Raw genomic sequence first — 56072 nt, 5'->3', positions numbered from 1 at the left:
AGAGTCTGGATCTGGACCCGCTCATCCCGACACAGTCGTTTACCTGGCACAACTACCCCCTGAATCAGGTTCGTTGCAACAGATGCTAGAAACCACCCGCCGAAGTTGCCCCTGGTAGCAAGATCACGGCGAAAGAGTGGGACCCGAACCCGCCCGGGACGGACAGCAGAGCAGCAGAGGACCCGGGCGACAGGGGCGGAGTGAACGGAGGGCACGGAAACCGGCCCCCGTCACCCCGGGGCCCGTCACCCCGGGTCCCGCCACCCCGGGTCCCGCCATCCTCGGGCCGGTGAGCCCGGCGGGACGCGCCCTACCACCCGCTCCCCGCGTCGCCCGAGCACCTGATCCCCGCGTCGCCCTAACACCCGCTCCCCGCGTCGCCCGAGCACCTGATCCCGTGGTGCTTGCCCGGCACCCGAGTGACGAGGTACCCGTGGGGCCGGTGGGACCTATGGGCCCTGCGGGGGTCCCCTCGGGTTCGCACCCAGGGTTCGTCATCTGTTCGCCGAACGCTCAAATCACCAGATAACGGGCTGTCTGTGCAGGTGGAAGGCATGCTTGGGGGTGTGGAAATCGTGACCACATCGTTTGCACTCTCCATGGCCGAGTGCTAAAAAAGGGAGTGGTTAGCACTCACCTTTACCGAGTGCTAACCGGATCGAGGCTGCGAGACCGTGGCCCTCCGGCAGCAGGGTTGCCGGGCAGGACGCGGTCGTCCGTCGCGGGCGCACGCCTCGTCCCATCGCGTATCAGCCCGGTCACGGGAGGACAAGAACTCAATGGCAGCCAAACTGATCGCGTTCGACGAGGAGGCCCGTCGCGGCCTCGAGCGTGGCATGAACCAGCTCGCGGACGCCGTGAAGGTCACGCTCGGCCCGAAGGGTCGCAACGTCGTTCTGGAGAAGAAGTGGGGCGCCCCCACGATCACCAACGACGGTGTCTCCATCGCCAAGGAGATCGAGCTCGAGGACCCCTGGGAGAAGATCGGGGCCGAGCTGGTCAAGGAGGTCGCCAAGAAGACGGACGACGTCGCCGGTGACGGTACGACCACCGCCACCGTCCTGGCCCAGGCCCTCGTCCGCGAGGGTCTGCGCAACGTCGCCGCCGGCGCCAACCCGATCGGCCTCAAGCGCGGCATCGAGTCCGCCGTGGCCCGCATCAACGAGGAGCTCGGCAACCTCTCGAAGGACGTCGAGACCAAGGAGCAGATCGCCTCCACCGCCTCCATCTCCGCCGGTGACACCCAGATCGGTGAGACCATCGCCGAGGCGATGGACAAGGTCGGCAAGGAAGGCGTCATCACCGTCGAGGAGGGGCAGACCTTCGGGCTCGAGCTGGAGCTCGCCGAGGGCATGCGCTTCGACAAGGGCTACATCTCGCCCTACTTCGCCACCGACCTCGAGCGCATGGAGACGGTCCTCGAGGACCCCTACATCCTCATCGTCAACTCCAAGATCTCCAACAACAACGAGTTCCTGCCCGTTGTCGAGAAGGTCCTGCAGTCCGGCCGCCCGCTGATGGTCATCGCCGAGGACGTCGCCGACGGCGCCCTGCAGACCCTCGTGGTCAACAAGATCCGCGGCACCTTCAAGTCCGTCGCCGTCAAGGCCCCGGGCTTCGGTGACCGCCGCAAGGCCCAGCTCGGCGACATCGCCGTGCTGACCGGCGGCCAGGTCATCACCGAGGAGGTCGGCCTCAAGCTCGAGAACACCGAGCTGGAGCTGCTGGGCCGCGCCCGCAAGGTCGTCGTCACCAAGGACGAGACCACCATCGTCGACGGTGCCGGTGACGCCACCGCCATCGCCGGTCGCGTGAACGAGATCCGCAACGAGATCGAGCGCACCGACTCCGACTACGACCGTGAGAAGCTCCAGGAGCGTCTCGCGCGTCTGGCCGGCGGCGTGGCCGTCATCAAGGCCGGTGCCGCCACCGAGGTGGAGCTCAAGGAGCGCAAGCACCGCATCGAGGACGCCGTCCGCAACGCCAAGGCCGCGGTCGAGGAGGGCATCCTGCCCGGTGGTGGCGTCGCGCTGCTGCAGGCCAGCGTCCCCGCGTTCGCGAAGCTGGAGCTCGAGGGCGACGAGGCCATCGGCGCCGACATCGTGCGTCGCGCCATCGCCGAGCCGCTGAAGCAGATCGCGGTCAACGCCGGCCTCGAGGGCGGCGTCGTGGCGGACCGGGTCAAGAACCTGGAGCCCGGTTTCGGCCTCAACGCCGCCACCGGCGAGTACACCGACCTGTTCAAGGACGGCGTCATCGACCCGACCAAGGTCACCCGTTCCGCTCTGCAGAACGCGTCCTCCATCGCCGGTCTGTTCCTGACCACCGAGGCCGTCATCGCCGAGAAGCCGGAGAAGGCGGCGGCTCCGGCCGGCGACCCGACCGGTGGCATGGGCGGCATGGACTTCTAGCAGGTCCGTGACACCCCGGGCCCTCGGGCCCGTAGGCGCATGAGGTCCGGATACGCGACCTCGCCCGCGACGACCGGGCGGTCCCCGCAGGGGCCGCCCGGTTTCGCCGTTACCGGGCCCGGCCGCCCGGACGGACCTCGTCGGCCAGCGGATGCCAGCCCCCGGTGCCGGGGAGCGCCCGCGCCGACTCCGGGCCATGGGAGCCGCGGGCGTAGGGTTCGGGATCCGTCGCCAGGTCCACCACCGGGTCGACGATCCGCCAGGACTCCTCCACCACGTCGAAGCGCACGAACTGCTCCGGGTCGCCCGTCAACGCTCCGTACAGCACGTGGTCGTAGGCCTCGCGGCCCCGGCCGAGCTGGCGTCCGACGTCGGCGCCGAGCACCAGCCGTGCCGGGGATACGCTCTCCGCCCCCGGCTCGTTCAGCAGCATCTCCAAGGTCAGACCCGCCCGCGGCTCCAGCTGGAACCGGACGAGGTTGGGCGGTCCCGGGTAGAGGTCGACAGCGGGCCGTTTGAGCTCGGCCACCGCCTCCCAGGAGGTGAGCGGCATGTGTTTGCCGGAGCGCACGTAGAACGGAACCCCCGCCCAGCGCGGGTTGTCCACCCGCATGCGCAGCGCGAAGAAGGTCTCGGTGGTGGAGTCGGGCCGCACCCCTGCCGTGTCGAGGTAGCCGTGGTAGCGGCCGCGGACGGTGTCGGCCGGTTCGAGGGTGCGGACGGCGCGCAGCAGGCGCAGCTTCTCGTCCTTGAGCGCCGAGGGCCCGGTGGACACGGGGGCGTCCATGGTGAGCAGCGCGAAGACCTGGAGCAGGTGGTTCTGGAACACGTCCCGGACCGCCCCGGTGGCGTCGTAGAACGAGCCCCGGTCCTCCACCCCGAAGTCCTCGGCCATGGTGATCTGCACGTTGTCGACGAACCCCCGGTTCCACACGGGCTCCAGCAGGGTGTTGCCGAACCGGGTCAGCGGGAGCCCGCGCACGGGTTCCTCTCCCAGGAAGTGGTCGACCAGGTACAGGTGGTCCGAGGAGAAGCAGGTCAGGAGTTCCCGGTGGAGTTCGCGTGCCGAGGCGAGGTCGTGGCCGAAGGGCTTCTCCACCACCAGGCGCGCGTCCCGGTTGAGTCCGGCCCCGGCCAGGGACCGGGCGACCGTCGTGAACAGGGCGGGGGGAACAGCGAGGTAGTGGGTGGTGTGGGAGTCCCCGCGCAGGGCATCGCCCAGCTCGGCGTAGGTCCGGGAGTCGTTGAGGTCGCCCGTGACCAGGGTCATCCGGTCGGTCAGCCCCTGGAGGACGGACTCGTCGGCGGCGGCACCGGGCCCGGAGGAGGACTCGGCGAGGTGTTCGGCCACCGCGTCGCGGGTCCGTCGGCGCAGGGCCCCGGTGTCCCAGTCGGACCTGGCCACCCCTACGATCCGGGCGCGTAGCTCGTTCCTCTCCTCCAGACGGTAGAGGGAGGGCATCAGGTACTTCTTCGCGAGGTCACCGGTGATCCCGAAGATCACCAGGGTGTCGGTGCCGGGTCCTGCGCTCATGCTCTCCCCCGTCGTCGGCCCGCGGCGCCCCCGTCCGGGGCCCGCCCACGCTGGTCTGGGTACCCGAAGGGGGCGGGGGATGCGCCCAAGGGCGTGCCAAGATTCGGCGGAGCGGCCCTTCGGCCCGGGTCAGCGGCTGTCGAGCCAGTCCCGGACGGCCTCCTTCAACCGGGGTGTGAGTTCGCTGTCCGGGTACTCTCCGGCGGGTGCCCAGCGGAACGCGGTGTGCTCTCCGGACAGCACCACGGGGGAGCCGTCGTGGGGCAGGGCGAAGGTGAACTGGCGGGTGCGGATTCCGCTCCGGGAGTCGTAGTCGAACCAGGTGACGAAGGGGTCCAGGGCGGGCGGCCCCGGCGGGCGGCCGATCTCCTCGGCGAGCTCGCGCTCCAGGCCCTCGAGGAGGCCCTCGCCGGGCTCCACCCCTCCGGAGGGCAGGTCCTCCGCCCCGGGGTAGGAGGTGTCGTCCGGTCGGCGGCGGAGCAGCAGGATCCGGCCGGCACGGTGGACGATCGCGCCCGCCGAGAACCGTCCGATCCCGTCCAGGCGCGCGTTCCCGACAAGCGTTGCGAGGTCCATTGCCCCGACGTTAGCCGCACGGGAGAACGCGAGGGCCCCGGACGGTTCTCGGGGCCCGGCCCCGGTGGGGGCCGGGGCCGGACCCCGGTGGTTCAGCGGGTGCGGGTGATGTGGGCCGCCACCAGGGTGGCGAGTGTCCACACGGCTCCGGCCAGGGCCAGTGTGACCACCGCGGGGGCTCCGGCGACGTGGGCCAGGCCGCCGAGCGCCAGCGGGGGGAGGACGGTTCCGGTCAGTGTGAGGAGCGAGGCCGACGCCCTCTCGGCCGTGGAGCCCGCCCTGGCCCTTCCGTGGAAGCGGCCCCAGGCCCCCTCCGTGCCGATGCCCGCCTCCATCCCGTAGGACACGGGGGTTCTGTCGAAGTCGACGTCGGCCCGTGTGCGCGGAGACTCGTCATCGAGACGGATCTCCTCGGTGTGGGTCTCAACCCGAGTCTCCCGCTCCTGCGGGAGCTGCCCCCGGGGATCTCCCATAAACCAACCTCCAGCCGTCGAGGTACAGGGGGCGCCGTTCCGGGTCGGTGGGGGCCTCTCCGTACGGCGCCGGTGACGCCTGAGCGCCGAGTGTCCACATCGTGCACATTACCATGGAGGCTCGTTAGATACATTGATTATGATGATGGAAGATGCATTGACAGCATCTCGTATCAGGTTGATACACTCCTCCTAATCTGATCAATGACGTGGACGGGATTCCGGAGGGTGCATTGGCGGTGGACGAGTTCAGGCCGTGGGGGTTTCCCGGCCCGGGTGATGACGGGCGGGGTCCTCGTGGCGGGGCGCTGGCCGGTAGTCCGAGCCCTGCCGCCGTGCCCTGTCGGCCTGCGCTGCCCCGCCCTTCCCTCATGTCACCCGCGCGGTCCCTCGCGCGGTGCTCCCGGCTTTCTCCGCGGCTCCCCGCTGATCGAGTCCGCTGCCGTCAAGCCAGAGAACGAGGTTGTGTCATGTCACCCAGGAGCACAGGAAGCGAACTCACCGATGCCTCCCAGGGCCGCGGCCGTCCGGCCGGGCGCAGGACGGGCGCGCCCTCGGCGCGTGTCACCGTGAACCTGACCGCGCGCTCCACCAAGGCGTTGGAGGAGGCCGTCGCCACCACGGGTGACACGCAGACCGACGTCATCAACCGGGCCCTCCAGGTGTACGCCTACCTGGAGTCGGTCATGGCCCAGGGCGACCGTGTCTACGTCGAGAACGCCGAACGCCAGGAGCGGGAACGCCTGCGCTTCTTCTGAGAGCCGCACCTTTCGTGTGCCCGGAACCGGGTCGTGTGCCCGGAACTGCGTCCGCACCCGTGGCCTGTCGGGCCACAGGCCGTGCCCACCCCTGACCCCGCCAGTGACCACCCCTGCCAGGGGCAGCCTCCGGCCGTGAGCGTCGAGTGTCCACAGCGCCCGCTCCCGGTCGAGCCCCCTCACCCCCCGCGCACCGGGGGCCGCGGGCTCCGGGGTTCCGTCCCCGGCAGCCCGCGGGTGCGTACCGGTGCGACCCCCTGATCAGACCCGGAGCAGGGTCAGGTAGGCGAAGCCCAGGGTTTCCCGCTGGCCGTGGACACGGGCGTGCCGGTGCCGGTCGGCCCGGTCGCGGACCTCCTCGAAGCCGGGGGAGCCGGGGTTCTCCAGGAGCCACTCCTCCCAGCCCAGGCAGTGCCGGTTCTCGAACTCGTCCCACTCGTCCACGGTGGTCTCCGCCAGCGCCAGCAGCCGGAAGCCGTGCGAGAGCGCGAAGTCCACGAGCTCGGGCAACGGACGGTACTGCTCACGGGGGATGAACGGCATGGCCGCCATCTCGGTTGCGGTCGGCGGTCGCCTCCAGTAGACCTCCCCGAACGCCGCCCTGCCGCCGGGCCGCACCAGGTCGGCCAGGGCCGCCAGGGCGTTCGCGGTGTGCGTGCGGGGATCGCCGCCCCACACGTGGGTGGAGCCGATGTTGAGCACCGCGTCCGCCGGCTCGCCCCGCCAGCCGCCGACGTCCCCGGCCACCAGTTCGACCCGGTCGGCCAGCCCGCGCTCCTCGGCGTTGGCCCGGCCGAGCCGGATGTAGTCCTCGTTGAGGTCGATGCCGAACCCGGTCGCGGTGGGTTCACCGGCCAGGGTGCGCAGCAGCAGTTCGGCCCAGCCGCAGCCGACGTCCACGACGCGGCGGCCCTCCAGGGGGCCGAGTGAGCGGATCAGCCGGGCGGCCCGCTCGTCGTTGAGCGGGCCGTTGAAGTCGGTGTCCCGGTACAAGGGGGGAATCTCGGGGGTGGTCATCCGAGCAGGTTCACCCGGCCGGGTGCGGGCTGTCCACCTGTTTTCCGGCGACGGGCAGAGCTATTGTGCGAAGTGTCAGGTGAGCGGGGGGCCGGATCGCTAGGCTCCCGTTCGGAGGTGCGAGCGAGATGAGTCTGGCAATGACGGAGGCCGCTCCGGCGACGGGGACGTCGCGATGGGACTACGTCCTGGGCACCTGGAAAGAGCTGGACGTGCCCGAGGGCTGGCGGGCCGAGATCGTCGATGACAACGGAGTCGTGCTCGTGGCGCCCCCTTCTGACCCGCACAACTACATCGCGGTTCGCATCACCCGAGCGCTGAACGGCGTTGTTCCCGATGACTGGGACGTGTACCAGACCCTCGGGATTCAGCTCCCGGCGATCGAGCGTCTCTATATGCCGGACCTGGTGGTCATGCCGGAGTCGGTGGTCCTCGACCCCGAGCAGACACCCTGCCCTGCGGACGCAGCGGAGCTCGCGGTGGAGATCGTGTCGAGGAGCAGCAGGGACGTCGATCGGAAGAAGAAGCTGTGGGGCTACGCGCACGCCCCGATCCCGCTGTACCTCCTGGTTGACGCCTGGGACGAGAACGGGCCCTCCGTCACCCTGTACGAGCAGCCCGGCAACGGCCGGTACAACCAGGCGACCACCGCGGACTTCGGCGACAAGATCCGCCTTCCGGAGCCCTTCGGCCTGGAGATCGACACCTCCCGCTTCCCCGGCCCGGACGAGTGGCCCTCCTGAGCGCCACTCGTCCGGCCATGGGACGCGTTCAGTCCTCGCCGTGCCAGGCGTGCCACAGTCTGGCGTAGGAACCCCCGCGGTCGAGGAGTTCCCCGTGTGTGCCCAGCTCGCTGACGCCGCCGTCCTCCACCACCGCGACCCGGTCGGCGTCGTGGGCGGTGTACAGGCGGTGCGCGATGGCCACCACCGTGCGGCCCGTGAGCACACCGGCCAGGGAGCGCTCCAACCGGCGGGCGGAGCGCGGATCGATCAGCGAGGTCGCCTCGTCCAGCACCAGCACCCGCGGGTCGGCCAGCACCACCCGGGCCAGGGCCAGCTGCTGGACGTGCGCCGGATCCAGGGGGTCCTGCCCCGACCCCACGCGGGTGTCCAGGCCGTCCGGCAGCGAACGCACCCAGGCGTCCGCGCCCACTGCTTCGAGGGCCCGCCACAGGCGCTCGCGGTCCGCGTCGGCCTCCGCCAGGGCCAGCGCCAGGTTCTCCGCGAGGGTGCCCCGGAACACGTGGCTCTCCTGGCTGAGCAGGATCACCCGCTTCCGGCGTTCCTCCGGGGACAGGGCCGCCAGGTCCACGCCGTCGACGCGGACGGTGCCGGTCCCGGGCAGGTGCACTCCGGCGAGGAGTTTGCCGAGCGTGGACTTGCCCGCACCGCTCGGACCGACCACCGCCAGCCGTTCGCCGGGGCGCAGGTCCAGGTCCACCCCGTGCAGCACCTCGGTGCCCGCGTCGTACCCGAACCGTACGCCGTGGACCTCCACGGCGCCGGGCCCACGGGGTCCGGGTCCGGCTCCGGGGCGGGGGGTCTCCGCGGGGAGCCGGACGCCCAGCAGGCGGCGCATCGCGGTGAAGCCCACCATCACGTTGTCGATCTGGTCGATCATGTGGTCCAACGGCTTGGACATCTGCACGGTCAGGAAGACCGCCGTGGCGATCTGCCCCAGCGACAGCTCGCCCTGGGCGTACAGCGCCCCCGCGACCAGGAACGTGGACGCCGAGGCGAACAGGTACGAGAACTCCAGCGGCGGGTACCACACGCACCGCAACCACAGTGTGTACCGCTCGGCCAGGTAGGAGCGGTGCACGTCGGCGTCGGTGCGCAGGTCCTGCCACTCCTGGCGGCCCAGCGCCTCCAGGGTGTGCGCGCCCTCCACGGTGTCGGACACGCCCTGGGTGAGCCGTGAGTACGTGCTCATCTCGGCCAGGTACCCGTCCGGTGCCCGGTGCGCGTACCAGCGTGTGCCCACCCAGATGACCAGGACCGACGGAAGCCACGCGAGCAGCAGGGCGGGGTGTAGGAAGGCCTGTGCCACCAGGATGACCAGCACGGTCGCCAGGCCGGTGGCGATCACCGGCAGCGACTGGCGCACCATGGTGCTGAGCGAGTTGATGTCGCGTCCGGTCCTGGACACCAGGTCACCGGTGCCCGCCCGCTCCACGGTGCCCAGGGGCAGTCGCAGGACCGAGCGTACGAACTCCTCGCGCAGTTCGGCCAGCAGTTCCTCTCCGAAGCGGATCGACTGGGCCACCGCCCCCAGCACGAGGCCGGTGTTGACCAGCAGGGCCGCCACGATGACCAGGGCCATGGCGTCCACGCGAGCCGGTTCGGTGCCGTCGCGGACCGCGTCGACGACCATCCCGAGCACCCAGGGGGCGACCAGTGCCGCCGCCGTGGCCAGCGTGTACAGCGCCACCACCCGGAACAGGAGCGGTCCGTGCTCGCGTCCGGCTCGGCGCAGGCGCCGCCACACCACCGGGGCCGGGGCCACCGGTAGCGCGGTCGGTTCGACCGGGGTGAGGGGCGGACCGGACGGGGGCCGGGCGGTGCCGGAACGCGGATCGGCGGTCTGGGTCATGTCTTCTCTCCTGCCGTGCGCAGGACGGTGGCGGAGTAGGAGTCCACGCGGAGCAGGCCCCGGTGGCTGCCCTCGGCCACCACACGGCCCTCCTCGACGAACTGGACGTGGTCGGCGCGGTCCAACAGCAGTGGGCTGGTGGTGACCACGCCGGTGGTGCGGCCGGCGCGGGCCCCGGTGAGGCGTTCGGCGACGGCCGCCTCCGAGTGGGCGTCCACCGCGGAGGTGGGTTCGACGAGGATCAACACCTCGGGGTCCCGGAGCAGGGCGCGGGCGAGCCGGAGCCGCTGCTGCTGGCCGCCGGAGTACCCCCGGCCGCGTTCGGTGAGCTCCGCGTCCCAGCCCTCGGGAGACCGGCCGAGCACGTCCTCGGCTGCGGCTGCCCGGACCATCGCGGTGACGTGTTCGTCGGAGGCGGAACCGTCGGGGTCGAGTTCGTCTCGCAGCCGTCCAGAGAACAGGTGGGCGTCGTTGCCCGCGACCAGGATGCGGCGGCGGACCTCCCGCAGCGGCAGTTCGCGCAGTCCCACGGCATCGGCGCCGACCCCGACCAGGACGGCGTCCTCGCCGTCGTCCCGGTGGCGGCCCAGCCGTTCGACGAGAGGGAGCACGTCGGCCTGGTCGGCGCAGACCACGCCGGTGGTCCGCCCACGGGCGAGGCGTACCCCGCTGGCGGGGTCGTACAGGTCGCACGGGCCCGCGGGGGGCTCGGCCGGGGCCTCGGGTTCGGGCAGGTCGTGTTCCAGGCCCAGCACCCGCACCACACGGGAGGCCGCCACCCTGGCGGTCACCAGGTCGGAGGAGAAGCGCATGAAGAAGCGCACCGCAGTAGCCAGGGCGCCGGTGTAGCCGTAGAAGGAGACGAGCTGGCCCGCGGTGATCTCGCCGACCAGTGCCAGCCGGGCCCCGTACCAGACGATCCCCACCAGGAGCAGCCCCGGGTAGAGGGTGCGGACGGCCTCCAGGGAGGCGTCCATCCACCCGACCCGGACCCCCGCTGCACGCACCCGCTGGGACTCGGCGCGGTAGCGTTCGCCGACCGAGCGCTCACCGCCCACACCGCGCAGGACCCGCAACCCGGCGACCAGGTCGGTGGCCCTGGTGGTGAGGTCGGCCTGCCGGTCCCGGTGGGTGTGCGTGCGGCGGTTGAGCGGCCGCAGCAGCGGGGTCATGCCGACGATGATCAGGGGTACCGCTACCAGCACGATCAACCCGAAGGTGACGTGCGAGGTCAGCATCAGGAAGCCGACCACCAGGACCGATACCGCGGAGGAGACCATCAGGTCGGAGCGTTCGTAGAAGGTGCCGACGCGATCGATGTCGTCGGTACCGACCGCCACCACCTCGCCGGTGGGCAGCCGTCGGGTGAGGGTCGGCCCCAGTCTGGAGGAGCGGCGGGTGACCAGCTGGACTGTGCGGTAGGCGCAGGCGTACCAGTTGAAGCAGCTCGCCCGCTCGTACAGGGGGACCATGGCCGCGGCCACCAGGGCGCACAGTGCGATCAGCGCGAACCAGCGGAGCAGGGTGCCGGGTCCGCCGTCGGCCAACCCGGAGTCCAGCGCGGTGCCGAGCAGGTAGGACACCAGAATCGTGCACAGGAAGTAGACCGAGGTGATCAGGGACGCCCACAGCAGGGATCGCCACTCCCGGCGGGCGAGCCAGAGCAGGTAGCGGTCGGCCGACCGGTGGTCGGGTGTGCCCGGAGGTTGGGGAAGTGCACGCACAGTTCCGGAACCCTAGCCAGGCGGCATGGAAGGCGGCCACTGCTTTTCCGGGGGTGGACGGCCGGAGGGCTGCTTCCGGGGGCCGAGAAACGGCCGAAGACGGTCAGGTGCGATTCTTGCGAGGGCCCGGCATCCACTGTTCCGTGTGTCCGGTAGAACTGGATCGCCCCGATCTGACGACTCATGCCATGAGGTATCCCGATGGGACAGACCCCGCACCAACCGCAAGGCCCCTCTCCGGCGGAGTCGGGCCCGCCTTACGGCCCGTGGAGCGGGGGAGGCCCGCCCGCTCCGGGGGCGGGGGCGCCGAAGAGGCGCCGGGGGCTGGTCGTCGGCGCCGTCGCGGGATCCCTGACGCTGGTGGCGGCCGTCGGCGGCGCCCTGCTGTGGGTGGACTCCGGGCGTGATTTCGTCTCGCTGCCGGACGACTGCTCGGAGGTGGTCGGCGAGGAGATCCTCCAGGAGGCCTTCGACGGCGCCACCCCCGAGGTCACGGGCGGGTTCGACACCGATGACACCGATGACCTGGGACTCCATGGGGAGCTGCGGTGCTCCGCGTCCCACGAGGGCGCGAAGTTCGCCGTCACGGTCCTGCTCTCCGACCGGGAGGACGAGAAGAGGCTGGACCTGCGGTTCCAGCAGTACGGTACGCCCGACGCCGAACTGTTCGACGGGGTGCCGGCCGGTGAGCTCGCCGAGCACGACTTCGGGGAGGGAACCACCGTCGACGTCCTGTGGGACGAGCCCCCGCTCGGAGAGCGGAGCGTGGTCAGCGTGATCGTCCAGGACCCCGGCGAGGGGGGCTACTTCGTCATGGAGAGCGGTCAGGGCGCGGTGTGGGCGGGCAACGCCGTCGTCCTGGTGGGCCTGGACAACTCGATGGCCCCGGAGCCCTCCGGCCTGGACGCGCGGAGCCTCCACGACCGGGTCGGTTCCCTGACGGAGGCCGTGGTGGAGCAGGTGCCGCGGGTGGCCGAGAAGTAGGGCCGGAACCGGGCCGCAGGGGGTCGTGCACGGTGACGTCCGTGAAGCGCGGCGGGTCGGACGGGCCCGCTCCTGTGGCGGTCGGTTCCCGTGCGGGTGCGTCGCCCGAGGCCAGCGTCCGTACGGCCGACGCGCCCGCGTCCAAATCCACTGCGGAGGCCACCGCGACCGGTGGAAGGAACCGGGGAAGTCCCAGGGAGTTCCCCGATGCCGCCGCGCGTGGCTTGCGCAACGCTGGTGCCATGGACGAACTCCCCGAACCCCCGCGCACCCGAACCGGGGCTCCCACACGCCCGAACCTGTTCCTGAGGGTCACCGTCGTCATGGCGGGGGCCGTGCTGCTCTGGTACGTGCTGTCGCTGGCCAACGAACTGTTGTTCGCGGAACCCGGCGGTGGCGGCAACCTCGCGCACTGGACGAACGCTCTGGGGGTCTCCGCCCTGGCGGTGCCGATGGTCTGGGCGGCCCGCCGGTACCTGGACCGGCGTCCGTGGGGCGGTCTGCGCCTGACCGGACCCCGTGAGGCCTGGCGGCCGTTCCTCGTGGGCGTGCTCTCGTGGCTGCTGCCCGCCGCGCTGGGGCTGGGGGCCGCCCTCGCGCTGGGCGCCTCGGTCACCCCGGTCGCTCCCGCGGCCGAGATCGTGTTCTCCCTGCTGGTGCTGACGGTCCTGGTGCTGCTCTACGAGGCGGTTCCGGAGGAGTTGCTCTTCCGCGGATACCTCTTCCGCAACCTCAACACCGCGATGGCGGCGTGGCTGGCCGTGGTGGTCCAGGCAGTGCTGTTCACCCTGTGGGGAACGGGCCTGTGGGTGTTCGGCAACGGGTGGGAGGTGCTCGCCGTGCGTCTGCCGCTGTTCTTCGGGATGGGCGTGGTGCTCGGATGCGTCCGCCTGCTCACCGGGAACGTCTGGGCCTGTGTGGGCTTCCACCTGGCCTTCCAGGTAGCGGCGCAGGCACTGCTCGGCTGGGACCTGTTCGAGGTGCGCGGTCTCGACACGGTCATGGGGACCGTCTTCCTGCTCCCGTTCGTGCTGGGAGTGACCGTCACCATGCTGCTCGTGCGCGACACCGGTACCTGGTCGGGAAAGGTCCCGGACCCGGTGAGGGCCTGAGGCCCGTTGGCGCCCTCGCGGGTGAGCCCTGACCGGCGCGTCGGTCCTCAGGGCAGCTCGCCCCGTTCGTGCAGGACCTCGACCAGGTCCCGCACCGCCGGGGCGCACAGGTCCCGTTCGGCGTAGGAGATCCACACGGTCTCCAGGATCTCGTTGTCGGGCACGATCTCCCCGTCGTGCTCGGCCCCGTAACAGAGCAGCCGCACCCGGGTCCCGGGGGCCTGGTCGTGCGCCTCCTGGTCGATGGCCGCCACCCGCTGGAAGGTGCCGGGCCGCAGGGCCACGCTGACCTCCTCCAGGGTCTCGCGGGTCACCGCCTCCTCGTCGCTCTCGCCCGGTTCGCGCTTGCCGCCCGGCACGTACAGCAGGTCCTTGCCCTCGGGGCGCACGCACAACAGGCGGCCGTCCCGGACGTGGACCCAGGCCAGGGCCTCGATGACGGCGGGGCCGCCGTCGGCGGTACGGGCGGCGGGGGAGGGCGCGGGAGAGTTCGAGGACATGTGGCCACTTTAGGACGCGGCGGGTGGAGGCGAACCGCTGACCGACGGTGACCCGAGACACTAGCCTTTCCGGGTAAGCGGTTGCGTACACGTACGGCCCCGCGCCCACGGCCGGGCCACGGCGAGAGCGGACGAACATGGCATCCTCCACTTCCGGCACCGAACCGGGCCTGGGCCCCGACCCCTCGTCCGAGAGCGTCGGGGAAGGGCTCCGGCCGCTCCTCGCCGAGAGCTCCAGCGGCGGTGTGCCGCCCCAGACCACGGAGCAGCGCCAGGCGCGCGAACGCGCCTACAACCTCTACAGCGCCGCGATCGGCGCCTGTCTGGGCCGTCGCGACAAGGATCCCTCGCTGGCGGAGCGCGCCGCCCTCCTGCTGGCCGAGGAGGCCCGCCTGCCCTTTCTGACGCCCGACGAGGTCGACCGGGCCAACAGCGAGCTTCCCGGCGTGGTCGCCGAGCTGCGCGCCGACCCCGTGCGACCGCCGGTCGGAGCCGGTCCGGACGACCTGGGGCGCGAGCTTCTCGACGGCGACCTGGCCGAGCTCTTCGAGCTGGCCCTGCGCGAGCGGCTCACCGGTGCCCCGCGTGAGCGCCCCCGCCTGCTGCTCCTCGGCGGTCAGCCCGGCTCGGGGAAGTCCACTCTCCAGCGGCTCCTCCTGCCGGTCCTGCCGGAGGGCACGGTCAGTTACGACGGGGACGATCTGCTGCGGCTCTCGCCCGACTACGAGTGGGCGATGAGCGCCGACGACCGGCTGGCGTCCACCGCCGTGTCCGGGCAGGTGGGCGGTCTGCACGGGTACGCGATGGAGCACGTCCGCCGGGGCCGGTTCGACGTGGTGTGCAGCCACCCGCTGGGCCGCGCGGACTGGGCGGCCTCCTGGGTGCTGGGTTTCCGGGAGGCCGGGTACCGGGTGGAGGTCGCCTTCGTGGCCACCCACACCTCCAACAGCCGGTTCTCCATCTTCGACCGGTACGAGCGGGCCACCCGCGACCAGGGGTTCGGCCGCTGGCTGCCGGAGGTCCACCACGACCGCTTCTACCTGGGGGTGCCGAACACCGTCGAGTTCCTGGAGACCCACCACCTGGCGGACTCGGTGTACGTGCTCTCCCGGGAGGGCGAGGTCCTCTACGCCAACCACCGCAGGGGCGGCGAGTGGCGCACCGAGCCGTTCGGCCGGATCGCGTTGGAGGCGGAGAGGGGCCGGCGCGAGCTCTGGCACGCCGAGGACACGCCCTGGGTGTACTGACCCGGGCGGGCCGCCTCCTCCGGGCGGTGCCGGGTCAGGTCTCCAGTTCGGCCATGGCGGCGCGGTCCTCGGCGCCGAACTGCTCCTCCAGTTCCTCCGGGGAGGCGTCCAGGTCGATCCGGGCCAGCGGTACCCCGCGAGCGGACTCGATGGCGCCGAGGCGGCGCAGGGCGCGGTTGCTCGCGTACTCCAGGAGTTCGCCCGGGGGGAGTTCGTAGCGCTGGAGGGCGGGGTCCGCGGAGGGGGTGTCGCCGCGTTCGACGGTCTCCATCACGTGGGGGAGCAGTTCGTCGAGGCGTTCGCTCACCACTCCCCAGTTGCGATCGTCGGCGGCGACGTGGCGGCGGCAGGTGAAGGTGCCCCAGGCCATGTGACGGCGCTCGTCGTCGCCGATCCTGCGGATGATCTCGCGCATGCCGGGGAAGATGTCGCGCACGGTGCACACGTGGTTCCACGCGTAGTAGCCGGTCAGTGCGAGCGAGCCCTCGATGATGTGGTTGTAGGTGACCGAGGCGCGTACCTGGTTCCGGGGGCTGGGGTCGTCCAGGAGGGCCTCCAGCGACCCGGGGAGCTCCTCGTAGAACAGGGCGCGGTAGGCGGGGTTGGCGTCCACGAAGCCGTGCAGGTCGTCCCGGACGCCGATGGCGTCCAGCCACAGCCGGAAGGCCTGGACGTGTTTGGCCTCCTCGAAGGCGAACTGGGTCAGGTACATCTCGTCGCCCAGGCGGCCCTCCGCGGCCATGGCCCGCAGGAAGGGCTGGAGGTCCTCGGTGACCGCCTCCTCGCCCGCGACGAAGAAGGCGCACAGCCGCAGGATGCGGGTCCTGGCCTCCTCGTCGAGCTGCTCCCAGTCCTCGGCGTCCCGGCGGAGGTCGATGTCGGCCGGGTTCCAGAACCTGGCGTTGCCCTTGACGAACAGCTTGAGCGGGAGGGAGTCCCAGTTCAGGCCGCCGCCGCGGAGTGAGTGGAAGCCGCTGCGGTGCGCGGGGGCCGGGGCTTGCGTCATGAGGGGTACCTCCGTGGGGGGTGTACTTCACTCATGATTGGACACGGAGGGCTTACGTGTAAACCCCTGTGGGTGTCCTGGGTCACTGCTGGACCGAATTTGGTTCGGTCCGATCTGCCCACCCGGTCCGGGGCGGGATCCGGCCGGAGTCAGCGGCGATCCGGCCCCGCCGAAACGGTACGGTCAGGGGAGTACGACCGCATGAACGATCCGATCGGGGGACGACGTGTTCTGTGGTGATCCCGGCAGTTCCGGTTACGCCGCGTGCGCCGCCCAGTCCCAGCTGTTCGCGCTGGCCTCGGTGATCCCCGCGCTGCTCGGCTTCGCCCTGCTGGTGGCCGCCTTCGCCGCGCCCTCCGTGCGGGGGGACCGGATGCTGCGCACCCGGACCCTCAGCTACTCCCTCATCGCCTGGGGCATCGCCGCCGGAACCTACGCCATCGGGGTCATGCCCTCCTTCTGAGCCCGCTCAGATCTCCTCGCCGGCGAGGAGATCGCCCGCGTCGGCGATCCGGTAGGCGTACCCCTGCTCGGCCAGGAACCGCTGCCGGTGGGCGGCGTACTCCTGGTCCAGGGTGTCCCGGGCGACCACGGCGTAGAAGCGGGCGGTGCGGCCGTCGGACTTGGGGCGCAGCACACGACCCAGGCGCTGGGCCTCCTCCTGGCGGGAGCCGAAGGAACCGGACACCTGGATCGCCACCCCGGCCTCGGGAAGGTCGATCGAGAAGTTCGCGACCTTGGACACCACCAGGGTGCGCAGCTCACCCGAACGGAAGGCGTCGAACAGCCGCTCGCGCTCCTTGTTACGGGTCTCGCCCTTGATCACCGGGGCGCCCAGCCGCTCGCCGAGTTCGTCGAGCTGGTCGATGTAGGAGCCGATCACCAGGACCTGCTCCTGCGGGTGGCGTTCCACGATCTCCCGGACCACGGTCGTCTTCGTCTCCGAGGAGGAGCAGAACCGGTACCTGTCCTCGGGCTCGGCGGTCGCGTACGCCAGCCGTTCGGACTCCGACAGGTCCACCCGGACCTCCACGCAGTCCGCCGGAGCGATCCACCCCTGGTTCTCCATGTCCTTCCACGGGGCGTCGTAGCGCTTCGGCCCGATCAGCGAGAACACGTCGCCCTCCCGGCCGTCCTCGCGGACCAGCGTCGCGGTCAGGCCCAGACGGCGGCGCGCCTGGAGGTCGGCGGTCATCCGGAAGATCGGCGCGGGCAGCAGGTGCACCTCGTCGTAGACGACCAGCCCCCAGTCCTTGGCGTCGAACAGCTCCAGGTGCGTGTACACGCCCTTCCGCCGGGCCGCCATCACCTGGTAGGTCGCGATGGTGACCGGCCTGATCTCCTTGCGGGTGCCCGAGTACTCACCGATCTCGTCCTCGGTCAGCGACGTCCGCCTGAGCAGCTCGGACTTCCACTGGTGCACCGACACCGTGTTGGTCACCAGGATCAGCGTCGTCGCCCCGGTCATCGCCATCGCGGCCGCTCCGACGATCGTCTTGCCGGCGCCGCAGGGCAGCACGACCACGCCGGAACCGCCGGCGTGGAAGCTCTCGGCGGCCTCCCGCTGGTATCCGCGCAGCTCCCAGTCGCCGTCGGCCAGGTCGATCTGGTGGGCCTCACCGTCGACGTACCCGGCCAGGTCCTCGGCGGGCCAGCCGATCTTCAGCAGGGCCTGCTTGAGGTTCCCGCGCTCGCTGGGGTGCACCGCGACCGAGTCCTCGGCCAGCCGGTCGCCCAGCATCCCCTTGAGCTTCCTGGCCCGGACGACCTCCTCCAGGACGGCCCGGTCCGAGGACTCCAGCACCAGGCCGTGCACCGGGTCGCCGACCAGCCTGAGCCGACCGTAGCGGTCCATCGTCTCGGCGATGTCCACGAGCAGCGAGTGCGGCACGGGGAACTTGGAGAAGCGGATGAGCGCGTCCACGACCTGCTCGGCGTCGTGTCCGGCGGCACGCGCGTTCCACAGCGCCAGCGGGGTGATCCGGTAGGTGTGCACGTGTTCGGGTGCCCGTTCGAGTTCGGCGAACGGGGCGATGGAACGCCGGCACTCCGGAGCGAGTTCGTGGTCGATCTCTAGCAGGAGGGTCTTGTCGGACTGGACGATCAGGCAGGACACGCGGGACCTTCCAACATGTGCGGAGACGGGGGCGGCCCCAGGTGCAACACCGAAGGCCCTCCGATCATGCCCGCAACCCCGGCCTCCTGACCGTCCCCGGGCCCGCGACGACCCGGACCGGGGGTCAGGAGAGGCCGATCAGCCACGCGACGAGGAGGACGAAGAACAGCACCATGAGCACGGAACCCGTCCCGGTGGTGTACCAGGCGTACCGTGCGTGGCGGGCCGCCCGGTCGTGGTCCCTGGTCTCGTCCAGGGAGACGGCGGCGAAGGCCAGGCCGCCGATGGCGAACGGGTTGAGGCACGCGACCGCCAGGATGATGGACACCACCAGGGCGACGACCGCGCTGGTCCGGCTCGGCGGGGGAGCGCCGTGGGGGTACGCGGGGTACGGGGCGGGGCCGGGCGGCGGACCTCCGTGTCCGGCGGGGGCGCCGTAGCCGCTGTAGCCGCCGGTCCCGTGCCCGCCCGGGACGGTGTATCCGCCGACGGAGCCCTCGTACCCGTATGACGGGTCGTGCGGCGGCCCGTACGGCGGGCCGGAGGGCTGGCTCGGGGGTCCGTTCTGCCAGTACTCGCTCATGAGGCTGCTTCCGTGTGCGGGCGCCCTCCGGGCTGCCCGTGGGGCGGGGGTCGGGGACGGTCAGGCACCGATGAGGAGGAACAGCACCGCGAGGGCGATAACCGGGACGAGGAACACCACCGCGAGGGCGGTGTAGGCGAAGGTGCACGCCCAGGTGTACCGGATGTACCTCTCCACCGCGGCGGTGTCGGGGATCCGGACCAGGGCCAGGATCCCCAGCACGACGCCGGGGACGTTGGCGGTCAGGACGAAGAACCACAGTCCCAGGGAGACGCCCAGGACCGGGATCGCCAGGGTGCACACCGCCACGACCAGGGCCGCGACGGCCCCGCCCACGCGGGGCGGCGGGCCCGAGGGCGCCGGGCCCTGCCGGAACGCGGGCGGCGGCGCTGCAGCCGGGTACGCGGGCCCGGCCGGGTACCCGGCCGGGGTGGGGCGGGCCGGCTGCGCGGGGGCCGCCGGGGCGCCGACGGGGGGAGCGCCCGCGGGCGGCCCGGTACCGGGAACGGAGGTCCCGCTCCGCTCCCAGAAGGCCCTGGGGTCGCTCCGGTCACCGTTCACCGCTGCTCGTGTCCCCTCACCTGGCCGTCTTCCGATGCTGTGCTCTCCGGGGCCTCCGCCCTCGGGACGGCCACCCTTTCAGTTCGCATACCCGTCCCACCCGGTGGGGACGCGGACGGAGCCGTACTTGTTCAACAAAAGGGGTCAGAAGTTGACCACGGGGACGATCTGCTGGATCCAGTCCCCTGCCTGGGTGAACACCACGAAGGTCAACACCACCATCACGAAGAACATCACCGCCGCCGCACCCAGGCAGTACCAGGAGTACCGGGTGAGGACCTCGGCCTGTTCCGGGCGGCCCCGGTCCCGGGCGTGCGCGGCCCGCACCGCGAAGGTGATCCCCGCGATGCCGAAGATCCAGTTGGCGCAGCACAGGGCTGTGACCGCGTGCAGGATCAGCGCCATGGTGGAACTGTGGGCCCCGCCGGTCGAGCCCGCGGGCGCCGTGTCCCGCCGGTCGTCGTCGCGCTCCCGCTCGGGCGCCCTGTCCCTGCCTTCCGGGGCCCGGTCCTCCAGCCCCCGGTCCCGGGGGGAGGAGGCTCCAGGGGGCAGAGATGCGTCGCTCATCCGAATCTTCCTCCGGCGTCCGGGGGCCAACCGATCTGAGGTCACTCTAGAGCCTGGGGGCCCGGCGGGGAGCGCGGGTCGGGCGGTCACCGAACGCCGGTTCCGCCTTCAGTTTCCGCGTTCAGCCGCCGTCCCCGAGTTCGGCCACACCGGTGACGCGGTGGATCGCGAACCGGTGCACCGCGTCGCGGGTGGTGTCGTAGGCGGTCAGGAAACCGCCGTCCACCCGGGCGGGCTCCACGATCCGGCTGACCTGGCGCCCGTCGGTGTCGGTGTAGCCGATCCACACCCGGCGCCCGCCGTCGGCCGCGTCGGCCAGTACCTCCATGAGCGCGTTGGCGCGGGAACCCGCCGTCCCGCCCTCCGGCAGGGACACCGGGATACGGGCGACGTTCGCGGCCTCGTCGCCGGCCCGCAACGCGCGCACCGCGGCCCGGGCCAGCTCCGGGGCCCGGCCGCCCTCGTCGGGCACGGCGGGCTCGGGCTCGGCCCGGCGGATCTCGGGCCGGCTCAGCCGCATGGTGCCGTCACCGCTCTCGGGCACCGGGTGATAGCCCAACTGCCGGAGGCGTTCGGTCAGGGCCGCCCGGTTCAACCCGCTGACCACCACGGTCGGGGCGAGGAGCAGCAGTTCCAGGTCCGTGGCCCGGCGGTCCGCGACCAGCTCCGCCAACAGCGCGGGCTCGTCGCAGCGCAGGTAGCTGCCGGCCGAGCCGGTGCGCAGCCTCCCGTGCCTGCGTCCCACGTCCGAGACCAGGTAACGCAGGGCCTGCGGCAGCGGGGTGCGCGAGTGGCGCTCCAGCAGCCCGGTGATGTCGGAGACCCCGCGCCCGGCGTCCAGCGCACGGCGGACCGACTCCTCGGTGAAGCGGTACACGGTGGCACCGCCGGTGGACTCCACGTCGGCGACCAGGGCGAGTTCGCGGGCGAGTCCGGTGACGAGCGGGCCCGGTGCCACGGCGGTCAGGTCGCCCTGGACGAGGATGTGGTCCAGCGGCTGCGGGAGTTCGGCGGCCAGGACCTCGGCGGCGGCGTCCGCCCCGGCGGCGGCCCCTTCCGTGGTGAGCAGGGGGCGCGTGTGCTCGGCGAGCGCTCCCCGGCCGGTCAGCCCTAGAGCGGCGGCCTCGGTCACGGCGGCCCCCGCCAGTTCGGTGTGCACGGGGGACTGGCGGCGGGGGCGCCGCCAGGCCAACCGGGCGGCCAACGACCCCGCCTCCGGGGCCAGGCCCGGCTCGGCCCCGGCCATCTCGGTGAGGACGTCGAGGCGCGCCCGGGGCGCGGCCGGGCGCACCAGGCCGGGGCCGAGTACGTTGCGCACCCTCCCGCCCGCGTCGCGCGAACCGGTCAGCGAGGCGACCCGGTCCGAATCCAGCCAGGCCAGGGCCAGCCGCAGCCAGCGGTGCTCCGGTGAGCGCTCCCGCCACAGGTCGTACTCGCGGGTCGGCAGCCACTCGCCCGCCACCCGGTTGTCGGTGCCGATGAGCCCGGCGGCCCGAAGGACCTCCAGGTAGAGGGCGGCCGTGTCCTCGTCGGTGTCCATCGCCTGGGCGGCGCGGCGCAGGTCGCGCACGCCCAGACCGCCGTTGCGCAGGACGGCGGCGGGCTCCTGGGACCAGCGCTCCAGGAGCTCCTCCACGGCGCGCAACACGGTGAAGGCCTGTCCGGCCGCGGCGCGGGAGACGGCCTCCGGGGGGACCTGACGCCCCTCGAAGGCGGGTGGGGCGGTGCTGACGTCCTGGAAGAGCACCCCCGCGCGCAGGTACAGGCCGACCTCGCGGGGCAGCGTCAGGGTGTCGTCCCCGGTGGCCACGAGCAGGCTGCGGGCGATGAGCTCCTCCACCGGAGAGGAGGCCGTGGCCAGGCCGACCTCCCGACGGGCGTCGGAGACGGTGCCGTTGGGCGGCCCCCAGGCGAGGTTGTCCAGCAGTCGGCGCGCGGGAGCTCCGACCTGGCTGACGAGGGCGGCGACCCGGTCGGGGTCGGAGAGGGCGGTGGCGACGGTTTCCACGGGTGTGGTGGCGGTGCTGTGCGGTACCAGGTCGTCGGCCAGCCGTTTGGCGGTTCCGTGCGGCAGCGCCGCCAGCAGGGCCCGGGCCGGGGGACCCAGCTGGGCGGGGTGCGGCAGGAGTTCACGCAGCACCTGGACGGGGCGCAGGCGGCCGTGGTCCGGCCAGACCAGGGCGAGGCGGAGCAGGGTGTCCAGCGCCTCGTCCAGCGGGTCCTCGCCCGCGGCGCCGGAGGGTGTCAGGCCGAGCCCCCGGGCGATCTCGGCGGGCTGCGCCCCCACCGGCTCGGACAGCCGGTCGTCCCCGAGGGCGACCACGGACTCCAGGACCTGGAGGGTGAACCGGTCCAGGCGCTCCAGTGCGCGCAGCGCCGCGTTGCGCGAGGTCGCGCGGTGGGCCAGGGCGCCGATGTCGGCGGGTACCGGCTGGGCCAGGTCGGGTCGGGCGGTCAGCAGGGCGGTGAGCTCGCCGTCGGAGCGTGAGCGCAGCCAGGAGGTGAACGTGGGGGGACGCCCCGGCGGTCCGCCGTCGGGGTCGTCGCTGCTCCGGCCGGGCCCGGGGCGTGCGTTGTCGGTCATCGGGTCAACGCTAAGCGATGGCGCTCCACGGCTCGTACCCGCTCCCCTCCCGTCCCCCGCTCACCACCTTTGGCGGCGGCCTGAACCGTATCGGGGGAGAAGTCTCCGACCGAAATTGGGAAAGAGGGGTTAAAAGGCAGGTCATTGTGGGCCAATATGGGTCCATGACCCAGCGCTCGGAACAATTGGTACTCGACTACCTCTCCGAGGTCGGACTCGCGCTGCACGGTCGTTTGACACCCAGGGAACGGACCGCCTACCTGAGGGGCCTGCGCGCGCGTATCGACGAGCGCCGTCAGGCGGCCGAGAACGACGACGTCGACACCGCGCGGCGGATCCTCCGCGGCTTCGGCTCCCCCGAACACCTCGTGCGGGAGGAGCTCACCGGCCGGGAGCTCGACCTCGAGGACGACGAGATGATCCCGCCCAAACCCCGGCACGCCGACCGCCCGCCGCCGCCCTGGCGGGGCGGGCCCAGCCAGGGCTTCCTGGCCCTGCTGGAGGGCCCCGGCCAGACCGACCAGCGGATGGACGGACGGGCCGCCCGCAGGACCGGGGCGGTCCGCGGCTACCGCCTGATCCTGAGGCACCACCCCGCCGAAGCCGTGGCCCTGGCCGTGCTGGTCCTCTCCGGGGTGTGGTGGGACGTCGCCTTCCTGTGGGTGCTCGGCGCCGTCCTCGTCGTGCTCAGCCAGGTGTGGGGCGCCCGGGACAAGTGGATCGGCACGGGTGTGCCCCTGGCGGCCTGCGTCGTCGGGACGGCCCTGTGGGAGGGGGAGGCGGAGTTCGTCGACCAGTACATCCAGCAGGCACTGCCCGCCACCGGCGTCGCCGGGCTGGGGCTCGCCTCGCTGGCGTGCGTGCTCTACCTCTTCCCGAAGGCCGCCCGCGCGGCCCGGGCGGCGGAGCGTGAGGCCGGAAGCAGCCCGGACCGTCATCGCTTGGCAAACCCTGGGGAATAACCTTTCCGGTCGGCCCGTTACCGGGCTTCCCCGGTGGTTGCTTCGGGTAGTCATGTCGGTACACCGCCGCTTTCGCTTCGCGGCGGCCGCGTCGGGTGGTCCGGCCGCCAGCCCGGACACCGGCCCGTGGGCAGCGTCCCCGGCTCCGCCGAGTTCCGTCCCGTTTCTCCGCGCCCAGCGGGACGGGGGCGATGCCGAAGCCACGGGGCCCGGGTGAGCCGTATCCGGGCCCCGTTCCGCGTGTCCGCGGCGCGGACGCGGGAAAGCGCGGGCACGAGCGGAAGCTCGGGGAAACGGCCCCGCCAATACCCTCTCGCGTTGACGAGCCCTCGGGGACTAACCTGGTGCGCACCCATGGAAACCAGGGGCCGCCCGGGGCGGAGGAAAGGGTGGACGGCACCGTTTCCGCTGTTCCCGTGGCCCGTCAGTGAAAGCATGAGGTCTCTACGTGCCCACCGGCAAGGTCAAGTGGTACGACGACGACAAGGGTTTCGGCTTTCTCACCCGGGACGACGGAGGCGAGGTCTTCGTGCACTCCACCTCGCTGCCGCCCGGAACCACCGCGCTGAAGCCCGGCCAGCGGGTCGAGTTCGGCGTGGCGGAGGGGCGCAGGGGCGCCCAGGCGCTCCAGGTGCAGCTTCTGGAGACGCAGCACTCGGTGGCCAGGGCACGGCGCAAGAAGCCCGACGAGATGGAGCTCATCACCGAGGACCTCATCAAACTCCTGGAGAACCTCTCCAACGGTTACCGGCGCGGGCGCCACCCCGACAAGCGCGAGGCGGCCAGGGTCGCCGCCGTGCTGCGCGTGGTCGCCGACGACCTGGAGGCCTGACCTCCCCTCCGGGGCCGTGGCGGACGCCTCCGACGTCCACCGCGGCCCCGGCCCCGCGAAACACCCGGGCCGGTCCGGTGCCCCGCCCGGGTGCAGAATGAACCGGACAAAAGGGAAGGACGGTCGCCCTCGTCGCGGAACCCCGATGTCTCGGGGCGCACAAGACTCCGTCAAGAGGGTGTATCGGGCGAACCTTGACCCGCGTTATGGTCAAATCGGTGCCCGCGATCAGTGAGAATGGGGAACGTGAGCCCTTCTCGACGTTCTCCTGTACCGGACAAGGCATGTATCGACGCGGTGGATCTGGCCCGCTCGGTTGCGGCGGAGGTCGGGCGACCCGAATGGGTCGGTGAGCACCTCACCGCCCAGGCCGAGGACACGCGCCTGGTCACCCACTACTTCGAGTGCCTGGACCCCTCCTACCCGGGATGGACCTACTCGGTCACCGTCGTTCGCGCCTCGCGCGCCAAGAACGTCACGGTCAACGAGGTGGTCCTGCTTCCCGGCGAGGGTGCCCTCGTCGCGCCCGAGTGGGTGCCCTGGAAGGAACGCCTGCGCCCCGGCGACGTCGGCGTGGGGGACCTGCTCCCCACCGAAGAGGACGATGAACGACTCGTCCCCGGTTACGCGCAGGTGCCCGAAAACGAACTCGACGCCGAGGGCATGGACAAGCAGATGGTGTGGGAGCTGGGCCTCGGCCGTCGCCAGGTCCTCTCCGAGACCGGACGCGAGCAGGCGGCGGAACGCTGGTACAACGGCGAGGCCGGACCGCGGAGCCCGATCGCCACGGCCGCCCCGGCACGCTGCACCACCTGCGGGTTCCTGACCCCGCTCGCCGGGGAGCTGCGCCAGATGTTCGGCGTGTGCACCAACGAGTACGCCCCCGACGACGGCAAGGTCGTCTCGCTCGACCACGGGTGCGGAGCCCACTCCGAGGTCCGCCGCCCCGCCTCGCAGAACGAGCCGGTCGCACCGGTCGTCGACGAGGTGGGGTACGACCACATCGTCTTCGACGACACCACGGAACTGGAACTGGTATCCAGCGACTCCTGACCGAAACAACGGTCACAGCAGGCCGATCCACCGGACGAACGGGCCCCGTCGCCAGCGCGACGGGGCCCGGTTCCGTCCCTGACCGCGTCCGCGCCACGCGCCCCGGCCAGAACCTGAGCCGACCCCGCCGTCGGCTAGGGTCGACCTACCATCACGCTCGCCCTGCCCGGCCCGGTACGTGTCCGCGAACACGCACCGGGCCGATCGGACCGCGCGCCCAGCGCAGGAGGAGACCATCATGGCCGAGCCGGTGACCGCTTCGGCGGCCGACCCATTCGACACCGCCGAACTGCGCCGACGCGTGCTCTCGGCGTGGGCTGACGCGCCCGCCCGGTTCCGGGAGGACGCCAACGCCGAAGAGGACTTCGCGCTGGGCGGCTACCGGGACCGCGTGGTGGTCGAACTCGCGCAGAACGCGGCCGACGCCGCCCGCCGCGCGGGCGTCCCCGGCCGTCTCCGCCTGGCCCTGGACGGTGACCGCCTCACCGCCGCCAACACCGGAGCCCCACTGACCCCGGAGGGCGTGGAGTCACTCGCCACCCTGCGGGCGTCCACCAAACGCGACGACCACGGTTCCGCCGGCCGGTTCGGGGTCGGTTTCTCCGCGGTGGTGGCGCTCAGCGACGACGTCGTCGTGGACTCCGGCGGTACGGCCGTGCACTTCTGTGCCGAACGCGCCCGCGCCGTGGTCACCGACCTGCTCGGCGCCGACGGCACCCACGCCGACCTCGCCGAGGAGGTGGGCCGCCGCGCGGGACACGTGCCGATGCTGCGCCTGCCGTTCCCCGCCGACGTCGTGCCGGAGCACCCCGCCCCCGGATACGACACCGTCGTCACGCTGACGCTCCGCGACGAGAACGCCCGGGAGCGGGTCCGTGAACTGCTGGACCGCACCGGGGAGGCGCTCCTCCTCGCCCTGGACGGGCTGTCCGAGGTGCGGGTGGCCGCTGACGGGGCCGAACGGGTCCTCACCCGCGAACCCGGGGACGAGGACGCCGGGATCGACCTGGTCACCACGCACGACGACGGCAACGGCACCCGGGTCACCCCGTGGCGGACCGTCAGCCGCTCCGGCGAGTTCGACCCGAACCTGCTCGCGGACCGCCCCACCGAGGAACGCGACCGGGCCGTGTGGTCGCTGACCTGGGCCGTCCCGGTCGATTCCGACGGGGGAGCGGGCACGCTGCCCGCCGACGTCGAGCACGTCGTGCACGCGCCGACCCCCACCGACACCGAACTCGACCTGCCCGCCGTCCTCATCGGCACCTTCCCCCTGGGATCGGACCGGCGCGACGTCCAGCCGGGCGCCGCCACCGACCTGCTGCTGATGGAGGCCGCCACCGCCTACTGCGCGCTCCTGCGCCGCTTCGACCCCCGGGCCGCACTCGACCTGGTCCCCGCCACCCGGGTGGGCGGCGGCGCCGTCGACGCGGTCTTCCGCGCCCGGGTCGCCGAGCCCCTCCTCGACACCCCCTTCCTGGTCACCGCGGTCGGGCTCCCCGTCGCCCCGCGTGAGGCCGTCCTGTTGGACACCGGCGGCGCGAGCGGCGCCGCCGAACTGGTCGACCTGCTCGCCGAGCTCGTCCCGCCGCTGCTGCCAGGCTCCTGGAGCCCCCGCCACCCGGCCATGGCCGCGCTGCGGGTGCGGCGCCTGGGCCTGGCCGACCTCGCCGACCTGCTCGGCGACACCCAGCGGCCGCCGCAGTGGTGGTCCTCCCTCTACGCCGCCCTGGGCAGCGCCGGGGGCGGCGGCGCCGACCTCGACGAGCTCGGCGCGCTCCCGGTCCCGCTGGCCGACGGCCGCCTCGTCCGGGGGCCGCGCTCGCTGCTGCTGCCCAGCGAGGACTGGGTGAAGGTCGCCGACGCCGAGGGCAACCGGCTCGACCCCGCGGCCCTGGCCACCCTGGGCGTGCGCGTGGTGCACCCCGAGGCGGTCCACCCGCTGCTCCTGCGCCTGGGCGCGGTGGAGGCGGGCGCCGCCACCGTCCTGGCCGACCACAACACCGAGGCGGCCGTCCGGAGCTCGCTGGACGCCGAGGACCCCGAGCCCGTCGCCGAGGCCGTCCTGGACCTGGTCGCCGCCTCCGGGACGACCGTCGAGGACGCGCCCTGGCTGTCCGAACTGGCTCTGCGCGACGACGAGGACGGCTACTCGATCGCCGCCGAACTCCTCGTCCCCGGGGCTCCCCTGGCCGGTCTGCTGGTCGAGGACGCGCCCTTCGGCACCGTCCACGAGGACCTCGTCAGCCGCCACGGCACCGACACCCTGCGCGCGGTGGGCGCCCTGTGGGGGCTGACCGTGGTCCGCGCCGAGGAGGCCGCGCTCGGTGAGGACCTCGCGGGGGTCTTCGACGGCGCGGCCGGGGAGGACGGCCCCGACGGCCTGGAGGACTGGGCCGACGAGGTCCTCGAACGCGTCGGGGACCCCGAACTCCCGCCCGTCGTCCCCGAACTGGTGTGCGTCGCCGACCTCGAGTACATCGCCGACGAGGCCTGGCCCCGGGCCCTGGCGATGCTCTCCCGGGGTCCGCTCCGCGCGGCCGTCACCGAACCCGCGCGGCTGCTCATGCCGGACGGCCGGGTCGTCGACGTGCCCTCCTACACCTCCTGGTGGCTGCGCAGCCGGGCGCTGCTGGACGACCGGGCCCCGGTCGAGCTGCGCACCGCCGACGCCGAGGAAGCGCTCCTGGGCCTCTACGACGAGGTTCCGGCCGAGGTCGACCCCGAGTTCGCCCGGGCGCTCGGCGTCCGCACGACCCTCACCGACCTGCTCGCCGACCCCGACGGCGCCGACGACCTGCTGAACCGGCTCGCCGACCCGGCCCGCCACGTCGGCCGCACCGCCCTGCGCCGGCTGTGGACGGCCCTGGCCGACGTCGACACCGACCTGGTCACCCCGCCCGCCGTGGTCCGCGCGGTCAGGGGAGGGGCGATCGTGGTGGCCGACGCCGAGGACGCCGTGGTGGTGGACTCGCCGGACCTGCTGCCCCTGGTGGCGGACCGTCCGCTGGTGCTGGCCGCCGCGGACACCGCCGAGCGGCTCGCCGACGTGCTCGACCTGGACCTGGCCTCGGAGAGCATCACCGGGAAGGTGAACTCGGCGGGGCGGATCCGTGCGGTCCCCGACGAGGCCGCGCTGTTCCTCGCGGGCGGTGACGAACCGGACCGCACCTACCTGCACCACCAGCAGCTCACGGTGGACGGCGTGGAGGTGGACTGGTACACCGGCGACGGCTCGGTGCACGCCTCGGGCACGGAGGGGCTGGCCCGCGCCCTGTGCTGGCGGGCCGGGCAGTGGTCCCGCCGTCACCTGCTCGCCGCGGTGCTGCGGGACCCGGAGCACGCCGCGTACCTGCTCGCCGAGGCCGACCTGGAGTAGGGAACGCCTCCCTTCCGCGGTGATCTTGCTACCAGAGGCGAGATGGGCGCCGAACTTGCCCCTGGTAGCAAGATCGCCGCTGTCAGTCGCCGCCGGAGCGCAGCGCGTCGTCGAGGCACCCGAGGACCGCCTCGGCGGAGATCAGCCGGGTGACCGCGTCGGCGGCGAGGCCGGGGTCGTTGAGGAGCCGGGTGAGCCGGTGGGCCAGGGCGTCGGTGCGCTCGCTCACGCGGCCACCTTCTTCCAGGCGGACTCCCAGGCCAGGTAGGGGCCGCGCACGATCTCTGTCTGGGGGAACTCCTCGTGTCGGCTGTCCTCGACCGGCTTCCGGGGCGCGGGCACCAGCGGAGCGGGGTACGTGGGTTCGGGCGCGGTGCACGGGTGCACCGGGGGAGCGGTCGGCAGGGGAGCGGGTTCGACGGATGCGGACCCGACGGGAGCGAGCGCCTGGACGTAGCGGCGTACCCGGCGGGAACGGTTGCGCCGGGCTTCGGCTCCCAGCTCCCACAGGTAGCCGCACGGGCTGGTGTGCACTCCGCGTGAGGGCCTGAGAAGCCGTGCGAGCACGGCGAACGGGGACAGCAAGGCAGTAACGTATGACAAGGCAAGCGCTCCATTCGCTTGTCCGGGCCCGGGGTGTTGGTACCACCGCCGGGCCGCTTCATGGGTGAGTCAAGACAAGAGCATACCCCTACCATGGTCACCTTGGTAGGCGTGCGACATATTGGCTATCCAGGTGAACATGCTTACCTTTCCTGGGGTGACATTCGAATTCGAAGATGACCAGCCCAGATGGACCCAGGTGGCGGACATCATGCGTGCCCGCATCGCTGATGGCACCTACCCGCCCGGCGGGCGTGTCCCCAGCGTCCTCCAACTCCAGGAGGAATTCGGCATCAGCACCTCGACCGGCCAGAAGGTGCACCGGGCGTTGAGGTCGGAGGGGCTCATCCGTACCCAGAGCGGGATGGGCTCCTATGTGAAGCGCCCCGAATCCTGAGAGCCGGGGGCCAGCGGGCGGAGCACGGACGGCATCCGCCCGCGGCGCGGAACGGCCTCCGAGCCGAGCGGGAACCAGGGCTCGTGGCCGGGCGGGACCTGCGCCGCGGGCAAGGCCATCACGGCGAACGGCCGGGCGGTCAGCCGGTGGCCGCGGCCAGCCTCGGCCCCAGACCCTGCTCGGGCTCGGCCCACTCGGTGACGTCCAGGGCGTCGCCCACGGAGACGGTGCCGGGGGCGGTCACGGCGAACTTCGAGCAGAACGCCACCCCGCCGTCGTCCGCGCGCCGGTACCCGGCCAGGGTGCGCAGCGGCTCGGGGCCCCGCTTCTCCCCGGCGCCCTGGTCGACCGTGGTGACCGCGCACCGGATGCACACCTTGGCGTACCCCAGCTCCGCGCTGCCCAGGCGGACCGACCGCACCCGGTCCTCGGTGTGCGCCTCGGGCCAGCCGGACACGATGATGTTGGGCCGGAAGCGGTCCATCGGCAGCGGGTCGCCGCCAGCGGCGAGGATGCGCTCGTTCAGCAGGTCCAGGGAGGACAGCGACGCCATCACGGCGGCGTGCCCGTCGGCGAAACCGGCGGTGCCCCGGGTGAGTCCGCTGGTCTCGCGCCGGTGGTCGTCGGGGACCCGCACCAGGCGGCTGGGCTCCCCGAGGAACTCGGTCAGCCACCCGGCGGCCTCCTCGCCCTGGTCCACGCCCACCAGGGGCTTCCTGTGCACGGTCACGTCCAGGCGGCGGCCCCCGGGGTCCACGTCGACCTTCACCGGGGCGAAACCCCCGGTGCGCAGCACCAGCCTGGTGCCGTCCGCGTCGAGCTCGGGCACGATCCGCGCCATCCGGGGGTCCCTGCGCTGACTGCGGAAGTCACCGGAGCCGTCGACCACCATGAACGAGCGGTCGTGGGCGATCCCCGCAGGGGTGATCTCGGCGGTGTCCAGGGCGAGCCCGGCGCACCCCTTGACGGGGTAGGCGGCGAGGGCGGACACGCGGGCCGTGGGAGTAGGGCTCATGGCAGAAACGCTACCGGTACCGCCGCCGGGGGGATCGCACCAGCCCGTGGGGAAGCTGCCGGAGACGCCCCGGCCGGACCGCGGCCGGGGCCCTCCGCCCCGGAAGATACAGTCACCGGATGCGACCGAGTGCGAGAACCCTCATCCCGGACATCCAGGACACACGTGCCGGGGTCGAGGGCACGGGTGGGCGTCGGTGAGCGAGGCGATCAGAACCGGGGACCGGTCGGCGGACGACCGACCGCTCTCCAGAGCCAGGCGCTGGCTGGTCCTGGCCGCGGTCTCGGCCGGACTGCTGCTCATCTCGGTCGACATGACGATCCTCTACACCGCGCTGCCGACCCTCAGCGCGCAGCTCGACGCCGGTGCCTCGGACCGGCTGTGGATCATCAACGCCTACCCCCTGGTGATGGCGGGCCTGCTGCTGGGCGCCGGGACGCTCGGCGACCGGGTCGGCCACAAACGGATGTACCTGATCGGGCTCGTGCTCTTCGGCGCGGCCTCGCTGACCGCCGCCTACGCGCCTGACCCGGCCGTGCTGATCGCCGCACGCGCCTTCCTGGCCGTGGGCGCCTCGGCGATGATGCCCGCGACCCTGTCGCTGATCCGCATCACCTTCACGGACGAACGGGAACGCGGGATCGCGATCGGGATCTGGGGAACGATGGCGATGGTCGGCGCCGCGATCGGGCCGATCGCCGGTGGTGCGCTGCTGGAGTACTTCTGGTGGGGCTCGGTCTTCCTGGTGAACGTGCCCATCGTGCTGGCGGCGCTGGTCCTGGCCGCCGTGGTCGCTCCGGGCGGTTCGGGCAGCCCCGACCGGCCGTGGGACCTGCTGGCCTCGGTCCAGGTCATGGCCGGGCTGGTCGGTGTGGTCTACGCGATCAAGGAGGCCACCGGCCCGGAACCGTCCGCGCTCGCCGTCGCGGCGGCCCTGGCCGCGGCCGTCCTCGGCTTCTGGACCTTCGTGCGCCGCCAGCGCGGGCAGGCCCACCCGCTGATCGACTTCGCGCTCTTCCGCGATCCGCGCATCCTCATCGGTGTGCTCGCCGCGGGGATGGGGATGTTCGCGCTCGCCGGGGTGCAGCTGGTCCTCACCCAGCGCCTCCAGCTGGTGCTGGGCTACTCACCCCTGCACTCGGGGCTCACCGTGGCCGCGACGGCGCTCGGCGCCCTGCCGGTGGGCGTCACCGTCGGCGCGCTGCTGTACCGGCTGGGCGCCCGGCCGGTGATGGGCGCGGGCCTGCTGGCCACCGCCCTGGGCACCGCGGGCGTGTTGGCGTCCGCCTCCGCCCCGCTGGCCTGGACCGTCGCGGGTCTGCTGGTGATGGGCGCGGGCACGGGCGCGGCGATGACCGCCGCCTCCGCCGCGATCGTGGGCAGCGCCCCCGCGCACCGGGCGGGGATGGCCGCGTCGGTGGAGGAGGTCTCCTACGAACTCGGCAGCCTGACCGGCGTCGCGGTCCTGGGCAGTCTGATGGCCGCCGTGTACACCCGGACCGTCGCCCTGCCCGGCCAGGCGCCCGCCTCGGCGGCCGAGGGGTTGGACGAGGCCCGCGCCGCCGCCGAGGGGATGGACACCGCTGGCGCGCGGGCCCTGCTGGAGGCGGCCACCCAGGCCTTCGACAACGGCTACCGGGCGACGCTGGTCGTCGCCGCCACCGCGCTGTTGGCGGCGAGTGCCTTCAGCTTCCTGTACAAACGGGGCGCGCCCGTGCCACCGTCACCGGACCAGGACACGGACAGGGCGGCGGCGCCGGGCGAGTAGGCCGCCCCGGGCACTCGGGGCGTTCGGCCCCTCCGTCAGCGGGCGACGCGGAAGAAGCCCTCGGAGATCAGGGTGCGCAGGGCCTCGGGAGTGCGTTCGCGGAGCAGGGCCGGATCCTCACCCATGAGTTCGGCGATGGCGTCCAGCAGCGGGCCCACCGGCATGGTGCCGTCGCAGACGCTGGCCAGGGCCGCCTCCACGGTCCCGATGCGGGCCACCCGGCGCAGCCCCTCGCGCTGGCGCAGGACGATCTTCTCGGGGTCGGGCGCTCCGGGCACGGCCACGCGCTCCTCGACCACGCCCGGAACCAGGGCGACGTGGGCGGACAGCAGGGCCGCGTCGGTGAGGCGGTGGGCGGTCATCGCCCCGTCCACCACGTCCGGCAGGTACGGGCCGACCGGCTGCTCGACCTCGTGCCTCAACTCCTCCACCTTCACGGTGGCGTCCTGGGCGACGTCGTTGCGCAGGCTGATCCAGCCGAAGCCGATGCCCTTGATGCCCTCGCGGTCGAAGTAGTCCAGCCAGGCGTCGTAGCGCCGGGTGTACTCGGGGGTGCCGTGCTCGCAGGAGTCGCGCAGCCACAGCTCCACGTACTCGGCGGGGTCCTGGACGTCGCGCTGCACGACCCAGCCGGAGCACCCGGTGCCGGTGATCCAGCCGCCGACCCGGTCCGCCCAGTCGTCGCCGTCGGTGTGCGTCCAGTTCGCCAGGAACTGGGCCCAGCCGCCCTCGGTGAGGTGCGCGGGGGCCTGCCGGACCAGCTCCGCGCACACGGTGTCACCGGGCAGGTCGGACTCGCGGTAGGTGAAGCGGGCCGACTCGGGGGTGATGACGAACGGCGGGTTGGACACGATCAGGTCGAAGCGCTCGTCCCTGACCGGCTCGAACAGCGAGCCCTGGGCCAGCCGGGCGCCGGTGACACCGGACAGGGCCAGACTGATCCCGGCCAGGCGCACAGCACGCGGGTTGAGGTCGGTCGCGACCACCTCGCGGGCCCGGGAGGCCAGGTGCAGGGCCTGGACCCCGCAGCCGGTGCCCAGGTCCAGGGCGCGTTCGAAGGGGCCGTCCACGATCAGCCGGGAGAGGTTGGCGGAGGCGCCGCCCGCACCGACCACGTGGTCGTTCCCCGGGACGGCTCCGCTGCCGGGGCGCACCTTGGGGTCGGAGACGACGAAGCCCGGGCGGCCGTCCTCCAGCTCCCAGGGGCCCAGGTGGACGAGGGCGCGCACGGCGGGGCCGTCGGGTCCCTCCTCCACGGTGACCAGCCCGGTCTCGGCGAGTTCGTCGACGGGGAGGATGGAACGGGCCGCGCGCGCCGGGATCGGGGCCTGGAGCCACCACAGGCGCAGGAGCAGTCCGAGGCGTTCCTCCCCGCCCGTGGCGCGCAGTGCGGGCACGAGCTGCTCGCGGGCCAGGGCCTTCGCAGCGGCGTCGCCGAGGCGGTCGCGGACACCGGACACCGTGTAGTCGGCGTCGACGAGGATGTCGCGTAGGCGGTCGGCGAGACCGCGCGGGAGTGGGAATTCTGTCTCAGACACCCGCCCATTATCGGGCAGGCGGCAAAGTGCCCCGGTGGGTGCGGCGATCCGGTTCAGCGGGCCCCGGAGCCGTCGGCCGTCCGTTCGGTGACCCGATCCGCCGCCTCGTCGCGTTTGCGGAGCAGGCGCGGAACGTAGAGGAAACCGAAGACGCCGAGGGCGATCCCGGTCACACAGACGCCGATCCACCACCGCTCCGAGGAGGGCAGGCCGTCGCCCATGGCGAGGAGCACGACGAGCGCGATCGTCCACGCGAGGGTGCCGAGGGCCGCCGGAACGCGGTAGTCGCTCTCGTGGACTTCGGGGTCTGGCTGGCGAGGTTTGGGCACGGGCCCAGGCTATCCGCTGGTGTGTCGAGAGGGGAGGGGAGCGGCCGTCGCCCCTGGTCGGGCGGGGATGCGTTGATCACAGCCAAGGAGCGGATCATCCCACCATATGGTGTTTTCTATGAAACTGATGTGAAACACGTGGCCTGTGTTGTACGAAGATGCAACTAATCTGGCGCAGAATCCTTGTTGTCCAGTAACACGACCAGGTCAGGCTGACGACGTGAACTCACCGAATCCATCCCCCTCCGACGTACCCGCCCAGGACCGAGTCCCCAAGGGCTCGGGCGGCTTCTTCCGCATCTCCGAGCGCGGCTCGACCCTCGGCACCGAGATCCGCGGCGGTCTGGCGACCTTCTTCGCCATGGCCTACATCGTCGTCCTCAACCCGCTGATCATCGGCACCGCCGAGGACGTCAACGGCGAGACCCTGGGCATCCCCGGCGTCGCCGCGATGACCGCCCTGGTCGCCGCGCTGTCCTGTGTCCTCATGGGCGTCGTCAGCCGCTACCCGTTCGCCATCGCGGCGGGCATGGGCCTGAACGCCGTCGTCGCCTACGGCATCGCGCCGCTCATGCCCTGGGCGGACGTGTTCCTGCTGATCATCATCGAGGGCGTCCTGCTCCTCATCCTGGTGCTGACCGGTTTCCGTACCGCGGTCTTCGCCGCGATCCCGCCCGGCCTGAAGGTCGCGATCGCCGTCGGCGTGGGTCTCTTCCTCGCCCTGATCGGGCTGGTCAACGCCGGTTTCGTACAGGCCGGCGACGGCACCCCGGTCCAGCTCGGCTCGGGCGGCCTCAACGGCTGGCCGATCCTGATCTTCGTCATCGGCCTGCTGCTGAGCATCGCCCTCTACGTGCGCAACGTGCGCGGCGCCCTCCTCATCGGCATCGTGGTCACCACCGTCATCGCGATCGCGGTCGAGACCCTCCTGGGCGACGGAGGCGACCGCCTCGGCTGGGGGCTGACCGTCCCGAGCCTGCCCACCAGCGCGGGCGACCTGATCGCCCTGCCCGACCTCTCCCTCCTCGGCCTGTTCGCCGAGGGCGGCCTCGCCGGCCGCTTCTCCGACGTCGGCGTCGCCACCGTCGTGATGCTGGTCTTCACGCTGCTCCTGGCCGACTTCTTCGACACCATGGGCACCATGGTCGGCGTCGCCCACCAGGGCGACCTGGCCGACGAGGACGGCAACATCGAGGGCGCCCGCGGCGTCCTGACCGCTGACGCCTTCGGCACCCTCCTCGGCGGTATCGGCTCCGCCTCGGTCGCCACCCTCTACGCCGAGTCCGCGGCGGGCGTCGGTGAGGGCGCGCGCACGGGCGTCGCCCCGATCGTCACGGGCGCGATGTTCCTCGTCTCGACGCTCTTCACCCCGCTGGTCACCCTGGTCCCCTTCGAGGCGGCCACCCCGGTCCTGGTCATCGTCGGGTTCATGATGATGACCCAGGTGACCGGGATCGACTTCAAGGACCCGGCGATCGGCATCGGTTCCTTCCTGGCGATCATCATGATGCCGTTCACCTACTCGATCGCGAACGGAATCGGGTTCGGCCTGCTCGGCTACGCCTTCGTCATGCTGGTCACGGGGCGGGGCCGCCGGGTGCACCCCCTCCTCTGGCTGATCTCGGTGATCTTCCTGATCCACTTCGCGGAGGCGCCGATCTCCGCGTTGATCAGCTGATCCGGTCCCCGGGGCGGCCCCTCCGCCCCGGGGAATGCGGGGCCCGGTGGACGGCGTTGGCACAGATGATGAGTCAACGCCGTTTACTTCTCTGCCCCCGAATCCACTCCACGGTGGTCGTTTCAGTCCCTCCCCGGCGCGAAGCCGCCACGGGGAGGGAGTGATGCGCCGTATCGCGATGTTCCGTTCCCTGGCCGTCCGCAACTACCGGATCTACGCCCTCGGCCAGCTCGTCTCCAACCCCGGCACCTGGATGCAGCGCATCGCCCAGGACTGGCTGGTCCTCCAGCTCAGCGGCGGCAGCGGCATCGCGCTGGGGATGACCACGGCCCTGCAGTTCCTGCCCATGCTCCTCTTCGGGCTCTGGGGCGGCGCCATGGTGGACCGCTTCGACAAGCGCAGACTGCTGGTCCTCACCCAGTCCACCATGGGCGTGCTCGCGGTCGCCCTGGGCGTGCTGGCCACACTCGGCGCCGCCGAGGTCTGGCACGTCTACCTGTTCGCCTTCGGCCTGGGCATGATCACCGTGCTCGACAACCCGGGACGGCAGGCCTTCGTCCCGGAGATGGTCGACCGGGAGATGCTGCCCAACGCGATCGCCCTGAACAGCGCCAGCTTCCAGCTCGGCCGGGTCACCGGCCCCGCCGTCGCCGGGCTGCTCATCGGGCTGATCGGCAGCGGCCCCGTCTTCATGATCAACGGGCTCTCGTTCGCCTTCACGATCGTCGCCCTGCTGATGATCCGCACCGCCGACCTCAACCCCACCGAGCGCATGCCGCGGGGCAAGGGGCAGATCCGGGAGGGGCTCCGGTACATCGGGGGCAGACACGACCTGGTGCTGCTGCTGGTCCTCGCCGCCGCCGTGCAGTTCTTCGGCGCGAACGTGCAGAACCAGATCGCCCTGATGGTCAACAACGTGTTCGAGACCGGGGCCGAGGCCTTCGGGGTCGCCGCCGCGGCGCTCGCCGTGGGCGCCCTGGCCGGCGCCCTCCTGGCCGCCCGCCGCGAGTACCCGCGGCTGCGGCTGGTGCTGGTCGGTTCGATGGGCTTCGGCGCGGCCCAGCTCGCCGCGGGCCTGATGCCCGGTTACGTGGCGTTCGTCCTGGTCCTGGTGCCGATGGGAGTGCTCTTCATGACCTTCGTGACCACGCTCAACGCCACCTTCCAGCTCAGCGTCGACCCGCAGATGCGCGGCCGCGCGATGAGCATGTTCCTGCTGGTGTTCATGGGTGTGGCCCCGATCGGAGCCCCGGTGGTGGGCCTGATCGCCGACGCCTTCGGCCCCCAGGCCAGCCTGACCGCCGGCGGCGTGGTGACCATCGCGGTGGTCGGTGTGATCTCCGTGCTGCTGATGAGGGTCAAGGACGTCCGGGCGCGGGAGCTGCTGCCCCGGAAACGGCGAGCTGCGCGTACCGACGCGGCAGGGAGAACCGAGGCGTCCGGGGAGCCCGAGGAGGACGGAAGGACCGGGCGGGCCGGTGGGGCCGAGCACGCGGCGCCGCAGCAGTTGAGCGTCCGGCCCCCGGAAGAGGCCGCCGCCCGGGAACTTCCCGACCGGGGGACCGAGCCGCAGCGGAGCGCCGACCTACGGCATTGACGGATTCCGGTCGAGAACCGCCGGCGCCGCCGCGCCCGTCCCGGCGGACGTCACGGCGAGCACGGCCCTTCGGAGCCCCGGCCACCGGTGGGAGGATGCCCCCATGAGCCTCTTCGTCGCGCTGTGGCCGTCGCCGCCGGTTCGCGGACAACTGGAGTCCGCGGTGCGCGCGGCCCGGCCCACGGCCCGGGGACTGCGCTGGAGCCCCCCGCGGGAACGGCACCTCACCCTGGTCTTCCTCGGTGAGGTCGGGGGACGGCTCCCCGAACTCACCCGGGCACTGGACCGCGCGCTGGCGGGCCGTCCCGCCCTCGACCTCTCGCTGGAGGACTGGGGCACCTTCCCCCTCCGGGCCGATCGGGCCGCGGTGCTCTGGGCCGGGGTCGGCGGGGAGGGGCTCCACGAGCTCGCCGAGGTCCTGGGGGAGGCCGCTCGTGCCACGGGCGTGCCCGTCGCGTCACGTCCCTTCGTGCCGCACATCACCCTGGCCAGGGCCAGGCCGCCCCGGGACGCCGCCGAGACCCTGCGCGCACTCGGCCCCGCGCCCTCCGCCGACTGGTCAGTGGACCGGGTCGACCTCGTGGAGAGCCGACCGGGGGACCCCGACCGCTACCGGACCGTTCGGACCTGGGGTCTACTCTGGGGTAGCGATTCCCAACGAGCACCGGAGCGGGGCACGTCATGAGCATGCTCACCAACAACCGCAAGCAGCGCTGGCTGCTGCCCGTGGTGCTCGGCTCGATCATGCTCATCGTGGTCCTGGGCGCCCTGCTCGGCTGAGCCCGAACTCCACGCCCCCGTCTTCTCACACGGCCGCGCGGTCCCTCCCGGCTTGACCCTGACGCCCGTGTCAGGGTTCTAGCGTGCCGCCATGCCCACTCACACACTCCGCTCCGGCTGGTTGGCGTGCCTGGCCCTGACCGCCTTCGCGGTCGGTACCGACGACCTCGTCATCGCCGGACTCCTGCCGGCCATCGCCCAGGACCTCGACGTCAGCGTCGCCGTCGCCGGACAACTGGTGACGGTCTTCTCCCTCACCTACGCCGTGGCGGCCCCACCGCTGGCGGTGGCCACCGCACGGGCGCCCCGCCGGGCCCTCCTCCTCGTCGGGCTCGCCCTGTTCGCACTCGCCAACCTGGTGACCGCCCTCGCCCCCACCTACGCCGTCCTGATGGCGATGCGCGTGGTCGCCGCACTGATCGCCGCGACCCTCACCCCGGCCGCCTTCTCCATGGCTGCCCGGCTCGCCCCGCCCGAGCGGACCGGACGCGCCGTGGGGGCGGTCGCTGCGGGTCTGACCGTGGCCCTGTTCCTCGGGGTGCCGATCGGCGCATTCCTGGGCTCCGCCCTCGGATGGCGTTCGGCCTTCGTGGCCGTGGCCCTGCTCACCTGCGCGGTCCTCGCCGCCTCGGCCCTGCGCCTGCCCGGACTGCCCGGGGCGCCGGAGACCGGGGTCCGCGAGCAGTTGCGCCACCTGGGCCGCCCGGCCCTCCTGCTCTGCGTCACCGGCACCGTCATGGGCGCCACCTGCGGGTTCATGACCTACACCTATATCGCCCCGATCACCCTGGACCTCACCGGGGCCACAGGGGCCGCCCTGTCCCCCCTGATCGCGGTGGTGGGGGCGGCCGGAGCGGTCGGTACCCTCCTGTGCGGGCGGGCCACCGACCTCTGGGGCGCCGACCGCGTCCTGCTCGCCGCCTTCGGCGGCATGGTCGCGACCAGTCTGGCCCTGACCTTCCTCGGACAGTTCGGCGCGGGCGCTGCCCCGGTGTGGACCCTGGGGTGCGTGCTGGCCCTGTGGGGGTTCGCGGCCTGGGGGTTCGCCGCCCCGATGAACGCCCGCCTCCTCCGTCTGGCCGGGGACGCGGGTACCGAGGCCCTGGCCCTGAACACCGGCGGGCTCTACGTGGGCACCGCGGTGGCGGGCGCCGTGGGCGGCACGGTCGTCGCCGGAGCCGGAGGCTCGGGGGTGCCGCTCGTCGCCACCGTCATCGGCCTGGCCGCACTCGCGGTCATGGCGCTCTCCGTCCGGTGGTTCCCCACCTCGGCCCCGACGCCCGCCGAACCGAGTCGGGCCGACGCGGACTGAGCGGCGCCCGTAGGCTCGCGGGTACGTGTGACGCCGGCGCGTGCCCGCGGAGCCGCCTCGGAACACGTGTCCGCAGCAGCACTCGTTGACGGGAACGGAGACGGTATGCGCATCGGAGAACTCGCCGAACGCACGGGGGCCAGCACCCGGTCCCTGCGGTACTACGAACAGCGCGGTCTGCTCGCCTCCGAACGGGCGGCCAACGGCTACCGGGAGTACGGGGCCGAAGCGGTCGAACGGGTGCGTAACATCCGCCTCCTACTCGAATCCGGCCTGACCTCGCAGGACATCCGGGAACTGCGGGCCTGCCTCGAACTCGACCTGGTCCGCGAACCCGATTGCGCCGAGGCCCTCGCCCTCTACGAACAGCGGCTCCAGGCGGTCCGGGAGCGCATCGACGCCCTTTCCGCCACCGAGCAGCGGCTCGAACGCCGACTGGCCGAAAGAGCGCAGACGTAGAGCCGCCGGGCGTTCAGCCGTCCCCGGGCGCGAACACGAGCGTCCCGAACCCGTCTGCCTCGGCGCAGGCGAGCACGGGCCCGCCCGCGACACCGGGCGGCCCCGGTTCAGGCGGAGGCCAGCGAGAGCGCGTGCGCCACCAGCGCCGCGTTGTCGTGCGCCTCCGTACCGTCGGGCAGGCGCATCGTGTCCTCCAGGCCGATCCGGATGTCCAGCCCCGCGTCCAGGGCGTCCTCCAGCATCGGCCAGGCCGTCGCGTCCGCGCCGTGCAACAGGCGGGGGACGCCCACCTTCGCCCGGTCCAGCAGGGAGTTGATCGCGTCGGCGTTGCGCCGGGCGTCCTCCGCCGCGACCTGGGTCGGTTCCACCAGCACGGCCGCCACCTCCACCCGGGTGGCGAGCAGGATCCGCGCGGCCTCCACCGTCCACACCCCCGCCTCCACGGCCACACGGCGGTCGCCCAGAAGCTGGATCAGGTCCACCGAACCCGCTTCGTGCAGGTTCACCGAAACCGAGTCCGGTAAGGCCGGGGAGGCCCACCGCTGCACCAGGTCGTAGCGCCGCCACGGGTCGGACTCCGCGGACAGGGACGTGGTCAGCGACACCGGGACGTCCGGGACCTCGGCGCGCATCCGCTCCATGAGCTCCGACACCACCTGGGGCTCCAGGGACTCCGCGCCCCCGTGGTCGCGCGGGTGGATGTGCACGGCGGTGGCGCCCGCGGCCACCGCCGAGCGGGCGTCGGTGACGAGCTGGTCGACGGACACGGGCAGGGCCGGGTGCGCGCCCGGACGGCGATCCCCGTTGAGACAGGCGACGATCCTCATGGGTCCCTCCTCGCGGCACTGCGTGTAAGCCGAATGTGCCCGCTCGCACCCGGGTGCAAGCCACCCGGGACTTCTCCTGGCAGGATGGCGGGCATGAGAAGACCTCTGGCCCTCGTCACGGCCGTCCTGTTCGCACTCTCCCCGGCGGTACCCGCCACGGCCGACTCCGTGGACCCCGAGGGCGGTTCGGGCGGCCCCGACTACCCGCGCGGCAGCGAGGGGCCGGAGGGTTCGGAGGTCGCCTTCGAGTTCCAGGACGGGCGGATCGCCGAGTCCAGCGGACTGGCGCCCTCACTGCTGCACGAGGGCGTGTGGTGGACGCACAACGACAGCGGTGACTTCGCGCCCGAGGTGTACGCGGTGAACGAGGAGGGCGAGACGGTCGCGACCATCGCCCTGAACGTGGAACTCCGGGACTGGGAGGCGATCACCGTCGGTCCGGGCCCCGCGGGCGAACCGACGGTCTTCGTCGGCAACATCGGTGACAACTTCGGCGGCAGCTGGCCGAACGTCCGCGTCTACCACTTCACCGAACCCGAGGTCCTGGCCGACACGACCGTCGACCCGGCGGTGCTCACCTTCACCTACGAGGACGGGGGCCGCGACGCCGAGGGGATGATGATCGACCCGAGGGACGGACGCCTGTACGTGGTGTCCAAGGAGTTCGCGGGCAGTGTGTACACGGTCCCGGAGAATCTGGATCCCGACGGCGAGAACGTCCTGAGCAGGGTCGACTCCGCCCCGCTGTTCGCCACCGACGCCGCGTTCAGCCCCGACGGCAGCCGCTACGCCATCCGCACCTACTGGGGCGTGACCCTCTACGACGCGACCAACGGGGTGCCGGGCGCCTCGGTGGGCTCCTTCGACCTGCCGGAGACGGAACAGGGCGAATCGGTGGCGTTCACCCCGGACGGCACCGCGCTGATGGCCGGGACCGAGGGCCCCGGCGCCGAGGTCTGGCGGGTCCCCCTGGAGGGCGAACAGCTCCCCGACTCCGCCGTCGAGGCTGCCGGGGGCGGGTCCCACGCCGAGGCGGCCGGAGACGGGGGCTCGGACGAGGACGCCGGGGACGGGGGCCCGGACGAGGAGGAAACCTCGAACGGCGCCGCCCCGCTCATCGTCGGCGGGGTCGCGGTGGCCGTCGTGCTGATCGGCGGGATCGTCCTCCTGGTCCGTCGGGCCTGACCCCGCCCGGGCGCGGCGGCTGAGCCGTGCCCGGGCGGCCTCCCGGACCCCGCGCGGGCCCGGGGCCGCGCCTCTACCCGACCGGCTGCGGGTCCAGGAAGTGCTCCCGGCACAGGAAGGCGTGCCGGGAGAAGTCGGAGAACACGCCGTCCACCCCGGCCTCGAAGAAGGCCTCGTACTCGGCGGCGAAGCCCCCGTAGTCGTGGGGGTCGCCGTCCGAGCGCAGCTCGGCGGGGAGGAAGTGGTTCTCGCTGCGGAACGTGTAGGGGTGCACGAGCAGGCCGGCCTCGTGGGCGTTCTCGACCAGGTCGGTGGGCTCGCCCAGGGAGCCGTCCTCGCCGGTCGGCACGACCAGGCTCTTGTGCGGGCCGATGGCGTGCGCGAACGCCGCCACCTCGGCCAGGCCGTCCGGGGTCGTGTAGTGCAGCCAGTGGTCCTCGGTGCCCATCAGGTACACCAGGGGCAGCCCGGTCTCGGCGAGCTTGCGCAGGCTCTCCGCCTCGAAGGACTGGAGGAAGACCGGGACCTTCGGCTCCTCGCCGACCAGCTCCGCCTCGCGCAGCGCGGCGATCAGCTTCGGCTCCAGCTCCAGACCCTGTTCCACGTGGTAGGCCGGGTGCTTGGTCTCGGGGTAGATCCCGATCGGGCGGCCCAGTTCCTCGGTGAGGGAGAGGGCCAGATCGACGACCTCCTGGAGGGTCGGGATCTGGTAGGTCCCGTCCATCACCGCGTTGTCCGGACGGACCTCGGCCATGCGCTCCCGGGCGCGCAGGCTCCTGATCTCCTCGAGGGTGAAGTCCTGTGCGAAGAACCCCTCCGCCTCGCGGCCGTCGACGGTCCGGGTGGTGCGCCGGTCGGCGAACTCGGGACGGTCGGCCACGTCCGTGGTCCCGCCGATCTCCTGCTCGTGGCGGCAGATCAGGTGGCCGTCCCTGGTGGCGACCAGGTCCATCTCGATGAAGTCGCCGCCGTGCCGGGCCCCCAGCTCGTAGGAGGCCAGGGTGTGCTCGGGCCGGTGCCCGGAGGCGCCCCGGTGCGAAATGATCTTGATGGGGATCTCGGTCTTCTTGTTCCTGCGCACAGTGGAACCGTCCTGACAAGCGATGAGCGTGAGTGCGAAAAGGAGGCCGACCCGCGTGCGGCGGGTCGGCCTCCATTCTCCAACGTCGGCGGACCGGTTCGGGACGGTCCTGCGGGAGCCCGTCTCAGGAAAGCTTGGTCAGGACGTGGTCGATGCACTCGGTGAGCGCGTTGACGTCACTGGGCTCCACCGCGGGGAACATGGCGACCCGGAGCTGGTTGCGGCCCAGCTTGCGGTAGGGATCGGTGTCCACGATGCCGTTGGCCCGCAGGACCTTGGCGACCTGGGCGGCGTCGACCTCGTCGGAGAAGTCGATGGTGCCGACCACCTGGGAGCGCTGGGCCGGGTCGGTGACGAACGGCGTCGCGACCGGGGAGCGGTCCGCCCAGTTGTAGAGGATGGAGGAGGACTCGTGGGTGCGGGCCACGGTCCACTTCAGGCCGCCCTGGCTGTTCATCCACTCCAGCTGTTCGGCGAGCAGCAGCAGCGTGGCCACGGCCGGGGTGTTGTAGGTCTGGTCCTTGGCGGAGTTGGCGACCGCGGTGGGCAGCGAGAAGAACTCCGGGACGTAGCGGCCGCTCGCGGCGATCTCCTCGACCCGGGCCAGCGCCCTGGGCGACATGACCGCGATCCACAGGCCGCCGTCGGCGGCGAAGCTCTTCTGCGGGGCGAAGTAGTAGACGTCGGTCTCGGCGATGTCGACCGGCAGGCCGCCCGCGCCGCTGGTGGCGTCCACGAGCACGAGCGCGTCCTCGTCGGCTCCGGCGACCCGTCTGATCGGGGCGGCCACGCCGGTGGAGGTCTCGTTGTGGGTGAGGGCGTACACGTCCACCCCGGCCTCGGCGACGGCCTCGCCGTGGGTGCCCGGGTCGGTGGTGATGACCGTCGGGTCCTCCAGCCAGGGGGCGCCCTCGGCGACCTTCGCGAACTTGCTGGAGAACTCGCCGAAGGCCAGGTGCTGGGACTTGGCGCGCAGCAGGCCGTGGGCGGCGATGTCCCAGAAGGCGGTGGTGCCGCCGTTGCCGAGGACCACCTCGTAGCCCTCGGGCAGGGAGAAGAGTTCACTCACGCCGGCACGGACCCGGCCGACCAGGGACTTGACCGGCTTCTGCCGGTGGGAGGTCCCCATGTAGTGGGGGCCGGAGGCGGCGAGGGCGTCGAGCTGGGCGGCACGGACTTTGGAGGGGCCGCTTCCGAAACGGCCGTCGGCGGGCAGCAGGTTCGCGGGAATCTGAATCTCGGTCACGTCGAACAGCGTAGTGGGGGGCCCTGCGACGCCGCCGGTCAGGGCGGCAATTGCCGCCGTGAAATCACGTGACGTTTCCAACGCATTGTCACAGGCGCGGTTCTGGCCGGTATAGGTCAGCGTTAATTCCGGCAAAAGGGATGAACCTCGGGTCCCTTCTGCTGTCTAATGGGGCGGCTGTCGGGGGGACGAGTACGACACGACCGCGGAGGGATCTTTCGAGTGTCCGACCAGACACCCGGCACCCAGAAGGAGCAGCCGGACAGACCCACCTTCATCCGGGTCTTCGAGGCCCTGCGACGACGCCCCTCGCGGGCCAGTCACACCAGGCTCCGGAGGATGGAGCGCAGGGTGGCCCGGCGGCGTCCCGCCGAGAAGGGCGAGCTCCAGCGCGGTGACATCGCCGAACCACCGCCCGTCCTGGACGTGGTCGCCGAACGCCCCGCCGACCGAGCCGCCGTCCAGCGCATGCTGGTGCGCGCGAGCGCCGTCGGCCCCGTGTGGCTGCTGCCGGAAGGGCTCCCCGAAGACGCCGCCCAGACCGCCCATGATCCCTCCGGCGCCCGTGAGCTCCGTGACGGCCAGGGGCCCCGGCACATCGGCGAACCCCGACGCCGTGATGCCCCCTCTGCTGGCAGGGGGCGGCGTTGGCCCTGGTGGGCCCGAGCCATGGACACCACGGCCCCACCGCCCCCGCGACCGCCCCGCCCGGAGAGGGACCGGGACACCGCGCGGGCCGCCGAGGACGTGGACACCGACGTCACCACCAAGGAGCTGTACGACCTCCTGGAACGGCTGGTGGACGGCGGGTTCGCGTGGATGGACGAGCCTCCCGGGCCGCCGCGCGGACGCAAGCCCCCGCCCCCGCCCCGGTTCTCCCGGGTTCGCTCCCTGCTGTGGCTCCGGCGCTGCGACCTCAAGAAAATCCGGAGCGAGCTCCCCGAGATCGATCTCGATCACGACACCATCCTGAACACCAGCAACGCCCAGGTGGAGGTGATCAACGCGCTGCGCCAGGTCCGTCTGGAGAGCGCGCGCAAGCGCAGGGACGACCTCGTGGAGCGCGTGGTACGGGCCGCCGACGAGCCGGAGTCCGTGGTGGCGCCCAGCCGCTGGGAACTGGCCCGCAGCCGCTTCGTGGTCTACTGGCGCAACCTCGCCAGCAGCGCGGCCAGGACCTCCCGCATGGTCACCCGGGCCTCGGGAAAAGCCACCTTCGGATCTCTCGACGAGAAGATCCTCACCCCGCTGGCCTTCGTCGTCTCCCTGGTGGTCACGGCGGCCCCCTTCGCGTTCGTGGGACTGGCCGCCCAGCAGGTCAACGAGCTGGTCTCGGTCCTGGTCGGCGCGCTGCTGGTCACCGTCTACCTGCTCACCGTGTTCTTCTTCTTCCGGCCCTGGCGCCCCTACCTGTGGCTGAACCACCACCGCTACCTCCTGGGCCAGAAGGGTCAGGACGGCTCCGATAACAGCACCGACCAGGGCTACACACGCCGCCATCGCGCACGCGGCGTCCACCTCCTCAACCAGCTCAACAACCCCAAGCAGGACAAGGGGCGGATCGACAAGCCGGGTGGTCCGCCCGGCACCCACCAGATCGCGGTCAACGCCCTGTTGGACGACCTTCACCGGGCCTACGGAGCGGGCCGCCGCGGCCTCCGCCGCCGGACCGGGGCACGGCCGGTGCTCGTCTACGACCAGCGGCGTCTGGACCGGGTCGGCCGCTACCTGGTCTGGCTGATCGAGTCGGAGCGCCTGCGCAGGGCCTTCCCCGACCCCCTGCTTCTGGTCCAGGTACGCGACTCCGAACTCCCCCCGCTGGTGGGTGGCGCCGTCGGCGCCATCCCCGGTAGAACCCTGCCCGAGTTCACCAGCACCGGGAACAAGGAAAGGAAAGACGTTGATGAGAGTGAGAAGGAGAAGGCGTCCTCGCTGATCCGGGAGTGGACCCAGCGCCGTTACCTGGCCGGGGTTCTCGGTGCCGAACGAGTCATCACCCAGCGCGTCGGGCCGCTGCCAGGGGGCGGCCGGTGGCACACCCGGCGGGGGACCCCCGAGTGGGTGCTGAACGGACCGACCCTCGCCGGGGTGTGGACCGCCGGGGTCGCGGGCACCACCGCCGTCCTGCTCCTGTTCGGAGTGGTCTTCCTGCCCACGGTGGCGCAGGCGCGCAACCCCTGTGTCCAGGACGGGGTCAGCCAGCCCGACGGCATCACGCGCGTGGGCAGGCAGTGCGTCGGCGTCACCTTCGGCGACTTCGTGTTCCACGACCGGCTGGAGGAGGTCACCGAGCTCATCCGCGAACAGAACGAGGCGGTGAGCGCCAGCGGGGACCCCTACGTCACCATCGCCCACATCGCCGAACTGAATGTCGCCGACCCCGCCGACCCCACCCTCGCGGGCGGTCAGGGCGAACTCCTGGGGCTCGCGTACCAGCAGCGCGAGCACAACCGGATCAAGGAGGCGAGGTACCCCCGGATCAAACTCCTCATCGGCAACGCGGGGCGGGACTGGGAGCACTCCCTGGTGACCGCCCAGGAGATCGTGGACCGTGCCGAGGACGAGGGGCTGGGCATGGACCGCCCGATCGCCGCCGTCGGGTTCGGCCACAGCGTCGTCCCCAACAGCCGCGCCATCCGGAAGGTGGGCGAGGCCTCGATCCCCATGGTGGGGACCACCGCCACCTTCGACGACGTCGCCCAGTACGGCGCGCGGGAGCACAGCGAGTTCTACTTCCCGATCGCCCCGGCCAACACACGTGTCGCGGAGCAGGCCGCCCACTGGGCCAGACAGGGGGTGCCCTGGAGCGGGACCGACGGGGTGGAGCGCGGGCTCGAACCGCACCGGACCGCCGTGGCCATCGCCAGCGCCCAGACCGACGCCGAGGGCGGCAAGCACGAACAGTACGGTCCGCACCTGGCGAGGGAGTTCATCGCGGCCTTCCGGGAGGGCGGCGGCACCGTGTGGGAGGGCGCGGAGGGGCTCGACGGCGACGAGTACGACGGCGAGGGCGTCCTGCTCTACCAGACCGGCGACCCGGAGACCGACACCACCTACGCGGAGCAGCTGGAACGCCTGTGCACCGACGACGACCCGCCGGACCTGCTCTACTACGCGGGCCGCTCCGACGACTTCACCGGCTTCTACCGCAGGTTCATCCGGACCGGCGGCCAGGACTGCGTCGACGGGCACATGACCATCCTCGGCGGTGACGACATCTCCAAGTTCGTCTCCGACGAGGAGGGGCTCATCGGCAGCAACGCCGACCACCACTCGGTGTTCTACACGCCGTTGGCGCCCAGCGGCCCCTGGGGCGGCCCGGGGAACGACGCGGGCGGCAGCGACCAGGGGTTCTACGAGGACATCGACACCCTGGTGGGTGACCTGTACGAGAAGGAGGACGAGGACGGGGAGGTGGTCCTGGCGCCCAAGGCGGACCTGCCGTCGATCGCGCACGCCGCCGTGGCCAGCGACGCCCTCCTCGTGGTCTCCGAGGCGCTTCCGGTCACCGGTCTGACCCGGGAGGAGCTGTCGGCGAAGAGCCCGCTGCGGTGGATCGGGCTGGACCGGCACCCGTACCTGCGGACCCGGGAACAGTACGAGGAACAGCGCGACCTGCTGCACGGCGCGGTCAAGGGCACCGGCAACCTCACCGGGGTCTCCGGTTACATCGAGTTCGACGCCGACAACGACGGCAACTGGTTCGACGGCCGGATGGTGCAGCTGGTGCTGGTCGGCCCGGCGGTGCGCAACCCCGAGACCGGTGAGCGGCAGCGCCAGCACGTCGTCCAGCGGTGCGGGATGCGCAACGCCGACACCGCCGAACCTGGTGCCCAGTGTCTGCCCGTGCTCCCCGAAGGTGCGCGATGACCGGCGTGAGAGTATGCGTCGTGTGGATCACCAGAACCCTGCCGAACTGCGGAAACCGTACATGGGTGAACCTCTGCGCCGTTCCGGTCTCGCCGACCTGCCGATGACGCAGTTCCACCTGTGGTTCGACGAGGCCTGTGAATCGGGTCTCGCCGAACCCAACGCGATGGTGCTGTCCTCGGTGGAGCCCTCCGGGATGCCGCGCTCGCGCACGGTGCTGATGAAGGGCTACGACAGTTCGGGGCTGCGCTTCTTCACCAACTACACCTCGCGCAAGGCCCGGGCGCTGGACGCCGACCCCCGCACGTGCGTGGTTTTCCCCTGGCACGCGATCCGCCGTCAGGTCCTGTTCGCGGGCCGGGTGGAGCGGCTCGGCGACGAGGAGAACGACCTCTACTTCGCCTCCCGCCCGCGCGGCTCCCAGCTGGGGGCCTGGGCGAGCGAACGCCAGTCCCGACCGGTCGCGGACCGGGCCGAACTGGACCGCCTCTTCCACGAGTTCGATTCGGTGTGGGCCGCGGACGAATCCATCCCCAGGCCCGCCTACTGGGGCGGTTTCCGGCTCTTCCCCTCGGAGGTGGAGTTCTGGCAGGGCGGTGAGGACCGCATGCACGACCGCTTCCGCTACCTGCTGGTCGAGGACGGCGGCTGGGAGATCGAGCGCCTGGCGCCCTGAGGCGCGGTCCGGGGAACCACGGCCGGCCGTGTCCGGTCGGTCAGCGGCGCGGGGACCGGTCGGCCGGGGGTGACGTTGGTCGCGTCTCGGGCGGGTCCGAGGGATGATGGGGCCTGCGGGGGAGATCCGCAAGGGTCTTTTGGATAATTCACGTTTCAACCAGATACCCTGCACGCCTGTGACCTCGGACCCTTGCCCGGCCGGGGTCGCCCGGGCCGAGTGTGTCCGCATTGTGAGACGGCGTCGAAAACCAGGCCCGTCGCACCGCGATATGCTTGGCGTATCGGTGGTCGCTCCCGCGGTCCTGCGGACGCCCCGGTCCCCACTCGGCCCCAGGGAATCACGTGGTCCCGGCCTGTGTTGTGAGAGACCTGCCGTGCCCGCCGTGACCGCGCGCCGGGCGCAGAGCCTTGGGAGGGGAGTCTTGACCGCACACGGGCTGATCGACACCACGGAGATGTACCTCCGTACGGTCTTCGAGCTCGAAGAGGAGGGCATCGTCCCGCTTCGGGCCCGCATCGCCGAACGCCTGCACCAGAGCGGCCCCACGGTGAGCCAGACCGTCGCCCGGATGGAGCGTGACGGCCTGCTGCGGGTCGAGAACGACCGACACCTGGTGATGACCGCCGAGGGACGCAGGCTGGCCACCCACGTCATGCGCAAGCACCGGCTCGCCGAGCGCCTGCTCGTCGACGTCATCGGGCTGCCCTGGGAGGACGTCCACATCGAGGCCTGCCGCTGGGAGCACGTCATCTCGGAGGCCGTGGAGGAGCGTCTGGTCACGCTGCTCAACGCCCCGTCGGTGTGCCCGCACGGCAACCCGATCCCCGGTCTGGAGGAGCTCGGCCTGGAGGGTTACGCACCCGAGCCGTTCACCGACGACTCCATCGTGCCGATGATCGACGCGGTCTCGAAGACGGAGAGCACCGTCACCGTGCGCCGCATCAGTGAACAACTCCAGCCGGACGCCGACATCATGCTCACCTTGCGCAAATCCGGGGTACAACCGGGGCAGGAAGTCGTACTGCGAGCTTCGGACGACGGAGTGCGCGTCATCGGCGAAGGTGAGGACACCGAGATCCCCGCCGACGTCGCGGGGCACATCTTCGTCGCCAAGCCGTGAAACGTCCGTACACGTTGATTGGTTGCTCATCGGGATTGTCTCATTGCGCTGCGGGAACATTGGCGGTGTTGCTACGCTCGCCCCAAGGTGCGGTCGTTCGGAGTACCCGGAGCGGGCATGTGCGCAGCTCATGACGGCGAGGTGGCGGCTAGATGACACGGTGGGGTGAGCCCTTCCGGGAGAGCGGCGCGCTAGCCAAGGCCGAGGTCGTCGACCAGGCCCAGATCGCCATCGTCGTCATCGACCGGTTCAGCCTCCTTCGCTACTGGAACCCGTACGCGCGCGAACTCTTCGGGTTCGTCGGCGGACGCGACTACGTCGGCCTGTCCCTGCTGGACATCGGCATCCACGAGTCCGACCGCGAACACGCCTCCCAGCTGGCCCGCCGCGTCCTGCGCGGCGAACCCTGGGAGGGCACCTTCGCCGTGCTCAAGGGCGACTCCACCTGGATCCACGTACGGGCCCAGGCGGTGCCCATGCACGACAACGCGGGCGAGATCGACGGCATCGCCCTGATCGCCCGCGAGGCCCTGCGCAGCGGCCGGGTCGAGGAACAGTACGGCCTGCTCGAACGGATCGGCAGTCGCCTGGCCAGTTCGCTGGAGTTCGACTCCACGGTCAAGGGTGTGGCCGGGATCCTGGTGCCCCAGTTCGCCGACCACTGCTTCATCGACCTCTACGACCACGACCGCCTGGTCAGACAGGTCTCCGTGCACGCCGAGGGCTGGTCCCCGCCGCCCCGGACCTGGTTCGACGTCGGCGACGAGGTCCGCTACCCCGAACGCCACTTCGTCACCCAGGCGATGCGCCGCCTGGAGACCGTCGTCAGCAGCGACTACCTCTACGAGAACTCACCCAACGACCGTTCCGACCGGGTCTCCCGGCAGGTCGGCGTCACCTCCGCCATCGCCGCCCCGCTGCGGGCCCGGGGCGAGGTCCTCGGTGTGCTCACCCTGGCGCTGTCCGGCCTCTCGCCCCGGCAGAAGAGCACCTACGGCGGCTTCGACCGGGACCTGGTCGGCGCCATCGCCTCCAGGGTCGCGCTGGCCATCGACAACGCCCGCCTCTTCGAGGAGGAGCGCAGTACCGCGCTCGCCTTCCAGAACAGTCTGCTGCCCAGCCACTTCCCGCCCCTGGACGGGCTGACCCTGGCCCACCGCTACCTGCCCGCCGGCCCGCTCCAGGCCCACGGGCACGGCGTCCAGACCCAGGTCGGCGGCGACTTCTACGACGCGATCCCGCTCTCCGCGGGCCGCGTCGGCCTCGTCATCGGCGACGTCGAGGGGCGGGGCCCGCACGCCGCCGCCGTCATGGGGCAGTTGCGTGCCGCCCTGCGCGCCTTCGCCCAGGCCGACCGGGAGCCCGCGGACATCCTGCGCGAACTCGACGAGTGGGTACGCCAGCTCGGCACCCCCGACGGGAACGGCGGTGTCTGGATCCCCAGCGTCAGCTGCCTCTACATGGTCTACGACGCCTGGTCCCGGGAGCTGTCCTACGCCAACGCGGGACACGCCTCCCCGCTGCTCATCACGTCGGAGTCGGTTGACGCCCTCGACCTGGAGGTCACCGACCGCATGCTGGGCGTGCGCGCCAGGGGCGGCTCCGGTGAGGACATCGTCTACCACCAGGCCGACCTGCGTCTGCCCCTGGGTGCGACCCTGGTGATGTACACCGACGGCATGGTGGACCGGCGACCTGTCGGCGGGAGGGCCGACCCCGAGCGCGCGCTGGCCCGGCTGACAGAACGGGTCGCCGAGGTCGCCGACAAGGACGTGGAACAGATCGCCGAGGCCGCGGTGCACAGCGTTCCGGGTGAACTGGACGACGACACGGCGCTCCTGGTCGTGCGCACCCACTCCGAGGAGCTCGCCCTGCGCGAGGGCTGGTTCCCCTCGGAGGCGTCCACGGTGGGTGCGGCCCGGCACCTGGCTGCCGACACCTTCAAGGATTGGGGCGTCGACCGCGACCAGGCCGAACTGGCCTGCCTGCTGGTCTCGGAGATCGTCACCAACGTGGTCATCCACGCCACCCCGCACCCGGTGCACCGGGAGTTCACCGGTAGCGGTGTCCTGGACTCGGAGTCCCCGCTCGACCCGGGCGGTGCGGCCGACGAGTTCGACGAGGACTGGAGCGACCTGCTGGAGGCGGTCGCCGAGGAGGACGAGTCCAGCGACGACCCGGGGGACAAGGAGTTCCTGCTCCGACTCCGCCGGGGGGCCAGCGCCGTGTGGGTGGAGGTCTTCGACCACGACCTGCGCCTGCCCCGGATCCGCAGCGCCGCCGCCGACGACGAGGGCGGTCGCGGTCTGTACCTGGTCGAGCAGCTCGCCAGCCGCTGGGGCTCCCGGCCCACCCCGGACGGCAAGGCCGTCTGGTTCGAGATGCCCATGCACGGCGACGCCGGGGTCGAAGAGGCGGAGAAGGACGACGAGGAGTAGGCGGCGGCCCCGCCGGGCCGCGCCCCCTCCTTCGTCGTCATCCGAGGCCGGCCGCTCCGTTCCGGGTCCTTTTCCCTGGTCGGGGACCGTGCCGCCGTAAACCCGTTTCGGCCTGCGAAAAAAAATGCAGCGAACCCTCCTTGCTCGCCTGTAGTCGGCTGGTTACTTTATCCAGTGGTAAAGGGTCGATCCGGCTGCTCGAATGGTGGTGCGTGCATTGTCTTCCGGGGGTTTGAAATCGGTTCCGGGTTCCCCGGATCCCTTCATGGAACAAAGTCCCGATAGGTCCTCGGGATCCAGTCGTTCCCTGTTGGGGTCCGGTCTGCGCGGTGGTGTCTCCCTCCTCGGGGCGCTAGGCCTGGTGATCGCACTCGCCACCCCGGCCTTCGCGGCGCCTCCCCCCGCTCTTCCTGCGAATTCGTCCGAGGCCGAGGCGAAATGGCAGCCCGCCTTCGACTACGACACGGACGGTTGCTATTCCACCCCGGCTGTCGGTCCGGGCGGAAGTGTCGCCGGAGGGCTCAAGACCTCGGGGGCGTTGAACGGAAACTGCCGGGACCGGTCCGACCTGGACAACACCAATTCCTATTCCCGTGCCAGCTGTGACGGCAGCGGGTGGTGCGCCTACATGTACGCGCTCTACTTCGAGAAGGACCAGGTCCTGCCCGGTTGCTGCGGCCACCGGCACGACCTGGAACACGTCGTCGTGTGGGTGCTCGACGACGAGGCCCGGTACGTGTCCGCCTCCGCCCACGGCGACTACGACACCCGGGCCGCCGAGGACGTCCTGTGGGAGGGCACCCACCCCAAGATCGTCTACCACAAGGACGGCCTCTCGACCCACGCCTTCCGGTTCGCCGCCCCTCACGACGACCCGCCGGAGAACCACCACGGTGAGTGGCAGTACCCGGACCTGGTGGGCTGGGAGGGCTATCCCGAGGGCGTCCGGGACGTCTTCGTGACGGCCGACTACGGGTCGGCCCAGCTCGACCTCAGGGACGACCGGTTCGGTGGCGCCCTGGCCAGGGCGCTCCCCGACGGCGTCGACTTCGCCCCGTACGCCCCCTGATCCCCTGACCACCACGGCCGGGTCCGGCCGTCCGGTCCTTACCCGCCTTCGGACCGTCCACCGGGCCCAGCTCTCCCTCCGGGCGCCGTCAAGGCCCGCCACCCCTCGGGGCGGCGGGCCTTCGGTGTGGGTTCAGCGGTTGGACCAGGCCCACAGCAGCAGGCAGACGAAGATGAAGAAGACCACGATGCCGCTGGTCGCCCAGGGGATATGGATCCTCGGCCGGAGCTTGCGCACGGCGATGACGAGCAGTACCACCAGCAGCCCCATCACGATGAGGCCGTCCCACGCTCCGCTCATGATCCGGACCCTTCGGGGTTGGGGGAGGTCCTACACGCCCTTACAGGCCCAGGCCCCGGCCCACGATCTCCTTCATGATTTCGGTGGTGCCACCGTAGATCGTCTGGACCCGGGTGTCCTGCCATGCCCGTGCCACGGGGTATTCCATCATGTACCCGTACCCGCCGTGAAGCTGAAGGCACCGATCCATGACCCGGTTGCACATCTCGGTGGTCCACCACTTGGCCTTGGCGGCGTCCTCGACGGTCAGTTCACCCTTGTTGAGCAGCTCGACGCCCCGGTCGACGTAGGTGCGGCCCAGGTCCACCTCGGTCGCCAACTCGGCCAGGACGAAACGGGTGTTCTGGAAGCGCCCGATCGAACGGCCGAAGGCGGTGCGCTCCCGGCAGTAGTCGATGGTGTGCTGGAGCATCTGGTCGGCCGAGGCGACCGCACAGGTGGCGATGGACAGCCGTTCCTGGGGAAGGTTCTGGAGCAGGTGGATGAAGCCCTGGCCCTCGGTGCCGATCAGGTTGGCGGCCGGGACGCGCACGTTGTCGAAGAACAGCTCGGCGGTGTCCTGGGCCTTCATGCCGATCTTGTCGAGGTTGCGGCCCCGGTCGAAGCCGGGCATGTCCCGCTCCACGGCGAGGAGTGAGAAGCCCTGCGCCCCGGCCTCGGGGTCGGTCTGGCAGACCACGATCACCAGGTCGGCGTTGATGCCGTTGGTGATGAAGGTCTTGCTGCCGTTGAGGACGAACTCGTCCCCGTCGCGGACCGCGGAGGTCCTGATCCCCTGGAGGTCGCTGCCGGTGCCGGGTTCGGTCATCGCGATGGCGGTGATGAGCTCGCCGCTGGCGAAGCCGGGCAGCCAGCGCCCCTTCTGTTCGTCGTTGGTCAGCCCCACCATGTACGGCGCCATCACGTCGTTCTGCAGGGTGATGCCCAGCCCGCTGGCGTGTGCTCGGCAGATCTCCTCGTTGACGATCTGGTTGTAACGGTAGTCGTGCAGCCCGGTGCCGCCGAACTCCTCTGGGACACCGTGACCGAGGAGGCCGACCCGGCCCGCCCTGACCCACACCTCGCGGGGCACGATGCCGTCCTTCTCCCACTGGTCGTGGAAGGGAGCCACGTCCCTCTTGAGGAACTCGGCCACCGATTCGCGGAAGAGGTCGTGGTCGGCGTCGAAGAGTTCCCGCTTCATGCGCTGCTCCGGAGGGTGTCGGGGATCACTGGTGTTCCCACACGGTAACCGAATCGAATTCGGTTTTGAAGAGACGGGGGCAAGCCGGGGCAAAGTTCCTGGTCGGATGGGCGGTTCCCGGTGGTCTGGCAGGGTCGGGTTCCTAGTCTGGCCGCAGCGGGGTCGTCGGCGATCCGGGCACGGCCCGACCAGGGGGAGGCGATTCGATGGCCAGGGAGAGTACGGCCGACCAGCGGGACCGGAGCGAGTACCGCGGAGGGCGGATCGCGCTGATCATGACCGCCCTCATGCTCACCGTCCTGCTCGCGGCGCTGGACCAGACCATCGTCTCCACCGCCCTGCCCACGATCGTCTCCGACCTCGGCGGCCTCAACCACCTGTCCTGGGTGATCACCGCCTACCTGCTCGCCGTCACCGCCAGCACCCCGCTCTGGGGCAAGCTCGGCGACCAGTTCGGCCGCAAGAGGCTGTTCCTGTGGTGCATCGCGATCTTCCTCCTGGGCTCGGCGCTGTGCGGTATGGCGCAGGACATGCTCCAACTGGTGCTGGCCAGGGGGTTCCAGGGGATCGGCGGCGGCGGACTCATGGTGCTCGCCTCGGCGCTCATCGGCGACGTCGTCTCACCGAGGGAACGCGGCAGGTACCAGGGCCTGTTCGGGGCGGTCTTCGGTATCTCCAGTGTGGCCGGACCCCTGCTGGGCGGCCTGTTCGTGGACCACCTGTCCTGGCGGTGGGTGTTCTACGTGAACCTTCCGCTGGGGCTGATCGCCTTCCTGACCGTCCTGGCCGTACTGCCCCGGCAGGTCCCGGTCGGCCGCCGGAACATCGACTACGCGGGCATCGTGCTGCTCGCCGCCACCGCCGTCTGCCTCACCCTCGTGGCCTCCTGGGGCGGCGGTGTCTACTCCTGGCTGTCCTGGCAGATCATCACCCTGGCCGCGGGTGGTCTGGTCCTGGGCGTCGGCTGGTGGCTCACCGCCCGCCGGGCGAGCGACCCCGTCATGCCGCTCAGCCTGTTCCGCGA

At 71.8% G+C, this 56072-nt stretch carries 48 protein-coding genes (1 of these 48 cut by a window edge); 25 read left to right on the top strand and 23 right to left on the bottom strand.

Annotation, left to right across the window (positions count from 1 at the left end; all coding sequences use genetic code 11):
- The first annotated feature begins 779 nt into the window (after window positions 1–779).
- Window positions 780–2411, top strand: coding sequence for a chaperonin GroEL (groL, locus tag IE195_RS07885; protein WP_191268925.1), 1632 nt, complete (start codon window positions 780–782; stop codon window positions 2409–2411).
- A 109-nt stretch (window positions 2412–2520) separates the two neighbouring features.
- On the opposite strand, the gene zwf is transcribed toward groL, so the two are convergent.
- From zwf to IE195_RS07870, 3 genes are all read right to left on the bottom strand, one after another.
- Window positions 2521–3945 (bottom strand): glucose-6-phosphate dehydrogenase, encoded by a 1425-nt coding sequence (gene zwf, locus IE195_RS07880; protein ID WP_191268922.1) that lies wholly within the window; start codon window positions 3943–3945, stop codon window positions 2521–2523.
- 129 nt (window positions 3946–4074) lie between these two features.
- Window positions 4075–4521, bottom strand: coding sequence for an NUDIX domain-containing protein (locus tag IE195_RS07875; protein ID WP_191268920.1), 447 nt, complete (start codon window positions 4519–4521; stop codon window positions 4075–4077).
- A gap of 92 nt (window positions 4522–4613) precedes the next feature.
- Window positions 4614–4994, bottom strand: a complete 381-nt coding sequence (locus IE195_RS07870; RefSeq protein ID WP_191268918.1) for a hypothetical protein — start codon at window positions 4992–4994, stop codon at window positions 4614–4616.
- A 470-nt stretch (window positions 4995–5464) separates the two neighbouring features.
- Between IE195_RS07870 and IE195_RS07865 the strand changes: the two genes are divergently transcribed.
- The gene (locus IE195_RS07865; protein WP_191268917.1) at window positions 5465–5752 is read left to right on the top strand and encodes a ribbon-helix-helix domain-containing protein; all 288 of its coding nucleotides are present in this window, start codon (window positions 5465–5467) and stop codon (window positions 5750–5752) included.
- A 261-nt stretch (window positions 5753–6013) separates the two neighbouring features.
- Here IE195_RS07865 and IE195_RS07860 read toward each other — a convergent pair whose 3' ends face one another.
- The gene (locus IE195_RS07860) at window positions 6014–6769 is read right to left on the bottom strand and encodes an SAM-dependent methyltransferase (RefSeq protein WP_191268915.1); all 756 of its coding nucleotides are present in this window, start codon (window positions 6767–6769) and stop codon (window positions 6014–6016) included.
- A gap of 140 nt (window positions 6770–6909) precedes the next feature.
- Here IE195_RS07860 and IE195_RS07855 point away from each other — a divergent pair, with 140 nt between their 5' ends.
- Window positions 6910–7512, top strand: a complete 603-nt coding sequence (locus IE195_RS07855) for a Uma2 family endonuclease (RefSeq protein WP_191269114.1) — start codon at window positions 6910–6912, stop codon at window positions 7510–7512.
- Window positions 7513–7540: 28 nt separating this feature from the next.
- Here IE195_RS07855 and IE195_RS07850 read toward each other — a convergent pair whose 3' ends face one another.
- Both IE195_RS07850 and IE195_RS07845 read right to left on the bottom strand, forming a co-directional pair.
- Complete coding sequence (locus tag IE195_RS07850; protein WP_191268913.1) at window positions 7541–9364, bottom strand: ABC transporter ATP-binding protein; 1824 nt, start codon at window positions 9362–9364, stop codon at window positions 7541–7543.
- Complete coding sequence (locus tag IE195_RS07845) at window positions 9361–11088, bottom strand: ABC transporter transmembrane domain-containing protein (RefSeq protein WP_191268910.1); 1728 nt, start codon at window positions 11086–11088, stop codon at window positions 9361–9363. The genes IE195_RS07850 and IE195_RS07845 overlap by 4 nt, the downstream gene beginning before the upstream one ends.
- A 201-nt stretch (window positions 11089–11289) precedes the next feature.
- On the opposite strand from IE195_RS07845, the gene IE195_RS07840 reads away from it, so the two are divergent.
- Together IE195_RS07840 and IE195_RS07835 are read left to right on the top strand one after the other, a co-directional pair.
- On the top strand, window positions 11290–12072 hold the full coding sequence (locus IE195_RS07840; protein ID WP_191268908.1) for a hypothetical protein: 783 nt from the start codon (window positions 11290–11292) through the stop codon (window positions 12070–12072).
- A 242-nt stretch (window positions 12073–12314) separates the two neighbouring features.
- Window positions 12315–13184, top strand: a complete 870-nt coding sequence (locus tag IE195_RS07835; protein WP_191268906.1) for a CPBP family intramembrane glutamic endopeptidase — start codon at window positions 12315–12317, stop codon at window positions 13182–13184.
- Window positions 13185–13231: 47 nt separating this feature from the next.
- Here IE195_RS07835 and IE195_RS07830 read toward each other — a convergent pair whose 3' ends face one another.
- Entirely contained in the window at window positions 13232–13684 is a 453-nt protein-coding gene (locus IE195_RS07830; RefSeq protein ID WP_191268905.1) for an NUDIX hydrolase, read from the bottom strand.
- 137 nt (window positions 13685–13821) lie between these two features.
- Between IE195_RS07830 and IE195_RS07825 the strand changes: the two genes are divergently transcribed.
- Entirely contained in the window at window positions 13822–14931 is a 1110-nt protein-coding gene (locus tag IE195_RS07825; protein WP_191268904.1) for a zeta toxin family protein, read from the top strand.
- A gap of 34 nt (window positions 14932–14965) precedes the next feature.
- Here the strand turns inward: IE195_RS07825 and IE195_RS07820 are convergent, their stop codons facing one another.
- Window positions 14966–15937, bottom strand: a complete 972-nt coding sequence (locus tag IE195_RS07820; RefSeq protein WP_191268903.1) for a R2-like ligand-binding oxidase — start codon at window positions 15935–15937, stop codon at window positions 14966–14968.
- Window positions 15938–16163: 226 nt separating this feature from the next.
- Between IE195_RS07820 and IE195_RS07815 the strand changes: the two genes are divergently transcribed.
- The gene (locus tag IE195_RS07815) at window positions 16164–16400 is read left to right on the top strand and encodes a hypothetical protein (RefSeq protein WP_191268902.1); all 237 of its coding nucleotides are present in this window, start codon (window positions 16164–16166) and stop codon (window positions 16398–16400) included.
- 6 nt (window positions 16401–16406) lie between these two features.
- Here IE195_RS07815 and IE195_RS07810 read toward each other — a convergent pair whose 3' ends face one another.
- The 5 genes from IE195_RS07810 to IE195_RS07790 form a co-directional block, all read right to left on the bottom strand.
- The gene (locus IE195_RS07810; protein WP_191268901.1) at window positions 16407–18053 is read right to left on the bottom strand and encodes a DNA repair helicase XPB; all 1647 of its coding nucleotides are present in this window, start codon (window positions 18051–18053) and stop codon (window positions 16407–16409) included.
- Between the two features lie 124 nt (window positions 18054–18177).
- Window positions 18178–18636, bottom strand: coding sequence for a hypothetical protein (locus IE195_RS07805; RefSeq protein ID WP_191268899.1), 459 nt, complete (start codon window positions 18634–18636; stop codon window positions 18178–18180).
- A gap of 60 nt (window positions 18637–18696) precedes the next feature.
- Window positions 18697–19197, bottom strand: a complete 501-nt coding sequence (locus IE195_RS26570; protein WP_308428415.1) for a hypothetical protein — start codon at window positions 19195–19197, stop codon at window positions 18697–18699.
- Window positions 19198–19341: 144 nt separating this feature from the next.
- Complete coding sequence (locus IE195_RS07795) at window positions 19342–19764, bottom strand: hypothetical protein (RefSeq protein ID WP_191268897.1); 423 nt, start codon at window positions 19762–19764, stop codon at window positions 19342–19344.
- 121 nt (window positions 19765–19885) lie between these two features.
- Window positions 19886–22348, bottom strand: a complete 2463-nt coding sequence (locus IE195_RS07790) for a helicase-associated domain-containing protein (RefSeq protein WP_191268895.1) — start codon at window positions 22346–22348, stop codon at window positions 19886–19888.
- Between the two features lie 164 nt (window positions 22349–22512).
- Here IE195_RS07790 and IE195_RS07785 point away from each other — a divergent pair, with 164 nt between their 5' ends.
- The 4 genes from IE195_RS07785 to IE195_RS07770 all read left to right on the top strand — a co-directional run bounded on the left by IE195_RS07785 (window position 22513) and on the right by IE195_RS07770 (window position 28574).
- Window positions 22513–23310 (top strand): HAAS signaling domain-containing protein, encoded by a 798-nt coding sequence (locus tag IE195_RS07785; protein WP_191268893.1) that lies wholly within the window; start codon window positions 22513–22515, stop codon window positions 23308–23310.
- 448 nt (window positions 23311–23758) lie between these two features.
- Complete coding sequence (locus IE195_RS07780; RefSeq protein ID WP_191268891.1) at window positions 23759–24142, top strand: cold-shock protein; 384 nt, start codon at window positions 23759–23761, stop codon at window positions 24140–24142.
- 297 nt (window positions 24143–24439) lie between these two features.
- Entirely contained in the window at window positions 24440–25195 is a 756-nt protein-coding gene (locus IE195_RS07775; protein ID WP_191269110.1) for a DUF3027 domain-containing protein, read from the top strand.
- 238 nt (window positions 25196–25433) lie between these two features.
- Complete coding sequence (locus tag IE195_RS07770) at window positions 25434–28574, top strand: sacsin N-terminal ATP-binding-like domain-containing protein (RefSeq protein ID WP_191268889.1); 3141 nt, start codon at window positions 25434–25436, stop codon at window positions 28572–28574.
- An 82-nt stretch (window positions 28575–28656) separates the two neighbouring features.
- Here the strand turns inward: IE195_RS07770 and IE195_RS07765 are convergent, their stop codons facing one another.
- Together IE195_RS07765 and IE195_RS07760 are read right to left on the bottom strand one after the other, a co-directional pair.
- Entirely contained in the window at window positions 28657–28803 is a 147-nt protein-coding gene (locus tag IE195_RS07765) for a hypothetical protein (protein WP_191269118.1), read from the bottom strand.
- Window positions 28800–29159 carry a hypothetical protein gene (locus IE195_RS07760; RefSeq protein ID WP_225942310.1) on the bottom strand — a complete coding sequence of 120 codons (360 nt, stop codon included), beginning with the start codon at window positions 29157–29159 and terminating at the stop codon, window positions 28800–28802. Before IE195_RS07760 ends, IE195_RS07765 begins: the two co-directional genes overlap by 4 nt.
- 175 nt (window positions 29160–29334) lie before the next feature.
- On the opposite strand from IE195_RS07760, the gene IE195_RS07755 reads away from it, so the two are divergent.
- On the top strand, window positions 29335–29574 hold the full coding sequence (locus IE195_RS07755; protein ID WP_229826114.1) for a GntR family transcriptional regulator: 240 nt from the start codon (window positions 29335–29337) through the stop codon (window positions 29572–29574).
- Between the two features lie 139 nt (window positions 29575–29713).
- On the opposite strand, the gene IE195_RS07750 is transcribed toward IE195_RS07755, so the two are convergent.
- Window positions 29714–30589, bottom strand: a complete 876-nt coding sequence (locus tag IE195_RS07750; protein WP_191268883.1) for an MOSC domain-containing protein — start codon at window positions 30587–30589, stop codon at window positions 29714–29716.
- A gap of 196 nt (window positions 30590–30785) precedes the next feature.
- On the opposite strand from IE195_RS07750, the gene IE195_RS07745 reads away from it, so the two are divergent.
- On the top strand, window positions 30786–32357 hold the full coding sequence (locus IE195_RS07745; protein WP_229826113.1) for an MFS transporter: 1572 nt from the start codon (window positions 30786–30788) through the stop codon (window positions 32355–32357).
- A 35-nt stretch (window positions 32358–32392) separates the two neighbouring features.
- Here IE195_RS07745 and IE195_RS07740 read toward each other — a convergent pair whose 3' ends face one another.
- Window positions 32393–33895 (bottom strand): DUF7059 domain-containing protein, encoded by a 1503-nt coding sequence (locus IE195_RS07740; protein ID WP_191268881.1) that lies wholly within the window; start codon window positions 33893–33895, stop codon window positions 32393–32395.
- Between the two features lie 53 nt (window positions 33896–33948).
- Window positions 33949–34224: a DUF2530 domain-containing protein gene (locus IE195_RS07735; RefSeq protein ID WP_191268879.1), complete on the bottom strand. Its 276-nt coding sequence runs from the start codon at window positions 34222–34224 to the stop codon at window positions 33949–33951.
- Between the two features lie 220 nt (window positions 34225–34444).
- On the opposite strand from IE195_RS07735, the gene IE195_RS07730 reads away from it, so the two are divergent.
- From IE195_RS07730 to IE195_RS07710, 5 genes are all read left to right on the top strand, one after another.
- Window positions 34445–35902, top strand: coding sequence for an NCS2 family permease (locus IE195_RS07730; RefSeq protein ID WP_373295639.1), 1458 nt, complete (start codon window positions 34445–34447; stop codon window positions 35900–35902).
- Window positions 35903–36065: 163 nt separating this feature from the next.
- A complete protein-coding gene (locus IE195_RS07725) occupies window positions 36066–37499 on the top strand; it encodes an MFS transporter (RefSeq protein ID WP_191268877.1) in 1434 nt (477 codons plus the stop codon).
- Window positions 37500–37602: 103 nt separating this feature from the next.
- Window positions 37603–38184 (top strand): RNA 2',3'-cyclic phosphodiesterase, encoded by a 582-nt coding sequence (gene thpR / locus IE195_RS07720; protein ID WP_191268875.1) that lies wholly within the window; start codon window positions 37603–37605, stop codon window positions 38182–38184.
- A 186-nt stretch (window positions 38185–38370) separates the two neighbouring features.
- Window positions 38371–39591, top strand: coding sequence for an MFS transporter (locus IE195_RS07715; protein WP_191268873.1), 1221 nt, complete (start codon window positions 38371–38373; stop codon window positions 39589–39591).
- Between the two features lie 105 nt (window positions 39592–39696).
- On the top strand, window positions 39697–40050 hold the full coding sequence (locus IE195_RS07710) for a MerR family transcriptional regulator (protein ID WP_191268871.1): 354 nt from the start codon (window positions 39697–39699) through the stop codon (window positions 40048–40050).
- A gap of 107 nt (window positions 40051–40157) precedes the next feature.
- Here the strand turns inward: IE195_RS07710 and IE195_RS07705 are convergent, their stop codons facing one another.
- Window positions 40158–40877, bottom strand: coding sequence for a 3-keto-5-aminohexanoate cleavage protein (locus tag IE195_RS07705; RefSeq protein WP_191268869.1), 720 nt, complete (start codon window positions 40875–40877; stop codon window positions 40158–40160).
- Between the two features lie 93 nt (window positions 40878–40970).
- Between IE195_RS07705 and IE195_RS07700 the strand changes: the two genes are divergently transcribed.
- The gene (locus IE195_RS07700) at window positions 40971–42062 is read left to right on the top strand and encodes a hypothetical protein (RefSeq protein ID WP_191268867.1); all 1092 of its coding nucleotides are present in this window, start codon (window positions 40971–40973) and stop codon (window positions 42060–42062) included.
- A 73-nt stretch (window positions 42063–42135) separates the two neighbouring features.
- Here IE195_RS07700 and IE195_RS07695 read toward each other — a convergent pair whose 3' ends face one another.
- Together IE195_RS07695 and serC are read right to left on the bottom strand one after the other, a co-directional pair.
- Complete coding sequence (locus IE195_RS07695; RefSeq protein WP_191268865.1) at window positions 42136–43143, bottom strand: glycerophosphodiester phosphodiesterase family protein; 1008 nt, start codon at window positions 43141–43143, stop codon at window positions 42136–42138.
- 124 nt (window positions 43144–43267) lie between these two features.
- Window positions 43268–44389, bottom strand: coding sequence for a phosphoserine transaminase (gene serC, locus IE195_RS07690; RefSeq protein ID WP_191268863.1), 1122 nt, complete (start codon window positions 44387–44389; stop codon window positions 43268–43270).
- Between the two features lie 222 nt (window positions 44390–44611).
- On the opposite strand from serC, the gene IE195_RS07685 reads away from it, so the two are divergent.
- The 5 genes from IE195_RS07685 (at window position 44612) to IE195_RS07665 (ending at window position 53565) form a co-directional block, all read left to right on the top strand.
- Window positions 44612–48259 carry an ABC transporter substrate-binding protein gene (locus tag IE195_RS07685; RefSeq protein ID WP_191268861.1) on the top strand — a complete coding sequence of 1216 codons (3648 nt, stop codon included), beginning with the start codon at window positions 44612–44614 and terminating at the stop codon, window positions 48257–48259.
- A gap of 22 nt (window positions 48260–48281) precedes the next feature.
- On the top strand, window positions 48282–48935 hold the full coding sequence (pdxH, locus tag IE195_RS07680) for a pyridoxamine 5'-phosphate oxidase (protein ID WP_191268859.1): 654 nt from the start codon (window positions 48282–48284) through the stop codon (window positions 48933–48935).
- A 424-nt stretch (window positions 48936–49359) separates the two neighbouring features.
- Complete coding sequence (locus IE195_RS07675; RefSeq protein ID WP_191268857.1) at window positions 49360–50058, top strand: iron-dependent transcriptional repressor DtxR; 699 nt, start codon at window positions 49360–49362, stop codon at window positions 50056–50058.
- Between the two features lie 152 nt (window positions 50059–50210).
- Window positions 50211–52496 (top strand): SpoIIE family protein phosphatase, encoded by a 2286-nt coding sequence (locus tag IE195_RS07670; protein WP_191268855.1) that lies wholly within the window; start codon window positions 50211–50213, stop codon window positions 52494–52496.
- 361 nt (window positions 52497–52857) lie between these two features.
- Window positions 52858–53565 (top strand): NPP1 family protein, encoded by a 708-nt coding sequence (locus IE195_RS07665; RefSeq protein WP_229826112.1) that lies wholly within the window; start codon window positions 52858–52860, stop codon window positions 53563–53565.
- Between the two features lie 132 nt (window positions 53566–53697).
- Here the strand turns inward: IE195_RS07665 and IE195_RS07660 are convergent, their stop codons facing one another.
- Together IE195_RS07660 and IE195_RS07655 are read right to left on the bottom strand one after the other, a co-directional pair.
- Entirely contained in the window at window positions 53698–53865 is a 168-nt protein-coding gene (locus IE195_RS07660) for a hypothetical protein (RefSeq protein WP_191268851.1), read from the bottom strand.
- Window positions 53866–53905: 40 nt separating this feature from the next.
- Window positions 53906–55048, bottom strand: coding sequence for an acyl-CoA dehydrogenase family protein (locus IE195_RS07655; RefSeq protein WP_191268849.1), 1143 nt, complete (start codon window positions 55046–55048; stop codon window positions 53906–53908).
- Window positions 55049–55254: 206 nt separating this feature from the next.
- Between IE195_RS07655 and IE195_RS07650 the strand changes: the two genes are divergently transcribed.
- Window positions 55255–56072: the 5' portion of an MDR family MFS transporter gene (locus IE195_RS07650; protein ID WP_191268847.1), read on the top strand. Its footprint extends 1225 nt past the window's final position; the window shows 818 of its 2043 coding nt (coding positions 1–818); it begins with the start codon at window positions 55255–55257; its stop codon lies beyond the right edge, outside the window.

It is taken from the genome of Nocardiopsis terrae (genome assembly GCF_014651695.1).
In the GTDB taxonomy this organism is placed as follows: Bacteria; Actinomycetota; Actinomycetes; order Streptosporangiales; family Streptosporangiaceae; genus Nocardiopsis; species Nocardiopsis terrae.
Note: the sequence above shows the minus strand (reverse complement) of the source record. Positions and strands in the feature narration are given on the sequence as shown.

Bases quoted from the DNA above. Each gene is read 5' to 3' on its own strand.
- groL (WP_191268925.1), top strand. From the start codon at position 780: ATGGCAGCCAAACTGATCGCGTTCGACGAGGAGGCCCGTCGCGGCCTC.
- zwf (WP_191268922.1), bottom strand. From the start codon at position 3,945: ATGAGCGCAGGACCCGGCACCGACACCCTGGTGATCTTCGGGATCACC.
- IE195_RS07875 (WP_191268920.1), bottom strand. From the start codon at position 4,521: ATGGACCTCGCAACGCTTGTCGGGAACGCGCGCCTGGACGGGATCGGA.
- IE195_RS07870 (WP_191268918.1), bottom strand. From the start codon at position 4,994: ATGGGAGATCCCCGGGGGCAGCTCCCGCAGGAGCGGGAGACTCGGGTT.
- IE195_RS07865 (WP_191268917.1), top strand. From the start codon at position 5,465: ATGTCACCCAGGAGCACAGGAAGCGAACTCACCGATGCCTCCCAGGGC.
- IE195_RS07860 (WP_191268915.1), bottom strand. From the start codon at position 6,769: ATGACCACCCCCGAGATTCCCCCCTTGTACCGGGACACCGACTTCAAC.
- IE195_RS07855 (WP_191269114.1), top strand. From the start codon at position 6,910: ATGACGGAGGCCGCTCCGGCGACGGGGACGTCGCGATGGGACTACGTC.
- IE195_RS07850 (WP_191268913.1), bottom strand. From the start codon at position 9,364: ATGACCCAGACCGCCGATCCGCGTTCCGGCACCGCCCGGCCCCCGTCC.
- IE195_RS07840 (WP_191268908.1), top strand. From the start codon at position 11,290: ATGGGACAGACCCCGCACCAACCGCAAGGCCCCTCTCCGGCGGAGTCG.
- IE195_RS07835 (WP_191268906.1), top strand. From the start codon at position 12,315: ATGGACGAACTCCCCGAACCCCCGCGCACCCGAACCGGGGCTCCCACA.
- IE195_RS07830 (WP_191268905.1), bottom strand. From the start codon at position 13,684: ATGTCCTCGAACTCTCCCGCGCCCTCCCCCGCCGCCCGTACCGCCGAC.
- IE195_RS07825 (WP_191268904.1), top strand. From the start codon at position 13,822: ATGGCATCCTCCACTTCCGGCACCGAACCGGGCCTGGGCCCCGACCCC.
- IE195_RS07820 (WP_191268903.1), bottom strand. From the start codon at position 15,937: ATGACGCAAGCCCCGGCCCCCGCGCACCGCAGCGGCTTCCACTCACTC.
- IE195_RS07805 (WP_191268899.1), bottom strand. From the start codon at position 18,636: ATGAGCGAGTACTGGCAGAACGGACCCCCGAGCCAGCCCTCCGGCCCG.
- IE195_RS07795 (WP_191268897.1), bottom strand. From the start codon at position 19,764: ATGAGCGACGCATCTCTGCCCCCTGGAGCCTCCTCCCCCCGGGACCGG.
- IE195_RS07790 (WP_191268895.1), bottom strand. From the start codon at position 22,348: ATGACCGACAACGCACGCCCCGGGCCCGGCCGGAGCAGCGACGACCCC.
- IE195_RS07785 (WP_191268893.1), top strand. From the start codon at position 22,513: ATGACCCAGCGCTCGGAACAATTGGTACTCGACTACCTCTCCGAGGTC.
- IE195_RS07770 (WP_191268889.1), top strand. From the start codon at position 25,434: ATGGCCGAGCCGGTGACCGCTTCGGCGGCCGACCCATTCGACACCGCC.
- IE195_RS07750 (WP_191268883.1), bottom strand. From the start codon at position 30,589: ATGAGCCCTACTCCCACGGCCCGCGTGTCCGCCCTCGCCGCCTACCCC.
- IE195_RS07725 (WP_191268877.1), top strand. From the start codon at position 36,066: ATGCGCCGTATCGCGATGTTCCGTTCCCTGGCCGTCCGCAACTACCGG.
- thpR (WP_191268875.1), top strand. From the start codon at position 37,603: ATGAGCCTCTTCGTCGCGCTGTGGCCGTCGCCGCCGGTTCGCGGACAA.
- IE195_RS07715 (WP_191268873.1), top strand. From the start codon at position 38,371: ATGCCCACTCACACACTCCGCTCCGGCTGGTTGGCGTGCCTGGCCCTG.
- IE195_RS07710 (WP_191268871.1), top strand. From the start codon at position 39,697: ATGCGCATCGGAGAACTCGCCGAACGCACGGGGGCCAGCACCCGGTCC.
- IE195_RS07705 (WP_191268869.1), bottom strand. From the start codon at position 40,877: ATGAGGATCGTCGCCTGTCTCAACGGGGATCGCCGTCCGGGCGCGCAC.
- IE195_RS07700 (WP_191268867.1), top strand. From the start codon at position 40,971: ATGAGAAGACCTCTGGCCCTCGTCACGGCCGTCCTGTTCGCACTCTCC.
- IE195_RS07670 (WP_191268855.1), top strand. From the start codon at position 50,211: ATGACACGGTGGGGTGAGCCCTTCCGGGAGAGCGGCGCGCTAGCCAAG.
- IE195_RS07660 (WP_191268851.1), bottom strand. From the start codon at position 53,865: ATGAGCGGAGCGTGGGACGGCCTCATCGTGATGGGGCTGCTGGTGGTA.
- IE195_RS07655 (WP_191268849.1), bottom strand. From the start codon at position 55,048: ATGAAGCGGGAACTCTTCGACGCCGACCACGACCTCTTCCGCGAATCG.